This is a genomic window from Achromobacter sp. 1012554356, assembly GCF_059760815.1.
The window spans coordinates 1-55,945 of record NZ_JCBANC010000013.1; the positions used below are offsets into that span (position 1 = coordinate 1).

At 64.5% G+C, this 55,945-nt stretch carries 52 protein-coding genes and 2 tRNA genes (1 of these 54 cut by a window edge); 33 read left to right on the forward strand and 21 right to left on the reverse strand.

The genetic code is table 11. The annotated features are described in order from the left end of the window. A partial coding sequence (gene queC / locus AC6LJW_RS08500; RefSeq protein ID WP_498086963.1) for a 7-cyano-7-deazaguanine synthase QueC occupies positions 1–556 on the reverse strand: 556 nt, incomplete at its 3' end. Between the two features lie 167 nt (positions 557–723). Between queC and ppc the strand changes: the two genes are divergently transcribed. The 4 genes from ppc (at position 724) to AC6LJW_RS08520 (ending at position 7,637) form a co-directional block, all read left to right on the forward strand. Further along, positions 724–3,573: a phosphoenolpyruvate carboxylase gene (gene ppc / locus AC6LJW_RS08505; RefSeq protein ID WP_498086964.1), complete on the forward strand. Its 2,850-nt coding sequence runs from the start codon at positions 724–726 to the stop codon at positions 3,571–3,573. Between the two features lie 749 nt (positions 3,574–4,322). Next, on the forward strand, positions 4,323–5,258 hold the full coding sequence (locus AC6LJW_RS08510; RefSeq protein WP_498086965.1) for a 3-hydroxyacyl-CoA dehydrogenase family protein: 936 nt from the start codon (positions 4,323–4,325) through the stop codon (positions 5,256–5,258). A gap of 170 nt (positions 5,259–5,428) precedes the next feature. Then, complete coding sequence (locus tag AC6LJW_RS08515; protein WP_056559781.1) at positions 5,429–6,769, forward strand: short-chain fatty acid transporter; 1,341 nt, start codon at positions 5,429–5,431, stop codon at positions 6,767–6,769. Between the two features lie 139 nt (positions 6,770–6,908). After that, complete coding sequence (locus AC6LJW_RS08520; protein ID WP_056559783.1) at positions 6,909–7,637, forward strand: SDR family NAD(P)-dependent oxidoreductase; 729 nt, start codon at positions 6,909–6,911, stop codon at positions 7,635–7,637. Positions 7,638–7,690: 53 nt separating this feature from the next. Here the strand turns inward: AC6LJW_RS08520 and AC6LJW_RS08525 are convergent, their stop codons facing one another. Next, entirely contained in the window at positions 7,691–8,473 is a 783-nt protein-coding gene (locus AC6LJW_RS08525; RefSeq protein WP_056559785.1) for an IclR family transcriptional regulator, read from the reverse strand. A gap of 193 nt (positions 8,474–8,666) precedes the next feature. Here AC6LJW_RS08525 and AC6LJW_RS08530 point away from each other — a divergent pair, with 193 nt between their 5' ends. From AC6LJW_RS08530 to AC6LJW_RS08555, 6 genes are read left to right on the forward strand one after another with little or no spacing between them, the layout of a single operon-like run. Continuing rightward, positions 8,667–9,356 carry a 3-oxoacid CoA-transferase subunit A gene (locus AC6LJW_RS08530; protein WP_056559787.1) on the forward strand — a complete coding sequence of 230 codons (690 nt, stop codon included), beginning with the start codon at positions 8,667–8,669 and terminating at the stop codon, positions 9,354–9,356. Continuing rightward, complete coding sequence (locus tag AC6LJW_RS08535) at positions 9,353–9,997, forward strand: 3-oxoacid CoA-transferase subunit B (protein ID WP_056559788.1); 645 nt, start codon at positions 9,353–9,355, stop codon at positions 9,995–9,997. The genes AC6LJW_RS08530 and AC6LJW_RS08535 overlap by 4 nt, the downstream gene beginning before the upstream one ends. Before the next feature lie 60 nt (positions 9,998–10,057). Further along, positions 10,058–10,333: a muconolactone Delta-isomerase gene (catC, locus tag AC6LJW_RS08540; RefSeq protein ID WP_056559790.1), complete on the forward strand. Its 276-nt coding sequence runs from the start codon at positions 10,058–10,060 to the stop codon at positions 10,331–10,333. Between the two features lie 12 nt (positions 10,334–10,345). Further along, a complete protein-coding gene (locus AC6LJW_RS08545; RefSeq protein WP_056559792.1) occupies positions 10,346–10,642 on the forward strand; it encodes a YciI family protein in 297 nt (98 codons plus the stop codon). Positions 10,643–10,696: 54 nt separating this feature from the next. Next, complete coding sequence (pcaD, locus tag AC6LJW_RS08550) at positions 10,697–11,476, forward strand: 3-oxoadipate enol-lactonase (protein ID WP_498086966.1); 780 nt, start codon at positions 10,697–10,699, stop codon at positions 11,474–11,476. Positions 11,477–11,481: 5 nt separating this feature from the next. After that, positions 11,482–12,522 (forward strand): cyclase family protein, encoded by a 1,041-nt coding sequence (locus AC6LJW_RS08555; protein WP_498086967.1) that lies wholly within the window; start codon positions 11,482–11,484, stop codon positions 12,520–12,522. Positions 12,523–12,778: 256 nt separating this feature from the next. Here AC6LJW_RS08555 and AC6LJW_RS08560 read toward each other — a convergent pair whose 3' ends face one another. Continuing rightward, positions 12,779–13,105, reverse strand: a complete 327-nt coding sequence (locus AC6LJW_RS08560; protein ID WP_056559798.1) for a PsiF family protein — start codon at positions 13,103–13,105, stop codon at positions 12,779–12,781. A gap of 244 nt (positions 13,106–13,349) precedes the next feature. Here AC6LJW_RS08560 and AC6LJW_RS08565 point away from each other — a divergent pair, with 244 nt between their 5' ends. From AC6LJW_RS08565 to AC6LJW_RS08575, 3 genes are all read left to right on the forward strand, one after another. Then, complete coding sequence (locus AC6LJW_RS08565; RefSeq protein ID WP_427984195.1) at positions 13,350–13,691, forward strand: FxLYD domain-containing protein; 342 nt, start codon at positions 13,350–13,352, stop codon at positions 13,689–13,691. A 185-nt stretch (positions 13,692–13,876) separates the two neighbouring features. Continuing rightward, positions 13,877–14,527, forward strand: a complete 651-nt coding sequence (locus tag AC6LJW_RS08570; protein ID WP_056559801.1) for a carbonic anhydrase — start codon at positions 13,877–13,879, stop codon at positions 14,525–14,527. Positions 14,528–14,648: 121 nt separating this feature from the next. Continuing rightward, a complete protein-coding gene (locus AC6LJW_RS08575; protein ID WP_498086968.1) occupies positions 14,649–15,248 on the forward strand; it encodes a glutathione S-transferase in 600 nt (199 codons plus the stop codon). 2 nt (positions 15,249–15,250) lie between these two features. Here AC6LJW_RS08575 and AC6LJW_RS08580 read toward each other — a convergent pair whose 3' ends face one another. After that, a complete protein-coding gene (locus AC6LJW_RS08580; protein WP_498087013.1) occupies positions 15,251–16,159 on the reverse strand; it encodes an AraC family transcriptional regulator in 909 nt (302 codons plus the stop codon). A 151-nt stretch (positions 16,160–16,310) separates the two neighbouring features. On the opposite strand from AC6LJW_RS08580, the gene AC6LJW_RS08585 reads away from it, so the two are divergent. Together AC6LJW_RS08585 and AC6LJW_RS08590 are read left to right on the forward strand one after the other, a co-directional pair. Further along, the gene (locus AC6LJW_RS08585) at positions 16,311–17,144 is read left to right on the forward strand and encodes an oxidoreductase (protein WP_498086969.1); all 834 of its coding nucleotides are present in this window, start codon (positions 16,311–16,313) and stop codon (positions 17,142–17,144) included. 87 nt (positions 17,145–17,231) lie between these two features. Beyond that, positions 17,232–17,819, forward strand: coding sequence for a hypothetical protein (locus AC6LJW_RS08590; protein WP_498086970.1), 588 nt, complete (start codon positions 17,232–17,234; stop codon positions 17,817–17,819). Between the two features lie 11 nt (positions 17,820–17,830). Here the strand turns inward: AC6LJW_RS08590 and AC6LJW_RS08595 are convergent, their stop codons facing one another. Further along, positions 17,831–18,796 (reverse strand): LysR family transcriptional regulator, encoded by a 966-nt coding sequence (locus tag AC6LJW_RS08595; RefSeq protein WP_498086971.1) that lies wholly within the window; start codon positions 18,794–18,796, stop codon positions 17,831–17,833. Between the two features lie 81 nt (positions 18,797–18,877). Between AC6LJW_RS08595 and AC6LJW_RS08600 the strand changes: the two genes are divergently transcribed. From AC6LJW_RS08600 to AC6LJW_RS08610, 3 genes are all read left to right on the forward strand, one after another. Continuing rightward, positions 18,878–19,681, forward strand: coding sequence for an NADPH-dependent F420 reductase (locus AC6LJW_RS08600; protein ID WP_498086972.1), 804 nt, complete (start codon positions 18,878–18,880; stop codon positions 19,679–19,681). A gap of 64 nt (positions 19,682–19,745) precedes the next feature. Further along, positions 19,746–20,444 carry an NADPH-dependent F420 reductase gene (locus AC6LJW_RS08605; protein ID WP_498086973.1) on the forward strand — a complete coding sequence of 233 codons (699 nt, stop codon included), beginning with the start codon at positions 19,746–19,748 and terminating at the stop codon, positions 20,442–20,444. After that, entirely contained in the window at positions 20,441–21,226 is a 786-nt protein-coding gene (locus tag AC6LJW_RS08610) for an SDR family NAD(P)-dependent oxidoreductase (protein ID WP_498086974.1), read from the forward strand. The genes AC6LJW_RS08605 and AC6LJW_RS08610 overlap by 4 nt, the downstream gene beginning before the upstream one ends. A gap of 66 nt (positions 21,227–21,292) precedes the next feature. On the opposite strand, the gene AC6LJW_RS08615 is transcribed toward AC6LJW_RS08610, so the two are convergent. Beyond that, on the reverse strand, positions 21,293–22,627 hold the full coding sequence (locus AC6LJW_RS08615) for a DUF3100 domain-containing protein (protein WP_498086975.1): 1,335 nt from the start codon (positions 22,625–22,627) through the stop codon (positions 21,293–21,295). 285 nt (positions 22,628–22,912) lie between these two features. Here AC6LJW_RS08615 and AC6LJW_RS08620 point away from each other — a divergent pair, with 285 nt between their 5' ends. From AC6LJW_RS08620 to AC6LJW_RS08635, 4 genes are all read left to right on the forward strand, one after another. Further along, complete coding sequence (locus AC6LJW_RS08620) at positions 22,913–23,848, forward strand: LysR family transcriptional regulator (protein WP_056559811.1); 936 nt, start codon at positions 22,913–22,915, stop codon at positions 23,846–23,848. Positions 23,849–23,921: 73 nt separating this feature from the next. Then, entirely contained in the window at positions 23,922–24,113 is a 192-nt protein-coding gene (locus AC6LJW_RS08625) for a DUF2970 domain-containing protein (RefSeq protein ID WP_056559812.1), read from the forward strand. A 429-nt stretch (positions 24,114–24,542) separates the two neighbouring features. Next, positions 24,543–26,285: a nitrite/sulfite reductase gene (locus AC6LJW_RS08630; RefSeq protein WP_056559814.1), complete on the forward strand. Its 1,743-nt coding sequence runs from the start codon at positions 24,543–24,545 to the stop codon at positions 26,283–26,285. Further along, entirely contained in the window at positions 26,278–26,823 is a 546-nt protein-coding gene (locus AC6LJW_RS08635; RefSeq protein ID WP_498086976.1) for a DUF934 domain-containing protein, read from the forward strand. Before AC6LJW_RS08630 ends, AC6LJW_RS08635 begins: the two co-directional genes overlap by 8 nt. Before the next feature lie 45 nt (positions 26,824–26,868). Here AC6LJW_RS08635 and AC6LJW_RS08640 read toward each other — a convergent pair whose 3' ends face one another. After that, a complete protein-coding gene (locus tag AC6LJW_RS08640; RefSeq protein WP_427986034.1) occupies positions 26,869–27,663 on the reverse strand; it encodes an IclR family transcriptional regulator in 795 nt (264 codons plus the stop codon). A 102-nt stretch (positions 27,664–27,765) separates the two neighbouring features. Between AC6LJW_RS08640 and AC6LJW_RS08645 the strand changes: the two genes are divergently transcribed. From AC6LJW_RS08645 to AC6LJW_RS08660, 4 genes are read left to right on the forward strand one after another with little or no spacing between them, the layout of a single operon-like run. Beyond that, positions 27,766–28,755, forward strand: a complete 990-nt coding sequence (locus AC6LJW_RS08645; RefSeq protein WP_056559820.1) for a Bug family tripartite tricarboxylate transporter substrate binding protein — start codon at positions 27,766–27,768, stop codon at positions 28,753–28,755. Positions 28,756–28,772: 17 nt separating this feature from the next. After that, positions 28,773–30,278, forward strand: a complete 1,506-nt coding sequence (locus tag AC6LJW_RS08650) for a class I adenylate-forming enzyme family protein (protein ID WP_498086977.1) — start codon at positions 28,773–28,775, stop codon at positions 30,276–30,278. Next, positions 30,275–31,063: a citryl-CoA lyase gene (locus AC6LJW_RS08655; RefSeq protein ID WP_056559823.1), complete on the forward strand. Its 789-nt coding sequence runs from the start codon at positions 30,275–30,277 to the stop codon at positions 31,061–31,063. Before AC6LJW_RS08650 ends, AC6LJW_RS08655 begins: the two co-directional genes overlap by 4 nt. Next, a complete protein-coding gene (locus AC6LJW_RS08660; RefSeq protein WP_498086978.1) occupies positions 31,060–31,875 on the forward strand; it encodes an SDR family NAD(P)-dependent oxidoreductase in 816 nt (271 codons plus the stop codon). Before AC6LJW_RS08655 ends, AC6LJW_RS08660 begins: the two co-directional genes overlap by 4 nt. Positions 31,876–31,884: 9 nt before the next feature. Here the strand turns inward: AC6LJW_RS08660 and AC6LJW_RS08665 are convergent, their stop codons facing one another. Both AC6LJW_RS08665 and AC6LJW_RS08670 read right to left on the reverse strand, forming a co-directional pair. Further along, positions 31,885–32,877: a Bug family tripartite tricarboxylate transporter substrate binding protein gene (locus tag AC6LJW_RS08665; protein WP_498086979.1), complete on the reverse strand. Its 993-nt coding sequence runs from the start codon at positions 32,875–32,877 to the stop codon at positions 31,885–31,887. A gap of 52 nt (positions 32,878–32,929) precedes the next feature. After that, positions 32,930–34,027 carry a mandelate racemase/muconate lactonizing enzyme family protein gene (locus AC6LJW_RS08670; protein ID WP_498086980.1) on the reverse strand — a complete coding sequence of 366 codons (1,098 nt, stop codon included), beginning with the start codon at positions 34,025–34,027 and terminating at the stop codon, positions 32,930–32,932. Positions 34,028–34,134: 107 nt separating this feature from the next. Between AC6LJW_RS08670 and AC6LJW_RS08675 the strand changes: the two genes are divergently transcribed. After that, positions 34,135–35,091, forward strand: coding sequence for a LysR family transcriptional regulator (locus tag AC6LJW_RS08675; protein ID WP_056559830.1), 957 nt, complete (start codon positions 34,135–34,137; stop codon positions 35,089–35,091). Positions 35,092–35,096: 5 nt separating this feature from the next. Here the strand turns inward: AC6LJW_RS08675 and AC6LJW_RS08680 are convergent, their stop codons facing one another. Beyond that, on the reverse strand, positions 35,097–35,891 hold the full coding sequence (locus tag AC6LJW_RS08680) for a MetQ/NlpA family ABC transporter substrate-binding protein (RefSeq protein ID WP_056559832.1): 795 nt from the start codon (positions 35,889–35,891) through the stop codon (positions 35,097–35,099). Between the two features lie 187 nt (positions 35,892–36,078). On the opposite strand from AC6LJW_RS08680, the gene AC6LJW_RS08685 reads away from it, so the two are divergent. Then, entirely contained in the window at positions 36,079–37,152 is a 1,074-nt protein-coding gene (locus AC6LJW_RS08685; RefSeq protein WP_498086981.1) for a DUF6817 domain-containing protein, read from the forward strand. A 7-nt stretch (positions 37,153–37,159) separates the two neighbouring features. Here AC6LJW_RS08685 and AC6LJW_RS08690 read toward each other — a convergent pair whose 3' ends face one another. From AC6LJW_RS08690 to hemA, 5 genes are all read right to left on the reverse strand, one after another. Continuing rightward, positions 37,160–37,720, reverse strand: coding sequence for a UbiX family flavin prenyltransferase (locus AC6LJW_RS08690; protein ID WP_056559835.1), 561 nt, complete (start codon positions 37,718–37,720; stop codon positions 37,160–37,162). A gap of 7 nt (positions 37,721–37,727) precedes the next feature. Next, positions 37,728–38,054: a Grx4 family monothiol glutaredoxin gene (gene grxD / locus AC6LJW_RS08695; protein ID WP_056319914.1), complete on the reverse strand. Its 327-nt coding sequence runs from the start codon at positions 38,052–38,054 to the stop codon at positions 37,728–37,730. Between the two features lie 266 nt (positions 38,055–38,320). Continuing rightward, the gene (gene prmC / locus AC6LJW_RS08700) at positions 38,321–39,154 is read right to left on the reverse strand and encodes a peptide chain release factor N(5)-glutamine methyltransferase (RefSeq protein WP_498086982.1); all 834 of its coding nucleotides are present in this window, start codon (positions 39,152–39,154) and stop codon (positions 38,321–38,323) included. Between the two features lie 10 nt (positions 39,155–39,164). Beyond that, on the reverse strand, positions 39,165–40,247 hold the full coding sequence (prfA, locus tag AC6LJW_RS08705; protein ID WP_056559838.1) for a peptide chain release factor 1: 1,083 nt from the start codon (positions 40,245–40,247) through the stop codon (positions 39,165–39,167). Positions 40,248–40,332: 85 nt separating this feature from the next. Continuing rightward, a complete protein-coding gene (gene hemA, locus AC6LJW_RS08710; protein WP_056559840.1) occupies positions 40,333–41,607 on the reverse strand; it encodes a glutamyl-tRNA reductase in 1,275 nt (424 codons plus the stop codon). 324 nt (positions 41,608–41,931) lie between these two features. Here hemA and AC6LJW_RS08715 point away from each other — a divergent pair. The 3 genes from AC6LJW_RS08715 (at position 41,932) to AC6LJW_RS08725 (ending at position 42,736) form a co-directional block, all read left to right on the forward strand. Beyond that, a tRNA-Phe gene (locus AC6LJW_RS08715) sits at positions 41,932–42,007 on the forward strand. Positions 42,008–42,138: 131 nt separating this feature from the next. Beyond that, positions 42,139–42,214: transfer RNA gene (locus tag AC6LJW_RS08720), tRNA-Phe, on the forward strand. An 18-nt stretch (positions 42,215–42,232) separates the two neighbouring features. Then, positions 42,233–42,736 (forward strand): 50S ribosome-binding protein YggL, encoded by a 504-nt coding sequence (locus tag AC6LJW_RS08725; protein ID WP_498086983.1) that lies wholly within the window; start codon positions 42,233–42,235, stop codon positions 42,734–42,736. A gap of 126 nt (positions 42,737–42,862) precedes the next feature. Here AC6LJW_RS08725 and AC6LJW_RS08730 read toward each other — a convergent pair whose 3' ends face one another. From AC6LJW_RS08730 to AC6LJW_RS08750, 5 genes are all read right to left on the reverse strand, one after another. Beyond that, entirely contained in the window at positions 42,863–45,964 is a 3,102-nt protein-coding gene (locus tag AC6LJW_RS08730) for a type I restriction endonuclease subunit R (RefSeq protein WP_498086984.1), read from the reverse strand. Positions 45,965–45,966: 2 nt separating this feature from the next. Further along, positions 45,967–48,084, reverse strand: coding sequence for a DUF4357 domain-containing protein (locus AC6LJW_RS08735; protein ID WP_498086985.1), 2,118 nt, complete (start codon positions 48,082–48,084; stop codon positions 45,967–45,969). 27 nt (positions 48,085–48,111) lie between these two features. Then, entirely contained in the window at positions 48,112–49,338 is a 1,227-nt protein-coding gene (locus AC6LJW_RS08740; RefSeq protein ID WP_498086986.1) for a restriction endonuclease subunit S, read from the reverse strand. Between the two features lie 80 nt (positions 49,339–49,418). Further along, entirely contained in the window at positions 49,419–51,266 is a 1,848-nt protein-coding gene (locus AC6LJW_RS08745) for a type I restriction-modification system subunit M (RefSeq protein WP_498086987.1), read from the reverse strand. Between the two features lie 188 nt (positions 51,267–51,454). Continuing rightward, positions 51,455–52,258: a hypothetical protein gene (locus AC6LJW_RS08750; protein WP_498086988.1), complete on the reverse strand. Its 804-nt coding sequence runs from the start codon at positions 52,256–52,258 to the stop codon at positions 51,455–51,457. 145 nt (positions 52,259–52,403) lie between these two features. Between AC6LJW_RS08750 and AC6LJW_RS08755 the strand changes: the two genes are divergently transcribed. Beyond that, positions 52,404–54,866 carry a mechanosensitive ion channel family protein gene (locus tag AC6LJW_RS08755; RefSeq protein WP_498086989.1) on the forward strand — a complete coding sequence of 821 codons (2,463 nt, stop codon included), beginning with the start codon at positions 52,404–52,406 and terminating at the stop codon, positions 54,864–54,866. Positions 54,867–54,882: 16 nt separating this feature from the next. Here the strand turns inward: AC6LJW_RS08755 and AC6LJW_RS08760 are convergent, their stop codons facing one another. Next, the gene (locus tag AC6LJW_RS08760; RefSeq protein ID WP_498086990.1) at positions 54,883–55,353 is read right to left on the reverse strand and encodes an Lrp/AsnC family transcriptional regulator; all 471 of its coding nucleotides are present in this window, start codon (positions 55,351–55,353) and stop codon (positions 54,883–54,885) included. A gap of 205 nt (positions 55,354–55,558) precedes the next feature. Between AC6LJW_RS08760 and AC6LJW_RS08765 the strand changes: the two genes are divergently transcribed. Next, positions 55,559–55,945: the 5' portion of a LysE family translocator gene (locus AC6LJW_RS08765; protein WP_082578768.1), read on the forward strand. 258 nt of this gene lie beyond the right edge of the window; only the first 387 of its 645 coding nucleotides appear in the window; the start codon lies at positions 55,559–55,561; its stop codon lies beyond the right edge, outside the window.

The following is a 55,945-nucleotide window of genomic DNA, read 5'->3' on the forward strand; positions in this document are numbered from 1 at the left end:
CCCCGAGCGCATACGCCAACGCCCAGGTCTCAGACTTATCGATCCACATCAACGGCGTCTCAATCGTCACCCGTGACCCGAGCCCCAGCCCCAACGCCACCTGCTGCGCTTTGATCGTGTCATCCCGGCAATCCGGATAGCCGGAGAAATCCGTCTCGCACATCCCCCCCACCAACACATCCAGCTGACGCCGATACCCCAGCGCCGCCGCCAGCGTCAGAAACAGCAGATTGCGCCCCGGCACAAACGTATTCGGCAAGCCATTCGCCTGCATTTCGATTGCCCGGTCGCTAGTCATGGCCGTATCGCCCACCTGCCCCAACACCTTCAGGTCCAGCAAATGGTCCTCGCCGAGACGCGCCGCCCAGTCCGGAAAATTGGCCCGGATCTCGCGCAGCACATTCAGCCGTGCCGACAGTTCGATGTGATGGCGCTGTCCGTAATCGAAAGCGACCGTCTCCACATGCGCGTAGCGGTCCAGCGCCCAGGCGAGACAAGTGGTGGAATCCTGCCCGCCCGAAAACAGCACGAGCGCGCGACGTTGATGATTTTGCATAAAGGGGGCTTATGGAATGACGAAGGGATACCCCGCACTTTAACCGAGCAAACCGCCTCCCCCGTAAGGAACGCTGCGTAAAATCGACCGATCATTTTCAAGGTTTTCCCGCAACGCCCGCTTCGATTTAGTCCTCTTCCAACAGCCGTCAGACGGATCCCCGCACGATGAATGCCAAGCGCACGCAGTCCGATTCCGCAGAACCCTTGCGTCACGATATCCGGCTGTTAGGCCGGCTGTTAGGAGAAGTCATCGAAGAATGCGAAGGCAAGCGCGTCTTCGACACCATCGAGACCCTGCGCCGCACCGCCGTCAAATTCCGCCGCGAAGGCGACGACGCCGACAGCAAGCTGCTCGAACAGCGCGTCAAGCGCCTGCAAGGCAGCGACCCCAACTCCGTCGCCCGCGCCTTCAGCTACTTCCTGCATCTGGCCAACATCGCCGAAGACCGCGACCAGAACCGCCGCCAACGCGCCCGCGCCCTCACCGACGGCACGGCCGCGCGCGGCAGCCTGCGCGAAGCCATTCAGATTCTCGGCGGACAAGGCGTCGGCGTCGCGCGCATCCGCCGCCTGCTGGCCGAGGCCTGCGTCATGCCCGTCCTCACCGCGCACCCCACCGAAGTCCAGCGCAAGAGCACCCTCGACGTTCACCGCGAAATCTCCACCGCCCTCGCGCAACGCGAAGCCCAGCTCACGCCCGATGAGCTGGCCGAACTCGACACCGCCCTGCTCGGCCGCGTCGCCACCCTGTGGCAGACCCGCATGCTGCGCTACACCCGCCTGACCGTCGCCGACGAAATCGAAAACGCGCTCTCGTACTACCGCAGCACCTTCCTGCAGGTCATTCCACGCCTCTACGGCGACCTCTCCAAGCTGCTCAACCGCGAATCCGCCAAGCCCTTCGCCGCCCCGCCTCCTCCGCTCGAACCCTTCCTGCGCATGGGAAGCTGGATCGGCGGCGACCGCGACGGCAATCCCAACGTCGATGCCGCCACCCTGGAACGCGCCCTGCTGCGCCAGGCCACTGTCCTCTTCGAGCACTACCTGCAGGAAGTCCACGCCCTCGGCGCCGAACTGTCCATCACCACCCTGCTCATCGCCGTCAACCCCGAACTGCTCGCGCTCGCCGAGCGCAGCGGCGACGACTCCCCGCACCGCCGCGACGAACCCTACCGGCGCGCCCTCGTCGGCATCTACGCCCGCCTGGCCGCCACCGCGCTGCGCCTGACCGGCCAGAACCTCGCCCGCCGCAGCACCGTCGCCGCGCCCGCCTACGACGCGCCCCAAGAGCTGGCCGCCGACCTCGCCGTCATCGCCGCGTCGCTCGGCGCGCACCACGGCGCCCCGCTCGCCAAACTGCGCCTGTCCGGCCTGCAGCAGGCTGTCGAAGTCTTCGGCTTTCACCTCGCCACCGTCGACCTGCGCCAAAGCTCCGACGTCCACGAAGCCGCGCTCGCCGAACTCTTCTCGCGCGCCGGCGTCACGCACGATGGCAAGCCCCTGGACTACCTCGCGCTATCCGAAGAACAACGCGTCGACCTGCTGCGCGCCGAACTCGCGCAGGCGCGCCCGCTGGCATCGCCCTGGATCGCCTACTCCGAAGACACCACCCGCGAACTCGCCGTCCTGCGCGCCGCCGCCGCCGGCCGCGCCCGCTACGGCAAACAGGCCGTGCGCCAGACCATCGTCTCGCACACCGAAACGCTCAGCGACCTGCTCGAAGTCATGGTCCTGCAGAAAGAAGCCGGCCTCATCGCGCCCGCCGGCCAGGACATTCCCGCCGAAGACGGCCTCATGGTCGTGCCCCTCTTTGAAACCATCCCCGACTTGCAGCGCGGCGCCGACATCATGGCCGCCTGGCTCGACCTGCCCGAAGTCCGCCAGCGCGTGAAGCTTGCGCAGAATGGCGCGCAGGAAGTCATGCTGGGTTACTCCGACAGCAACAAGGACGGCGGCTTTCTGACGTCCAACTGGTCGCTCTACCAGGCCGAGCGCGCGCTCGTCGACGTCTTCTCCACCCGCAACGTCCGCCTGCGCCTCTTTCACGGCCGCGGCGGTTCCGTCGGACGCGGCGGCGGCTCCAGCTTCGACGCCATCCTCGCCCAGCCCCCCGGCACCGTTGCCGGCCAGATCCGGCTGACCGAACAGGGCGAAGTCATCCAGAGCAAATACAAGGACGCAGAAGTCGGCCGCTGGCACCTTGAACTGCTCATCGCCGCCACCCTCGAATCCAGCCTCGCCCCGCGCGCCGAAGCCACCAGCGCCGAAGACGCCCACATGGCTCACCACGGCCCCGCCATGTCCTTCATGTCCGACACCGCGCAACGCACCTACCGCGGCCTCGTCTACGACACCCCCGGCTTCGCCGAATACTTCTTCGCCGCCACCCCCATCAGTGAAATCGCCGGCCTGAACATCGGCTCACGCCCCGCCTCCCGCAAAAAGGGCCAGCGCATCGAAGACCTGCGCGCCATCCCGTGGGGCTTCTCGTGGGCCCAATGCCGCCTCATGCTCACCGGTTGGTACGGCATGGGCTCCGCCATCGAGGCCTACCTCGAATCCGGCGCCCCCGACGCCCCCCGCTCACGCCGAGGCCGCCTTGCACAACTGCGCGAAATGGCGCGCGACTGGCCCGCCTTCCGCACGTTGCTTTCCAACATGGAAATGGTGCTGGCCAAATCCGATCTGGCGATCGCGGCCCGCTACGCCCAGCTCGTCCCCCAACGCGCTTTGCGCGAGCGCATCTTCGGCGCCATCAGCGCCGAACACGGCCGCACCGTCGCGATGCTCAAGCTGCTGACGCAACGCGAACTGCTCGCCGATAACCCCACGTTGCAGATCGCGCTGCGCGAGCGCTTCGCCTATATCGACCCGCTCAACTATTTGCAGATCGACCTCATCCGCCGGCATCGCGCGGCGCAGAAGAACCCGAGTGCGGAGATCGACAAGCGGGTGCAGCGCGCGATCCATCTGACGATCAACGGGATCGCGGCGGGGCTGCGGAATTCGGGGTAAGGCCTCTGCCGTCAACACGAACCGTTGGGTGTCGCTGGCGCCGCCAGCATCGCAGCTTGCGGCCGGTGTCAGACACCCAGCCACGTCGCGGCAAACTCAGACGACAGTGCGTAAGGGTGTCAGACACCTGAGAGCATCTGCATCTAGGCCGCCGTCAGACACCAGGAAGACTGCGCCAGCGCGAAGCGTCACCCCACCGACGCAAGACACCGCGTAAGCCCCGCCAGGCCGCCCGCGCGGCCGACGCGGGGCGGGCTCCGCAAGACTCTTCAAACCCGCGCAAGCGCAGGCAAGAACCTCAAGAACCCCGCCAGCCCCAGCGCCCGACAAGCTCAAGCCGCCGGGCGTCAAAAGAACATGCAGCCCGGCAGCAAAGCACGTCCAAAGACGCCAACCAACAAGACAGGCACCCTTCACGGCACAACTAGCATCAACTAAGCCGGATACCTATTCAGCCACGCCCCGCGCTCAGACCCGGCCATCAGCCGAAGTCAGCCGATAAATCCGCCAGCGCCAATCACGCCCACCGTCCACCCACCGAACATCCCCAATCCTCCATTTGTCCACCCCCAGCAACTTTTAGTACTATCCCCCACAGAAATTCTATACACGCACAAATGTTCGTATATAGAACACAAAGATTTTTCTGGCCAAGCGCGCACAGAAAGGCACCCTGGACGAGACAGCATCACCCCTGGTCCCCGCGTGCCCGCCTGCGAGCAGCAGCCGCAAGCACCAAGCGAGCCATCATGGACACTCCCCTCAAGAATCTCGCCGTCATCGGCGCAGGCGCCATGGGCAGCGGCATTGCCGCGCTGTTCGCCTCGAAGGGACTCGACGTCGTTCTGATTGATCCGGTCGAAGGCGCCCTGGAACGCGCGTTGAAGACCATCGAACGTCAGCTCAACGTCTACGCCCCCGGCCAAGTCCAGGAAGTCATCCAGCGCATCCGCCTGGAACCCGGCTTGGAAGCCGCCGCCACCAGCGACCTCGTCATCGAAGCCGTCCCGGAAAATCTCGACCTCAAGCGCGGCATCTTCGCCAAGCTCGACACCCTGTGCCCCGCGCACACCGTCTTCGCCACCAACACCTCCGGCCTGTCCATCAACGCCATCGCCAGCGCCGTCCAGCGCCGCGACCGTTTTGTCGGCACTCACTTCTTCACCCCCGCCGACGTCATCCCCCTCGTCGAAGTCGTCCGCAACGATGACACCTCGGAGGACACCGTCGCCAAGGTCATGGCCACCCTGCGCTTCGGCGGCAAGCGGCCCGTTCTCGTTCGGCAGGACATCCCCGGCTTCATCGCCAACCGCATCCAGCACGCCCTCGCCCGCGAAGCCATCTCCCTGCTGGAAAAAGGCGTCGCCAGCGCAGAGGATATAGACGAAGTCGTCAAATGGAGCCTGGGCATCCGCCTCGCCCTGTCCGGCCCGCTAGAACAGCGCGACATGAACGGCATTGACGTCCACTACGCCATCGCCAGCTATCTCTATAAAGATCTCGAAAACCGCACCGAGCCCTCCGACCTGCTCAAAAGCAAAGTCGACAGCGGCCACATCGGCGCCAAAAGCGGCCAGGGCTTCTACACCTGGAGCCCCGAACGCCGCGAGCGCGTCCTGCGCGAAAAAAGCGCCGCCCTCGGCGAACTCGCTGCGTGGCTCACAGGCAAAGCCAGCGGCTCCTGAGTCCGTTCTCAAACATCCACAAAAAGCGCGGCGGCCAAGACCGACCGCGCCATCGGGCCACGAGCCCACCCACACAAAGAAAAGCAATCGTCCGGCACGCCCGCATCGTCACCCGATCACGCGCGCCGCCGGACATCAGAGAACCGCCTTACGGAGTTGTTGGAGGCACCATGAATAAACTGGCTTCATTCTTTACCGAGCTGATGCGCAAGTATCTGCCCGATCCCTTCGTCTTTGCGATCGCGCTGACCCTGCTCACCGTGCTGCTCGCCATGGGCATCGAAGGACAAGGCATCGGCGACGTCACCCGCGCCTGGGGCAAAGGCTTCTGGAGCCTGCTGGCCTTCACCACCCAGATGGCCGTCATCCTCGCCATGGGCTACGTGCTGGCCACCGCGCCGCTGACCGACCGCCTGCTCAACCGCATCGTCAGCCACGTCCACAAGCCGCACACCGCCATCATCGTCGCCACGCTGGTCGGCGGCGTCGGCAGCTACCTGAACTGGGGCTTTGGCCTCGTCATTGGCGGCATCGTCGCCAAGAAGCTGGCCCTGAAGGTCAAGGGCGTTCACTACCCCCTGATCATCGCCGCCGCCTACAGCGGCTTCACCATGTACGGTCTGGGCCTGTCCGCCAGCATCCCCGTCCTGGTCGCCACGCCCGGCCACCCCACCGCCGCGCAGATGGGCACCATCCCCCTGTCGGAAACCATCTTCTCCGTGCCCATGCTGCTCACCAGCCTGGTCATCATCATCACCCTGCCGCTGCTCAACGCCTGGCTGCACCCCAAGAAGGGTGAGGCCATCGTCGAAGTCGATCCCAACATCGACCGCGATGCCAACGCGTCCAACGCCGCCGAAGACATGCTTGAAAAGGGCACCATCGCCTCCAAGCTCAACAACAGCCGCCTGCTCAGCATGCTGATTGGCGCCCTGGGCGTGGCCTACGTTGTCTTCCACTTCATGGACGGCGGTTCGCTGGACCTGAACCTCATCAACTTCATCATCCTGTTCCTGGGCATCATCCTGCTCGGCACGCCCGCCGCCTACGTCGCCAAGCTGACCGAAGGCATCAAGACCATTTCCGGGATCATCCTGCAGTACCCGTTCTACGCCGGCATCATGGCCATCATGGCCGCCTCGGGTCTGGTCACCACGATCTCCGCGGTCTTCGTCGACGTCGCCACGCCTGAAACCCTGCCGTTCTGGGGTCTGATCAGCTCGTTCGTCATCAACTTCTTCGCGCCGTCCGCGGGCGGCCACTGGGTCATCCAGGGTCCGTTCATGATCGACGCCGCCAAGGAAATCGGCAGCGCGCTCAACCAGACCACCATGGCCGTCATGCTGGGCAACGCCTGGAATGATCTGGTGCAACCCTTCTGGATCCTGCCGGCGCTGGCCCTGTCCAAGCTCAAGCTGCGCGACGTGATGGGCTATACCGTCATCATGATGCTGTGGGTCGGCGTGATCCACATCACCGCAGTATTGGCATGGGGCTATTTGACCCATTGATCGGTCCCCCGCTACGCGCTCACGCGCGCCCCCAGGGGCGACACCTGCAGACCGGCGGAGCCGGATCTGGCGGTGTCCCCGATCGGGGGGAGCCGGGAAGTTGTCTGAGCAGTGTTTTTTGAACCGAACGGGAATCGATATGACCAAACCCACCGCATATCTCGTCACCGGCGGCAGCGCCGGGATCGGCGCCGCCATCATCCGCATGCTGCTCGATGCCGGCCACAAGGTCGTCAACATCGACTACAAGCTGCCCGAGAATCCGCCGGCGGGTCTGGTCTCGTATCAGGCCGATCTGACCGACGAGGCGCGCACGCAGGAAGTCGCGCGCGAAGTCACCAGCGCGTTCAACATCGTCGGCCTCGTCAACAACGCCGGCGCCACGCGGCCCGGCACGGCCGACACCGCCACGCTGGCGGACTTGGATTACGTCGTCAATCTGCACCTGCGCACCGCGCTCATCCTGGTGCAGGCCGCGCTGCCCGCCATGCGCGAAGCCGGCTTTGGCCGCATCGTCAACATGTCGTCGCGCGCCGCGCTGGGCAAGCCGGATCGCGTGGTCTATTCGGCCACCAAGGCCGGGCTGGTGGGCCTGACGCGCACGCTGGCCATGGAACTGGGCGGCGACGGCATCACCGTCAACGCCATCGGCCCCGGCCCCATCGCCACGGATCTCTTCACGAAGAGCAATCCGGCCGGCGCGCCGCAGACCGAGCGCATCATCAACAGCATCGTCGTCAAGCGCCTGGGCACGCCCGAAGATGTCGCGCGCGCCGCGATGTTCTTTCTGTCGCCTGACAACGGCTTTGTCACCGGCCAGATGCTGTACGTCTGCGGCGGCACGACGCTCGGCGTCGCGCCCATCTGAGCGCGGCCGCCATGTCCGCCCTGATCGACCTTTCTGCCGCCCGCAGGCTTTGCCTAGCGGCGCAGCAGCGCGTGGTTGATCTGGTCGGCGGCGCGGCGCAGCGGCGGCAAAAAGGCTTCCAGCATCGCCTCGCGCGAGAAACGATTGGCATGACCGCTGACGTTCATCGCGGCGATCACGCGGCCGCTGCGGTCGATGATGGGCACGGCCACGGATTGCAGGCCGGGCTCCAGCTCCTGCGCCACGCAGGCATAGCCGTCGGCACGCACGCCGGCCAGCACGCGCTTCAATTCGGCAATGTCGGTGACGGTTTCCGCCGTGTAGGTCTGGATCTGGCTCATCGCCAAGACCCGGTCCAGCTCGGCTTCCGGCAGGCCCGCCAGCAGCACGCGGCCCATCGACGTCACCCACGCCGGCAAGCGGCTGCCCACGGCCAGATTGATCGTCATCACCTTATGCGTCGACAGGCGCAGGATGTACACAATGTCGGCGCCTTCCAGCACCGACACGGAGCAGGACTCGCGCGTCAGCTCGGCGACTTCTTCCATGTAGGGCAGCGCCAGGTTCCACAGCGGCGTGCCCGACAGATAGGCGTAGCCCAGTTCCAGGATGCGCGGGGTCAGCGAGAACTTGCGGTCGTCAGCCGTGACGTAGCCCAGGTGTTCCAGCGTCAGCAGGATGCGGCGCGCGCCGGCGCGGGTCAGCCCCGTTACCGCGGCCACCTCGGACAGCGTCATCTGCGAACGGTCGGGGCCGAAGGCCCGGATCACCGACAGGCCGCGCGCGAAGGACTGCACGTAACTGTCGCTGGGTTGCTGGGGATCTTGCTCGGCCATCCGTCTGGTTCCACGAGTAAAAGGCCCGCCGCGGCGAGCCTGCGTTGCCCCTTGCGGGCGACTCCGAACGATGGAGAGTGCGGCGTGCGGGCATGCCTTGACGCCTTCGCATTCCCCATGAAACGATGTTCTTCAGAAGAACGAAAGTTCGAAAGAAGAACAAATTATGACACGCCACCTATGAGCGAACATCATGATCTCTAAGACTGTTGCAAGCGCTGCCGCCGCCCTGGCGGACGTCCCCGATGGCGCCACCGTCATGATCGGCGGCTTCGGCACCGCCGGCCAGCCCATGGAACTGATCGACGCCCTGCTTGAACAGGGCGCCAAGGACCTGGTCATCATCAACAACAACGCCGGCAACGGCACCACGGGCCTCGCCGCCCTCTTGGGCGCCAACCGCGTGCGCAAGATCATCTGCTCGTTTCCGCGCCAGGCGGACTCGCAGATCTTTGACGGCCTGTACCGCAGCGGCAAGCTGGAACTGGAACTGGTGCCCCAAGGCAATCTGGCCGAGCGCATCCGCGCCGCCGGCGCCGGCATCGGCGCGTTCTTCACGCCCACCGGCTACGGCACCCCGCTGGCCGATGGCAAGGAAACCCGCGAGATCAACGGCCGCCAGTACGTGCTGGAGTACCCGCTGCACGCCGACTACGCGCTGATCAAGGCCGAACGCGGCGACCGCTGGGGCAACCTGGTCTACCGCAAGACCGCCCGCAACTTCGGCCCCATCATGGCCAGCGCCGCGCGCGTGGCCGTGGCGCAGGTCCGCGAGATCGTCGAACTGGGCGAGCTCGACCCCGAAACCGTCGTCACCCCCGGCATCTTCGTCAAGCGCGTCGTGCAGATCGCAGGCCAGCAGGCCGCCAAGGAGCAGCAATGAGCACCAAACTGACCCGCGACCAGATCGCCGCCCGCGTCGCGCAGGACATTCCTGAAGGCGCCTACGTCAACCTGGGCATCGGCCTGCCCACGCTCGTCGCCAACCACCTGCCGGCTGGCCGCGAAGTCATCCTGCACACCGAAAACGGCATGCTGGGCATGGGCCCCGCGCCTGCCAAGGGCGAAGAAGACTACGACCTCATCAACGCCGGCAAGCAGCCCGTCACCGAACAGCCCGGCTGCTCCTTCTTCCATCACGCCGATTCGTTCGCGATGATGCGCGGCGGCCATCTGGACATCTGCGTGCTCGGCGCATTCCAGGTCTCGCAGCATGGCGACCTGGCCAACTGGCACACGGGCGCGCCCGACGCCATCCCCGCCGTCGGCGGCGCGATGGACCTGGCGATCGGCGCCAAGGACGTCTTCGTGATGATGGAACTGCAAACCCGCGAAGGCCAAAGCAAGCTGGTCGACGCCTGCACCTATCCGCTGACCGGCGTGCGCTGCGTATCGCGTGTGTACACGGACGTTGCGGTGTTCGACATCAACAAGGATGGGGTGACGGTCACCGACATCTTTGGCGATATGACCGCCGATGAGCTGCTGCGCCTGACCGGCCTGCCGCTGAAGTTCGCGAACTGAATCCCCTTAATTGCCGCTACACCGCCCCGCGCGCCGGGGCGGCATCATGGAGAGTCCATCATGTTGTTCATGGTTCAAATGCAGGTCAATCTGCCCGTCGACATGCCCGCCGAACGCGCGGACAAGCTCAAGGCTGACGAAAAGGCCCTGGCGCAGCAGCTGCAGCGCGACGGCAAATGGAAGAGCCTGTGGCGCGTCGTCGGCCGTTACGCCAACGTCAGCATCTTCGACGTCGAAAACAACGACGAGCTGCACACGCTGCTGTCGTCGCTGCCGCTTTTCCCGTACATGGATATCGAAGTCACCGCGCTCGCGCGCCATCCCTCGGCGATCTGACAGGAGCCTCGCATGCCCTACATCATCGAAACCTTCGACAAGCCCAACCACCAGGAAGTGCGCCAGCAGCACCGCGCCAAGCACCTGGAATACCTGGATGCCAACAAGCAGCTGCTGCTGGCGTGCGGCGCCAAGCTGCAGGATGACGGCAAGGATGCGGGCGGCGGGCTGTACATCGTCGACGTCGACACGCGCGAAGCCGCGCAGCAATTCATCGACGCCGATCCGTTCGCGCGGGCCGACCTGTTCGACCGCGTGACCATCACCCGCTGGCGCAAAGCCTACGTCGACGGCGTCTGCCACCTGTAATACCCGCGCGGCCGCCTTCTTGCGCGGCCGCCGCCTTCCCCAAAGGAGTTCCACATGGCTTACGCCGATCTCAGCCAGGCACGGCTGTTCTACGTCATCGATGGCCCCGCCGACGCGCCGGTGCTGGTGCTCTCCAACTCGCTGGGCACCTGCGCCGACATGTGGGCCCGCCAGATCCCTGAACTCACCAAGCATTTCCGCGTGCTGCGCTACGACACCCGCGGCCACGGCAAGTCGTCGGTCCCCGAAGGCGAATACAGCTTCGAGCAGCTGGGCAACGACGTCGCCGAACTGCTGGCCCACCTGGACATCAAACGCGCGCACTTCTGCGGCCTGTCCATGGGCGGCCCGACCGGCCTGTGGCTCGCGCTGGCGCGCCCCGAACTCGTCGGCAAGCTGGTCCTGTGCAACACCGCTGTGCGCATCGGCTCGGCCGAAGGCTGGAGCACCCGCATCGCCGCCGTGGCCGAGCAGACGCTCGAAAAGATGGCGCCCACGCTGGTCGAACGCTGGCTCACCGACGGCTACCGCGCCGCCGAGCCGGGCCTGACACAGGTGCTGATCGACATGTTGCGCCGCACGCCGGACGCCGGTTACGCGGGCAACTGCGCTGCACTGCGCGACGCCGACTTCCGCGAGCAGGTGTCGTCCATCGCCGCCCCCACGCTGGTCATCAGCAGCACGCACGACCTGGCCGCCACACCCGCGCAAGGCCAGGAACTCGCGGCCGCCATTCCCGGCGCGCGCTACGTTGAATTGAACACCTCCCACATCTCGAACTGGGAGCAACCGGAAGCCTTCACCCGCGCGGTCGTCGACTTCCTGACGGAGTAAGCTGCATGCAACGCTGGAAGCATCGGCCCGAAGGCTCCAACTGGGGCGACTTCGGGCCCGACGACCAACTCGGCCGCCTGAATCTCATTACCGAAGAACAGGTCCTGAAGGGCGCGCGCGAGATCCGCGCGGGCAAGACCTTCTGCCTGTCGCTGCCGCTGGACCTGCCCGGCGGCAACGTGCTCAACCCGCGCCGCCATCCGCCGCAACTGAGCCCGACGAAGCTCAAGGACACGCCGTACCTGAACTTCCCGTTGAAAAACGTCAACCCTGACGCGCTCGACGTGCTGAGCGACGACCAGGTGCTGCTGTCGATGCAGTACTCGACGCAATGGGACGCGCTGGCGCACGTCGGCGCGTTGTTTGATGCCGATGGCGACGGCACGCCCGAGCTGCGCTACTACAACGGCTTTCAGGCGGGCGTGGACGTTGTGGGACCCAAGGATGGCGACCACACCGGCTGCGGCTGCAACAGCGGCGGCCCCTCCGCCGCGCTGAAGCTGGGTGTAGAAAACCTGGCGCAGAAAGGCATGCAGGGCCGCGGCGTGCTGGTCGACCTGTTCCGCCATTACGGCCCCGGCCGCACGCTGATCGGCCATTCCGAATTGATGCACGTGCTGGAAGCGGACGGGATCACGGTCGAGCGCGGCGACATGCTGGTGCTGCGCACCGGCTACGCCGAAGCCGTGGTCGCCATGAACGGCACGCCGGACCCCGAGGTGCTGCACACATACGGCGCCGCGCTGGACGGCACCGACGACGCGCTGCTGCAGTGGATCACCGACAGCGGCATCGCCGCCATCTGCGCCGACAACTACGCGGTCGAGGCCTACCCTGCCCGCGAAAAATCCGGCGCGCGTCCGATGCTGCCGCTGCATCACCACTGCCTGTTCAAGCTGGGCCTGCCGCTGGCGGAGCTTTGGTATCTGAAGGACCTGGCGGAATTCTTGTTCGCCAACGGCCGCCACCACTTCATGCTGACCGCGCCGCCGCTGCGCCTGCCGCACGCGATCGGTTCACCTGTTACGCCGATTGCAACGGCGTGAGGTGTGTAGCGCCGGGGTCAGACATCAGCACAGGTCAGGTGTCTGACACCAGCACAGCCCAGGTGTCTGACACCCGTACGAGACAGCCGTAAAGGTGCACCGGTGCATCATGGGTGTCTGACACCCGCAGGAGAGCATCTTCCACTTAACCGGTGTGCCAGGGGTGTCAGACACCTGACCGTAGCTGACCGAATTCTTTGCCGGCCCCCAAAAAAAAACGCCAGACATTCGTCTGGCGTTTTCTCTTGCCGGTCGCTCAACCCTTCAAGCAGGTGCTCATGAACGTCTTGCGCGCGTCGCCGGCCAGTTTCTGTTCCGCGGCCTTCGCGTTGCAGTCCTTCATCTTCTGCTGCTGCGGCGTCAATTGCTTGGCCGGCTCTTCGCCTTTGAGGCAACTGCTCATGAACGCCTTGCGGTCGTCGCCCTTCTTGCCCTCGGCGGACTTGTTGCAGTCCGACATGCGCTGCTGCTGTGGCGTGGGCGTCTTGGCAGTTGAGGGAGCGGCGGGGGTCTGCGCCTGCGCGCCGGCAAAACATGCGGACAACAGGATGGCCGAAGCCAGCTGGCTGGTACGGGAAAGCATGAGTTCCTCCCTTGAGCGCCCCCAAGCGCAATGGCACGCGCAACGCGGGCGGCACGGTCCGCCGGCCAAGGCGCCGGCCCGGTCATCATCGGACAAACCCCCAGCATTCGCAATATCCGCCGCAACCTGTTACCCATTCATCCATCTGGCCCGTTGTATCCCCGCCCGGAAAGGAGTGAGATACGCATACCCCGCGCCGCGAGCCGCGCTGCAACCGTCACTCCGCGGGCATCAGGAGACCACCATGAAGAAACTCGCCCTTGCCGCGCTCGCAGTGCTGGCCGGCCTGTCCGGCGCCGCCGCCGCGCAAAGCCTTGCCTACGGCATCACCCTGGGCAACGTACAGGCCGTGCGCGATAGCACCCGCAACGTCTCCACCATCACCGGCTTTCTGGCCAACCAGTCCGAGCGCCCCGTCAGCAGCGTCCTCCTCACCTATGTCTTGTACGACGCACAGAACCGCGAGATCGGCCGAGTCAGCGAAGACGTCATCGGCCCCTTTGCTCCCGGCCAGATCAAGGTGGTCAAGGCCATCACGCCGCTAGAATTCACCCGCGTGACCGCGCTGGACGTGGCTGCCCGCTAGGGCGGCCCGGCGACCGCCAAGCCGCGAAAAACCCTTTTGTGATCAGGGTCTAGACAGGCGGCTATCAGGCCGATTATGGGAAAATCCTGGCTGCCGGCTCGATAAAAGGGGCTTCCACACGAAGCCCCTTCTTGCGTATGCCGGCGCGCCAGCAAGCCTGGCCTCGATACTAGGAAGTGAAGATCATGTTTCCCAAAAGACTCTCCGAAGGCTATCAATCGTTCCTGGACGGCCGCTTCCAGACGGAAAGCAGCCGCTATCAAAAGCTGGCCGAGATCGGCCAAAGCCCGGAAATCCTGATCATTGGATGCTGCGACTCGCGCGTGTCGCCCGAAGCGATCTTCGATGCCGGCCCCGGCGAGATGTTCGTCGTGCGCAACGTGGCCAACCTTGTGCCGCCCTGTGACCCGGACTCGGAATCGTCGTACCACGGCACCAGCGCCGCGATCGAATTCGCGGTCAACGGCCTGAACGTCAAGCACATCGTCGTGCTGGGCCACGCATCCTGCGGCGGCATCCGCTTCTTCTTCGACGACGCCACGCCGCTGAGCAAGAGCGATTTCATCGGCAAGTGGATGTCGCAGATCGAACCCGTGGCCAAGGGCATGTCGCCGGATACCGGCGACCGCCAGGCCAACCTGAAGCGCCTGGAGCTGGCCACCGTCGCGCACAGCCTGAACAACCTGATGACGTTCCCGTCCATCCGCCGGCGCGTTGAAAGGGGCGAACTGGAACTGCACGGCGCCTACTTCGGCGTGGCCACCGGCGTGCTGTTCCTGCGCGATCCGGAATCCGGCGAATTCAAGCCCTGCCTGGAAACGGGTATTACGCAATAAGCGTCGCGCGCCGGACCGCATCGGCTCCGGCGCCGTTCCCCCTTCGCCGGTCATCCGCCAGCAGGCTGGACAGCGTTCGCCCCCTGCGCAACACTGACGCCTCTCACCGACAGGGAATCCCATGAAAATCTTCTTCTCGCCTGCTTCGCCCTTCGTACGCAAGTGCATGGTCATCGCCCATGAACTCGGCTTGGTCGACCGCCTTGAAAAGCTGCCCAGCGCTGCTGGTCCCGTCGCCCGCGACCAGACCATCATCCCGAGCAACCCGCTGGGCCAGGTGCCCACGTTGATCACGGATGAAGGCCAGGCGCTGTTCGACAGCCGCGTCGTCTGCGAGTACCTGAACGACCTGGGCGGCGGTACGTTCTTTCCTGCCGGCAAGGCCCGCTGGCCGGTGCTGGCCGAGCAGGCGATGGCCGACGGCATGCTGGGTGCGGCGCTGCTGGCGCGCTACGAGACCGTGCTGCGCCCCGAGGCGTTGCGCTGGGATGGTTGGGTCGAGGGCCAGCTTGGCAAGGTGCGCGACGGCCTCGCGCTCATCGAAAAGAACGCCGCAGGCCTGGAAGGCCGGCTCGACATCGGCACCATCACCATCGGCTGCGCGCTGGGGTATCTGGACTTCCGCTTTCCGGACCTGGACTGGCGCACCTCGCATCCCGCCACGGCCAAGTGGTTCGAAAGCTTCAGCCAGCGTCCGTCGATGCAGGCCACCAAGCCTTGAATTCAGTGTGACGACACGTAGGTGGCGTCCGCAAACGCCGGCAGGGCGAAGCCTTCGCGCATGCGTCGCGCCTCCGCCGCCGGCGTCAGGCCAAACAGGCGCTTGAACTCGCGGCTGAACTGGGACGGGCTCGTGTAGCCCACCGCCTGGCTCGCCGTCTCGGCCGTCAGGTCCTGCCGCACCATCAAGAGACGCGCCTGGTGCAGGCGCGTCGATTTCACGTACTGCATGGGAGAGACCTGCGTCACCGCCTTGAAATGGCTGTGAAAACTCGGGACGCTCATGCCCGCCTCTTCCGCCAGCCGCGTCACGTCGAGCGGCCCGGCGTATTCCGCGAGAATGAGGCGCAGGGATTTGCCGATCCGGCCAAACTGCCCGCGCAGGGACAACGCTTCCCGCATCGAACTGCCCTGCGGCCCGGTCAGCACGCGGAAGTAAAGTTCGCGCAACAGGCCCGGTCCCAACACGGCGGCTTCCAGCGGCCGGGACATGGCCTCGATGAATCGCAGCACCGACTTGCGCATTGCGTCGTCCATCGGCGTCGACAACATGCTCTGCGGCGCCTGGGCAGCTGCCGCGACGCCGGCGCCGTCGATCTGCGAAGCCAGTTCCGCGGCCAGCGCGAAATCCAGGTGCAGGTACAGCGCCAGCAACGGGCGCTCGGGGGTTGCGTCGGTCTCCATGCTGAAGGGCACCGGGACGGAGACGGCCAGGTAATGCTGCTCGTCGTACAGGTACAGCCGATCCCCGAAGTAGCCGCGCTTGCGGCCCTGGCAGACGATCACGATGCCGGGGTCATATAGCACCGGCGTGCGCGCCAGCGCCCGGTTGGCGCGCAGCACGCGCACGCTGGGCAACGCGGTCAGGTTGTAGCCCTCGTCAGGCGCCAGACCGCGCAGCAGCGCGGCCATGCGGTTTTCAGTAGAAGCGGGGCCCACGGCGTCGTGGAGGGCCGAGGATATCGAGCTCATAGTTTTGTGCAAGATAAGCAGCGGAATACGGCTTATCCACAGGTTTTCGCAAGACTACCATGCATTCTCCAGTGACTTAGGAGTCTGCTCCATGACCTCTCCCAAAACCCTGCTCATCACGGGCGTCAGCAGCGGCTTCGGCCGCGCCCTGGCCGAGGAAGCCCTTGCCGCAGGCCACCGCGTCGTCGGCACCGTGCGCGGCGAGCCGGCCCGCCTCGCCTTTGAAAGCCTGTCTCCCGGCGCTGCCATCGGGCGCATATTGGACGTCACCGACTTCGACGCCATCTCCGGCGTCGTAGCCGATATCGAAGCCAGCACCGGCGCCATCGACGTGCTGGTCAACAACGCGGGCTACGGCCATGAAGGCGTGATGGAAGAGTCGCCCCTGTCAGAAATGCGCCGCCAGTTCGACGTGAACGTATTTGGCGCGGTCGCGATGATGAAGGCGGTCCTGCCCTTCATGCGCCAGCGCCAGCGCGGCCACATCCTGAACATCACGTCGATGGGCGGACACATCACCATGCCCGGCATCGCGTACTACTGCGGCAGCAAGTTCGCGCTGGAGGGGATTTCCGAAGCCCTGGGCAAGGAAGTGAAGCCGCTGGGCATCGCCGTGACGGCGGTGGCGCCGGGGTCGTTCCGCACCGACTGGGCGGGCCGATCCATGACGCGCACCCCCCGCGCCATTGCGGACTACGACGCCATCTTCGACCCCATCCGGAAGGCCCGCGAAGAGAAAAGCGGCCATCAACTGGGGGATCCGCGCAAGGCGGCGCGCGCGATGCTGGCGGCCATCAACGCCGATCATCCACCCGCACACCTGCTGCTCGGCAGCGATGCGCTCGGATTGGTGCGGGGCAAGCTGGCCGCCTTGCGGGAAGAATTGACGGCGTGGGAGACGGTTACGAAATCCACAGATGGATAAAGCCTTTCGCAGGGGCCTTTGCTACAGTGAACTTGCATCTCCCCGGACAGACCAACCCAAAGGTCACCCACGACAAGGAGCCCCCGCATGGCCATTTCTGCGATCTCCGCCATCCCCCACGTCGCCGCGCCATATCCGGCGCGCGTTTCGATGCTGGATGAAAACCGCCCCGCCTGGGAAGCCGAACGCGCCGCGCAGAACTTTGCAGCCCGGCAGGCGCAGCGCACCGCACAAGCCCAGGCCGCGCGCGACGCCCAGCGCGTGGAACGCGCCCAGGCCGACAAATTGGCAAGGGCGGAACAAGACGCCCCGCCCGTCAGAAACAAGGGTGACTCCGCAGTCGCGCCCCTCGCCCTCACCGCCCCCGCCATCAACATCGATGAATTGCGCGACCTGTACGCGGACGCCCGGATGCGGCGCGCAGTCGAAGACTTTGCCGCACGGCCCGACCCGGTGGCGCAGCGCGCCGACACTGCGAACGACTGGGGCACCATCGAAGGCCTGGCGCCGCTGCAACCCTACCGCGTCGCCATGGGCAATCCGCAGGTGGAATTGCAGGCGGCAGCTGTCATGAAGGCCGCAGGCGTCGGCATCCCCCCAGTGGCCAACATCGGGCCCACTGAAAACGTGACCGACAACGCGCGCTACCGGCCCGGCCAGTCACCCTGGCTGTAAAAGGGCGGCAATCAGGCGTCTGCGCCCTTGAACGCTTTTACGCTCAGATCCACAAAGCTGCGCACCTTGGGATCCATATAGCGGCTGGACGCGAACACGGCATGAACCGGTGCCGGCACCTCCGCCCAGCCGGAAAGCACACAAACCAGGCTGCCGTCCGACACGTAGGGCGCCGCCATGAAACGCGGCAGTTGCGCAACGCCAAGCCCGGCCACGGCAAGATTTTTTGCCGCAATGGTGCTGTTGACGGCACATCGCGGCGCCGCGGTGATCCTGTCCGCGTTCGCGCCGTTGACGAGCGCCCAACTGGCGCGGCCACGGATCGTCTTCATGATCAGGGCGTGGTGTTTCAGATCCCCGACCGCGGAAAGCGCAGGTGCGCGTTTCAGGTAGTCCGGGGCCGCATACAGCCCGTAAGACACTTCCCCAAGCCGGCGCGCCGACAATCCTGAATCCTCGAGCGTGCCGACACGAATCGCGACGTCGAATCCTTCATGGATGATGTCCACCAGCCGGTTCGTGTATTCCGCTTCCACGGTCACCTTCGGCGCTGCTCGCAGAAACGCCGCAATCCAGTCATCCACGACCATCGTCCCGAACTCGGACCCCGCCGTGATCTTGAGCAGTCCTTTCGGCTCGCGGGACTGCTGCGCCACCGCGGCTTCGGCCGCCTCAGCGGCGGTCAGGATGCAGACGGCGCGTTCGAAATAGTCCCGTCCCACCTCGGTCACATTGAGCCGGCGTGTCGATCGCGTAAGGAGCTGGGCGCCCAGCTTTTCTTCCATGCGCCGGACGATCCGGCTGACGCGCGCCTTATCGGTGCCAAGCCGCTCGGCCGCGCTCGTGAACGAGCCGTCGGTCACCACCGCTGCGAAAACACGCATTTCGGGCAAATCGATTGATGTATTCATGGACAACAGTATTTGCCCTTTGGCGCTATTTATCAATCCACGGGCGAAATTTACAGTGCGATTCATGCCCACGCGGCACCCGCAGCGTGGGCCCTGCATGAAATCTGCCGGCGGATGTCCGCCGTGCTCCATCAACGGATACATACGATGAAACAAACGATCGGAATCATTGGCGCGGGCCTTGTCGGAAAGGCCGTCGCGCGTCTGGCTATCGCGGCGGGTCATAACGTTGTGATCAGCAATTCACGCGGTCCCGAAACGCTTACCGAGCTGGTCAAGGCCCTGGGTTCCCGCGCCCGTGCCGGCTCTGTCGACGAGGCGATTGCGGCGGGAGACATCGTCTCGCTCGCGATTCCGTTGGCGACATTCGAAAGGTTGCCGGCCGACAAGTTCGCCGGCAAGGTCGTGCTCGACCAGACCAACTACTACCCCGGCATGGGCGGGTTCCACCGCGCTGATCTCGACGCGGGCGAGCTGACGTCAAGCGAGCTCATCCAGCGTCACCTACGGGGCGCGGCGGTGATCAAAGGGCTTCACAACCTGAGCTGGATTCACATGGAAAGCAACGCCCGCCACAAAGGCGATGCTGATCGAACCACGCTGCCTGTCGCCGGTGACAATGCCGCCGCGATCCAGACCGTGACGCGCTTCATCGAGGCAGTGGGCTACGACGTCGTCCACGCCGGCTCGCTGGCCGACAGCTGGCGCATCGAACCCGGCACGCCGATCTACTTCTGGCGGTACGCGCCTGTGGTCCCGGAGGGCTTGTCAGAGGTTGAGGCCAAGAGGGTCTACCTGCAGCGGGGCGAGCCGGTTTCTTCGCACGAGGCACGCGAGCTTATCGATGCGGCGGTGCGTCCGTCTCCTATCGGCGGAACGCTGGTGGGCATGCCGAAAGTGCACGTGGATCTTTTTCTTGAGCAGGCCAGCGCTGCCACCGTCACGCCCTGAGCCCCCTGAGCCCGGTGCCCGTTCGCGGCGCCACCGGGCGCATTCACACGAAACGGATAGTGCAATGAAGATAGGAATTCTGAACACCGGCAACATCGGCAGCCGGCTCGCAAGGGCCTGGGCAGCCGCCGATCATCAACTGGTGCTCGCCAAGGACGGCGAGGACCGCAAGATTGCCCCCCTGCTTGCCGAACTGGCTGACCACGCCAGACCCGGCACTATCAGGCAGGCCGCGGACTTCGGTGAAGCGGTGCTGTTCTCGGTCTATTGGCCGCGTGCGGACGCCGTGATCGATGCGGCGGGCGATGCGCTCGACGGCAAGGTCGTGATCGAAACGATGAATCCACTCGGCGTCACCGGCGATTTCGAGCACTTCCACGATCACGCATTCATGCGCGACAGCTCGACCGCCGAATACCTGCAAAAGCGGCTTCCCGCGGCGCGGGTGGTCAAGGCGTTCAGCCTGATGGCGGCGCCGGTGCTGGAAGCCGCCGCGTGGGCGGCGTCGCCATCCCGACCCAACGTTTTCTATGCCACCGACGATGCCGAAGCCGGTCAGCTCGTGCGGGGTCTGATCGAAGACGCTGGCTTCACGCCCGTCAATGCAGGCCCACTGAAGGCGGCCCGCCAACTGGAGCAACTGGGCGTGCTGCTGCACCAGATTGCACAACATGAATACCGCGGCGATGCGGATCTGATTCGCATGGGGCTTTCCGTTGCCCAGGCAGATCCGGGCCCCATCGTGCGCGAACGGATCGTTTGACCAAGGAGAATTCCATGTCACAGACGCTTGTTGGAAAAACCGCCCTGGTAACTGGAGGGTCCCGCGGCATCGGCCGTTCGATTGCTGAACGCCTGGCCAGAGAAGGCGCGACGGTCGCGCTGACCTACAACGTCAGCAAGACCGGCGCGGACGACGTGGTCGGCGTCATTCAGGCATCCGGGGGCCGTGCTTTCGCACTGCAAGCCGATCTTTCCGATGCAAGCACCATTCCTGCCCTGTTCGAGAATCTTGACGGCCGGCTCACGGACCTGAACGGCAGCAACGCGCTCGACATTCTCGTGAACAATGCGGGCAATTCGGGCTGGGGCGGAATGGCGGATGCCACCCCGGGGAGTTGGGACGCACTTTTCGCCGTCCACGCCCGAGCGCCGTTCTTCATGATTCAAGCCGCGCTGAGCCGTCTGTCACGCAATGGACGCATCATCAATATCTCTTCCGGCGCCGGCGTGCGGGCGATGTCTGCCGTGCCGATCTACTCGATGGCCAAGGCCAGCATCAACAACCTGACGCACGCGCTCGCCCAGGAACTGGGCCCTCGCGGCATCACGGTGAACGCGGTGGCGCCGGGCTGGATCCGCACTGACATGAACGCCGCCGTTCGCGAAAACGCCGACCTCGTGAAAGCCATCGAGGCGGACACGGCACTGGGCCGCTTCGGCGAGACCGCCGAGATCGCCGCGACGGTGGCGTTTCTTGCATCGGACGAAGGCCGTTGGGTGACCGCCCAGGTGATCGAGGCAAGCGGCGGCTACAAACTCTGACGCTGGCATGGTCCAGAAATGACAAAGCCGCCTGCAGCAGGCGGCTTTGTCGCCATGCGCGATCGATCAGTGGAAGAATTCCGCGATCATCGTGGCGCCCATGAACGTACCGGCATTGGCGGCCAGCGACACCACCACGATCTTCCAGCCCAGCTTGCGGAACGCAGGCAGGTCCTTCAGGATCGACAGGCCGGCCATGGCCAGGATCACCGTCGTGAACGGCAGGAAATTGACCTTGCCGACCATCGCGATGATCTGGTCCGAATACGGCAGGACACCCGGGCAGCCCGCGGTCATGGCGATCACCGACAGCACGAACACGGCCGGCAGCTTGGGCACGACGCGCAGAACCAGGTCCGTGATGACGACCAGCAGCACGATGATGCCCATGCCGGGCAGCGCGTCCGCGAACGGCACGTTGTAGCCCAGGCGGTTGCCCACCAACGCGAACAGGCCACAGATGACATAGGCGGTCAGGCGGTCGCCGAAGCCCATCTTCGTGCCATGCGCGGGCACGTCTTCGGAGACGCTGTCGTCGAGCACGGCCTCATTCTTGCCGCGCGAGAAGCGGCCCAGCACGGGTTCCAGCTTGCCGTACAGGAAGATCGTCGTGGGCAGCGAGATGAACAGCGTGAAGTACACGCCGACCACGGTGGTCAGCAGGTTGGCCGCGGCGGCCAGCGCAGCGACCTGATGCGCCATTTCGGGCGTCTGCTGCGAAGCGATCGCGCCCACGCCAGCGGCCATCATGCTGCCCGAGCCCACACCTGCGCCCATCGCGAGCGAGCGCGGGTCGAAGATGTTCAGGCTGGTGATGAAGCCCGCCATCAGCGCCACGAACAGCGCGCCGATCACGGTACCGGTGATGTATTCGGCCATGACGCCGCGGCCTTCGGGCGAGTTCATGCCGTAGCGCTCGCCGATGATCGCCAGGCTGGGCTCGCGGCCCACCGAGAACGTCGCGCCAATGGCTTCACGCTTGATGCCCAGGAGCAGCGCCAGCGGCAGGCCGATGGCCATGGTGCCGAAGAAGTGGCCGAACTCCTGGAACACCAGCGCCCAGCCGGCCTCGCGCACCTGCGGCAAGGCGCCGCCCACCATCAGACCCAGCTTGGCCAGGAAGGGCAGCAGCGCGTATTGCAGGTAGCCGCTGATGCGGGTCTGCATGGCCTTGTCGATGCCCGCGCCCGCCGGCAGCCGCTGGCCGAACGCCGCAACCACTGCGCCGATGAAAATGGCCCACAGCATGGGCTGCAGGATGATCTTGCCCGGACCGACCGAGAAGGTGACGCTGCCGATCGCTTCGGCAATGACCACCACGAGCAGGATGGCGGCGAGCATGCGCACGCGCCCCGATAGCGGCATGGACGGCGAGGCCAGGCTTGCGCTGGCATGAGACATTGGTTTTCCCCTGATGACGTGAATAGTGATCGCGGCAGCGATCCGGCCGATTCAAGCGGCCAATACGGCGCGATCGGCACGCGCAACGGGCGGCCGGCTCGGACCGCGCAATTTTCGCCCGCCCCTCTGGCGGGCAACCATGACACCGGCCGCCGATAAACGTTGCGTAAAATGCAACGGATAGTCCCTTCCTGGGAAAATTTTGCACGGAATTAACCGAAATAAGGGTAAACCCTTAATTGTTGCCGTGGAAAATCAGCCGCATTCCGCCTGGAGCTAGCCGCCATGGACGAACAACTCGACGCGCGCCGCACCCACTATTTCATGCAGGTCATGAGCCGGGGCTCGGTACGCGGCGCGGCCGAGGCCCTGGAAATGGACCCGTCCGCCGTCAGCCGCGCCATCGCTGCGCTGGAGCGCGATTGCGGCATGGCACTGTTCGAACGCCGGGGACGCGGCCTCGTGCCCACCGATGCCGGCCACATCCTGGCCCGCTATGTGAAGCGGCAGCAGGACATCCAGGAAAGCTTCTTTTCCGAGATCGACAGCCTGCGCAAAGCCGAACGCGGCCATATCGACCTGGTGCTGGGCGAAGGCTTTGTGGAGCTGATGTTCGACCGCGTGCTGCCGGGCTATTGGCGCAGCCATCCCGAGGTCACACTGGATATCGACGTGGCCCGCACGTCAGAGATCGTCCAACGCATCGTCGACGACCGCGCCTACATCGGGCTGGTGTTCCAACCGCCCAACGACGCCCGGCTGCGCACACATTACTCGCGGCCCGAACCCATACGCGCCATCGTGCGCCAGGACCATCCGCTGACGCGCATGCGCCGTCCCTTGCTGCTGACCGATCTGGCCGACTACCCCGGCGCGTCCATGCAGGAAGGGTTTGGTGTGCGCCAGCACATCCAGGCCGCAGAAATCAGCGAGCAGGTCCGGCTGCACAACGTGCTGACCACCTCGTCGTTCAAGGCGCTGTGGCAGTTCGCGGCCGCCGGCATCGGCTACGCGCTCACGCCGCCCATCGCCGTCACCGCCGACATGCAAGCGCAGCGGCTGGCCAGCCTGCCGCTGGCCAATCCCATCCTGAACCAGGGCAGCCTGCACGTCCTGAGCCGCGCCGGCCGCCACATCTCGCCCGCCGCGCGCGAACTGCTGGAGCACATCGTGCGCGGCATCGGCGCACACACCGCCGCGCCAACTGATACGGTCGGCTGACGCGGATCTGCATCTGTCTGCCAGACAAGACAGCGTCTACAGTGGACCGTCAAGAATCCGCCCGGAGGCGCATATGCTCGGTTTCCTGCGCACGGTCCGGTCCGTGCTGTGGGCCTTCTTCGGCGTACGCCGCGGCCGCGGCTACGACGCCGACATCGCCCACAACAAACCCGGCCCCCTCATCGCCACCGGCCTGCTGCTCGCAGCCTGCCTGGTGATCATTCTGGTGTTCGTGGCCCGATGGGCGGTGAATGCGGCGTTGTAGGGTCTTAAGGGCTTGTTCTGCGACAAGCCGCATATCCATATAAGCACGTACGCTCGCCGCTGGTTTCCACGACCTCCGCAAAAATAGCCGCCCCGCCGCCCGGCCGCCCGAAGGCGGGGGCAGCCCCCCCGGGGGGCAGCTAGCGCGCACCGCGCGCGCGGCGTGGAGGCCTATGCCAGGGCGTAGCGCCCGACCTCCGCAAAAATAGCCGCCCCGCCGCCCGGCCGCCCGAAGGCGGGGCAGCCCCCCCGGGGGGCAGCTAGCGCGCGCAGCGCGCGCGGCGTGGGGGCTCTTATTTCTTTATTACCAGAATGACTTAGACGGCATTTATGGGTGGCTGTTACGGTTATGAATCCCGTTTTTGCCGGCGCCGTGCGCCCGTCCCCATCCCCGGGGTTCAGACCGAGAAGACTTCCAAGGGCAGTAGACATGTACGTGTATGACCCCGTCGATCAACAGCTTGTCGAGCAGCGTGTCGCGCAGTTTGCCGATCAGACGCGCCGCTTCCTCGATGGCCAGCTTACCGAGGACGATTTCCGCGTCCTGCGCCTGCAGAACGGCCTGTACATCCAGCGCCACGCACCCATGCTGCGCGTCGCCATTCCGTATGGCCTGCTGGCGTCGCGCCAATTGCGCACCCTGGCGCACATCGCGCGCAAGTGGGACCGCGGCTACGGACACTTCAGCACACGCCAGAACATCCAGTTCAACTGGCCCAAGCTGGAAGACGTGCCGGACATCCTGGCCGAACTTGCCACGGTCCAGATGCACGCCATCCAGACCAGCGGCAACTGCATCCGCAACACCACCACCGACCACTTTGCCGGCGTCGCGCCGGACGAGCTGGTCGATCCGCTGATCTGGTGCGAAATCATCCGCCAGTGGTCCACGCTGCATCCCGAATTCGCCTTCCTGCCGCGCAAGTTCAAGATCGCGGTCAGCGGCGCCGTGGAAGACCGCGCGGCCGTGGGCGTGCACGACATCGGCCTGCAGGCCGTCGAGCGCGACGGCAAGCTGGGCTTTCGCGTGTGGATCGGCGGCGGCCTGGGCCGTACGCCCATCGTCGGCAAGCTCATCAATCCGTTCGTCGAATGGCAGCACCTGCTGACCTATCTGCAGGCCGCGTTGCGGGTCTACAACCTGCATGGCCGCCGCGACAACAAGTACAAGGCGCGCATCAAGATCCTGGTCAAGGACCTGACGCCCGAGGTCTACGCGCAGCAGGTCGATGAAGAGTGGCAGCGCATCAAGGACGGCCCGGACACCATCACCCAGGAATTCGTGGACCGCATCAAGGCGCGCTTCGTCTGGCCGCAGCACGACGCCGCCGCCGCGTCTGATGTCGACAACACCGCCGCGCTGGCCGCGGGCGACAAGCGCTTTGCGCGCTGGCTCCGCACGAACGTGCACGCGCACAAGGTTGCCGGCTACGCCGCCGTGACCGTGTCGCTGAAACCTACCGGCGTGCCGCCGGGCGACATCACCGCGGACCAGATGGATGCGGTGGCCGACCTGGCCGACGACTTCGGCTATGGCGAACTGCGCGTGTCGCACGAACAGAACCTGATCCTGGCCGACGTGCGCCACGCCCGGCTGCACGAGCTGTGGCAAAAGCTCGAGGCCCTGAACCTCGCCACGCCCAACGTCGGCCTACTCACCAACATCATCGCCTGTCCGGGCGGAGACTTCTGCGCGCTGGCCAATGCCGTCTCCATCCCCGTGGCCGAAGCCATCCAGCGCCAGTTCGACGACCTGGACTACCTGTTCGAAATCGGCGAGCTGGACCTGAACATCTCGGGCTGCATCAACTCCTGCGGCCACCATCACGTCGGTCACATCGGCATTCTTGGCGTCGATAAGGCAGGCGAGGAGTGGTATCAGGTCACGGTGGGCGGCCGCCAGAACGGCGCCGCCAAGCCGCTGCCCGACCTGGAATCCACGCACGGCGGCGGCGCGGCCATCGGCCGCATCATCGGCCCGTCGTTCGCGCGCCATCAGGTGCCGGGCGTGGTGGACCGCCTGATCCGCACGTATCTGGGCCTGCGCGACAGCGACGCCGAACGCTTCATCGACGTGGTCGATCGCGTCGGCATCGATCCCTTCAAGCAGGACGTGTACGCGGACCCTGCCTTCGCCAAACCCACGCAAGTCGCGGAGCCCGCCCATGTCTGAGATTTACGCCCACGACGCCCCCGGCCCGCATCTCATCCGCAACGGCAAGCTGGAGGCCGACACGTCGCGCCCCTTCGTGCCCGAACCCGAAGTGCCCGCCGAAGGCCAGGTGCCGTCGGACGAGCCCGGCTGGATCGTGCCGCTGTCAGTCTGGAAGACCTCGCGCGCCACACTGCGCCGCCACAAGCATCCCGTGGCCGTGCTGCTGAACCCCGACGCCGACCTGACGGATCTGGCGGAAACCGACGGCGTGCTGCATCCCGAAGGCATCGCGTTCATCGCCGTGGACTTTCCGGTCTACACCGACGGCCGCGGCTATTCGCTGGCGCAGTTGCTACGCACGCGCCACAACTGGCAAGGCGAGCTGCGCGCGGTTGGCGATGTCATGATCGACACCATCCACTACCAGGCGCGCGTGGGGTTTGACAGCTTCCTCGTCAAACCGGGACACGATCCCCACAAGGCGCTGGACGCCTTCAAGACGTTCACGGTGCACTACCAGAAGACGTACCGCGTGCCGACGCCGGCCGCGGCCTGAACAGAGCAGCCCCCGCCCGCCGCCGGAGCGACATCGCGGCGGGCTTCAGTCCCCCTCGCCTGCCGCCGCCCCGTGCGGCATGCCGAATCCACTCTGCGCCACCTGCGCCCGGATCAGTTCGGCAATGCTGCGCTGGCGCGGCGCCTGCATCCGGCTGATCAGGCTGGACACGCTGACCGCCAGCCGGGGATACCCGCCGGGATCGCACAGCGCCACCCCCACCCCCAACACGCCTGGCACCGCCGCGTTGCCCACCACGGCCCAGCCGCGCCCGCGCGTGTTTTCCACCAGGCGCCGCATCTGCGCCATCGTCATGCCGCCGTACGCGCGTAGCGCCTGCTCGTTCTGCGCCACCACCTCGTCGGCTTCGGCGGCGGGCAAGGCGCCCAGCAGCGCCAGCCCGGCCGCGCCCACGCCCAACGGCTGACGATGTCCGACCGTCACGGCCAGCACCTGCACCGGGTAATTTCCGACCTCACGATGCAGGCAGAGTGAATCGTTTGCCGCCCGGCAGATGAGAAACGCCGAATCGCCGCTGACGTCGCTGATCTGGCGCAGCAACGGCCGCAGGCTGCGCACGGCCTGCGCATGCGGGTCGCCGGCCATCATCACGCCCAGTTCGGCGACACGCCAGCGTGGCGCGCCCGATTCCCGCAGCGCGTAGCCTTCTTCGACCAGCACATCCAGGTAGCGATACACCGTGGACCGCTGCATGCCCGCGGCCCGCGCAATGTCCACCACGTGCATGCCGGCCGCGCCGGCCTGGCGCAACACCCCCAGCACCTTCAGCCCGCGCCTCAGGATGCGCGGACCGGAACCCTCGGAATCCGGTTTGTTCAATTTATGGACACCTTGCGTTGATAGGGCCTCCATCAAAGCCGAATATGAAGGCGGACAGACGGAGATCTGTCCAATTATTAGACAAACAGGACGGAGACAACAATGAAGACATTCGGCAAGCGCTGGACCGCTGCGGCGGTAGCCTTGAGCGGGGCCCTTGTGGCCGCCGCTCCCGCCTGGGCCGCCAAGCCCTACCCCGATCGCCCCATCACGTTGGTCGTCGGCTACGCCGCCGGCGGCGCGACCGACATCGTGGCGCGCCTGATGGCGAAGTCCCTCGCGGAAGAATTGGGCCAGACGGTCGTGGTCGAGAACAAGACCGGGGCCAACAGCAACATCGGCGCGGAAATCGTCTCGCGCGCAGCACCCGACGGCTACACGCTGTACGTCGGATCGATTGCCAACACCATCAACCGCACGCTGTACAGCCAGCTCAACTACGACTTCGTCAAAGGCTTCGAGCCGGTCGGCATGCTGGCGACCATCCCGAACATCCTGGTGGTCAATCCCAAGCTGCCGATCACGACGGTGCAGGAATACATCGCCTATGCCAAGCAGCACCCCGGCAAGCTGACGTGCGCCTCATCCGGCAGCGGATCGTCCATTCACCTGTCGTGCGAGCTCTTCAAGATGAAGACCGGCACCGACATCCTGCATGTGCCGTATCGCGGCAGCGGCCCCGCGGTGGCGGACTTGCTGGGCGGGCAGGTGGACTCCATGTTCGACAACCTGCCGTCGTCCCTGCCCCACGTGCAGGCGGGCAAACTGCGCGCCATCGGCGTGACGTCGCCCGCGCGCCTGCCCACCACGCCCGACGTGCCCACGCTGGCGGAATCCGGCCTGCCGGATTTCGACGTGGAGTCGTGGTTCGGCCTGGTGGCGCCCGCCGGCACGCCCCGACCCGTCATCGACCGCCTGAATCAGGCGCTGAACAAGGCGCTGGCCAGCCCCGCGCTGCAAACCTCCTACAAGCAGGGCGGCTTCTTTGCGCCGCAACAGCCCAACACGCCGGAGACCTTTGCCAAGAAGATCGCCAGCGAGATCGACAAGTGGGGCGCGGTCGTGAAGAACGCCAACCTCAAGGCCAATTAGCCAATCAAGGAGCACAGGTGTACCCGATTGATTTCTTCTTCCGCGCGGCCGAGCTGTATCCGGACCGCGTGGCGCTCGACGGCCCCGATGGGCAGGTCACTTACGCGCGGCTGGCGGCCGACACCCGCGCTCTGGCCGCCGCCCTGCAGGACCTGGACCCCGAGCCGCAGACGCGCGTGGCGATCTGCGCCGGCAACTCGGCGCGCCACATTCTGGCGCTGCTGGCAGTATTGGCCAGCGGCAAGGTCTGGGTGCCGCTGAACTACCGCAGCACCGCGCGAGAGATCGGCCGCATCCTGGATGCGACCGAGCCGACCATCGTGATCGTCGACGAGGTGGGCGCGCCGCTCGTGCCGGCAGGGTCCGCGCGGCGCATCGTGCTGGACGACGCGGCCGCTGACCTGGCGCTGGACGCGCTGCTCGCGCGCTTTGCAGACCACGTCCCCACGCGCCATGCGCTACCGCGCGACGCCACGCAGGCCATCAAGTTCACGGGCGGCACCACCGGCCTGCCCAAGGGCGTGATGCAGCCGTATCACGCGTGGAATGCCGGCATCGTCAACCAGATCCTCAACTGGGGCCTTACCGCCGAAGACCGCTACGTGGTGTCCGCGCCCATCACGCACGGCACGGGCACCTATCTGTTGCCGGTGCTGGCGCAGGGTGGCGCGCACCTGCTGCTGGACAGCGTGTCGCCCGCCACCATTACCGAGGCATTTCGCGAGCGCGGCGGCACGCTGAGCTTCATGCCGCCCACGCTGATCTACATGATCATGGCGCAGCCCGGCGTCTCGCGCGCGGACTTTCCGCGGCTGCGCAACCTGATCTACGGCGGCGCGCCCATGCCGGTAGAAAAGATCGAGCGCGCGCGCGCATTCTTCGGCCCGGTGCTGGGCACGACCTACGGCCAGACCGAGGCGCCGCAGATCGTCACGGTGTTGCGGCCCGCCGATCTGGAAGCACCGGAAAACCGCGCGTCGGTCGGCCGTGTCACGCCGTTGTCCGACGTGGCGATCATGGCGCCCGACGGCACGCTGCTGCCGCGCGGCGAGATCGGCGAAGTCGTGGTTCAGGGCGATCTGGTGATGACCGGCTACTGGCGCCTGCCCGAGAAGACCGCCGAAACCGTTGTCGACGGCTGGCTGCACACCGGCGACACGGGCCTGATCGACGCGCGCGGCTATCTGTTTCTGAAGGACCGCCTGCGCGACGTCATCATCACCGGCGGATTCAACATCTATCCCGTGGACGTCGAGAACGCGCTGTCCGCCCACCCGGCCGTGTACGAATGCTCGGTGTTCGGCGTGCCCGATGACAAGTGGGGCGAAGCGGTTCACGCGGCCGTCCAGCTCCAACCCGGCGCGCAGGCCGATGGCGACACACTCAAGGCGCACGTGCGCGCGCTGCTGGGCCCGGTGGCCACGCCCAAACACATCCATTTCCACGACAGCCTGCCGCGCTCGAGCGTGGGCAAGGTGCTGAAGAACGCGGTGCGCGACGCCGCATTGAAGGAGACGCCATGAACAAGCCCGAAACCCGCCTCTGCGCCCATCACCTCACCGGCATGTCGTATCGCGACGTCGATCTGGTTGAAGACCTGATCGGCAAGAAGTCCTTTACCGAAGTCATGATCATGCAGATCCTCGGCCGCGACGCGCGCCCCGTGGACATGCGCATCGTGGACGCGGTGCTGGTCACACTGATGGAGCACGGCATGACGCCCAGCGCGATCGCCACACGCCTGATCTACATGAGCGCACCCGAGAATCTGCAGGGCGCCGTGGCGTCCGGCCTGATGGCCGTGGGCAGCCAGTTCGTGGGCACCATGGAAAACTGCTCGCGTCTTCTGGACCGCATCCGGCACGCATCCGACGGCCCCGCGGAAGCCTTGGCGATTGCTCGCGAACACCGCGCGTCGCGCAGCCCGCTGCCCGGCTTTGGCCATCACCTGCACAAGCCGGACGATCCGCGCGCGATCAAGCTGCTGGCGCTGGCCGAAGCCGAGAACGAGCTGAGCGGCGAGTCTGTCCAGGCGCTGCGCTGGCTGGCCAGCGCCATTGACGAGACCTACGGCAAGCACATCACCATCAACGCGACCGGCGCCGTGGCCGCGCTGCTCAGCGAGATTGGCGTGCCGACCGATCTGATGCGCGGCTTTGCCGTGATTTCGCGCGCGGCGGGCCTGGTGTCACACGTGGCCGAAGAGCAGCAAAGTCCTTCCGGGCGATACATCTGGGAAACCATCGACCACGCCATTCCGTACGTGGGCAAGGGCAAGACCCACCAGCAAGACGGCGGGCAGTCGTGAGCGCGGGATCCGGCGCCTCCCATTCCCATGCGCGCCTCGCCGGCAAGGTGGCGCTGGTTGCAGGCGCGGGCGCGTCGGCGCCGGGCTGGAGCATCGGCAAGGCCAGCTGCGTGACGCTGGCGCGCCAAGGTGCGGCCATCATCGCGCTGGACGCCAACCTGACCGCCGCCGAAGAAGCCGCGCATGAAGTCGAATCGGCCGGCGGCAGCGCGCTGGCGGTGCAGGCCGACGTGGCTGATGCGGACGCGATGCAGGCGGCGGTCGATGCTGCGTTGAAGCGCTTTGGCCGCATCGACATCCTGCAGGCCAACGCGGGCATCGGCAAGGTCGGCGGCCCCGAAGACATCTCGATAGCGGACTGGGACCGCATCCAGCAGGTGAACGTGACCAGCCTGCTGATCGCCACGCGCCTGCTGGCGCCCATCATGCGCGCCCAGGGCGGAGGCGCCATCGTGGCCGTCTCTTCCATTGCGGGCATCCGGTACACCGGCTATCCGCATCTGGCCTACAGCGTCAGCAAGGCTGCGGTCATTCACTTTGCGCGGATGGCCGCGCAGCAATACGCCGCCGACCGCATCCGCGTGAACACGGTCATTCCCGGACTGATCGATACGCCACGTGTCGCCGGCAACGTCGCCAAGATGTTCGATGCAAACGACCTGGACGCGCGCGACCGGCAGGTGCCGATGGGACGCATGGGTACGCCGTGGGAAGTCGCCAATGCGGTGGCCTTCCTGGCGTCGGGCGAGGCGTCCTACATCACCGGCACCGAACTGCTCGTGGACGGCGGCCTGACGGGCAAGTACGCCTGATGCGCAGTCCTACTCGGCCTTGATGTTGCCGCGCTGGACGACGGCGGTCCACTTGGCCACGTCGTCGCGGATGCGCTTAGCGAACTCCGCCGGCGTGCTGCCGACCGGCTGAAAGCCCAGCCCGGCCAGCTTGTCGCGCAGCGCGCCGTTGCGCACGGACTCGCCCAACGTCCGCGACAGGCGTTCGATGATCGGCTCGGGCACGCCGGCCGGCGCAATCACGCCGAACAGCGGCGAGATATCCACACCCGGCAGCCCCGCCTCGGCAAACGTTGGCACGTCTGGCAACTGGCTGGTGCGTTGCGGACTGGTGACCGCCAGCGCGCGCAGCTTTCCGGCCTTGATGTGTTCGAGCAGCGTTGGCACGGTGGCAAAGCCAAACTGCACCTGGCCGCCCAAGAGGTCGGTGATCACGGTGCCGCCGCCGCGGTACGGCACGTGCAGCACATCCACGCCCGCCTGCTGGCGCAGTTGCTCGCCGGCCAGATGCGGCCCGCTGCCCACGCCGGCCGACCCGAACGACAACGTGCCCGGCTGCGACTTGGCCAGCGCCAGGAACGACGCAATGTCGGTCGCCTTGACCGACGGGTGCACCACCATGACGAAGGGCGCCGTCGCCATCAGCGAGATCGGCGCGAAGTCCTTGATGGCGTCGTACGGCTGGCGGTCGCCCAGCAGCGCGGGATTGATGGTGAACGTGGAGTCGACCATGCCGATGGTGTAGCCGTCCGGCGCCGACACCGCCAGCGCACGCGTGCCGATCGTGGTGCCGCCACCGCCGCGGTTTTCCACGACAAAGGGCTGGCCCAGCGCCTCGGCATACACCTGACCCGCCATCCGGCCCAGCGTGTCGGTCGCCGCGCCCGGCGGGTACGGGATATACAGGCGGACCGCCTTGTCCGGGTACTGCGCGGCGCGTGCCGCGAAGGACCACGGCAACACGGCGGCGCCCGCTGCCATGGCGGCGCTGTTGATCAGAAACGCTCTGCGCGATGGGTGCATGTCTTTGTCTCCTGGTTCATGTTCTTTGCGGCCTCTGGGGGCCTGTGGTGTTTCAGGCGCTGTACTGGCCCTCGGCAAGTTCCGCCTCCGGATCCGCGCCCAGTCCCGGGCCGTCCGGCACGTTGACCCAACCGTCCTCGATCGGCACGCGCTTTCCGTACGGCACGTGCGCCAGTTCGACATATAGGCGTTCCAGCGATACCTCGGCCTGCTGCGCGGCGATCAGGTGCAGGCTGGCGAGATAGCCAGGGCCAAAAAACGCTACCTGCGGCGCGCAGATGACGCTTGAGTCCGAGCACTTCTGCGCAATCCGCCACGCGGCGGTCAAACCCAGTTTGATGACGCTGGGCTGCACGTATTGCGCCGCTTCCGTGTCCACTACGCGCTCCAGGTCGGTGGCGCTGCTGGCGTTCTCGCCCACGGCCAGGGGAATGCCGCAGGTCTGCTTCAAGCGGGCCAGCGCGCGATCGTCTTCCGGCGGCCACAAGGGTTCTTCGATCCAGAATGGATCATGCGGACGCATGGCCGCGATGGCGGCTTCGGCTTCGCCCGGCTGCCAGGCGCAGTTGGTGTCCACCATGATCGGCACGCCGGGTCCCGTGCTACGGCGCACGGCGGCCAGCGCGTCGGCGGTGCGCTCGTGCAGCTTGATCTCGGTATAGCCTTCGTTCAGCGCGCGCGTGGTCACGGAGTCCAGGCGTTCGGCGTTGCCGTAATACTGCAGCAAAGACGCATACACGCGCACCCGCTCGCGGCGCTTGCCGCCTAGCAACGCATACAACGGCACCCCCGCGCGCTTGGCGCGCAGGTCCCACAGCGCGATGTCCAGTCCGGCCAGCGCGTGCACCACCGGGCCGGACCGCCCCAGATTGTGCAGCGTGCGCTGCATGCCCGGCAGCAGGGTGTCGTCGTCCGCGTCGCGCCCGCAGGCCAGCGGCGCGATCAGCGTCTCGAAGATGGCGGGCAAGGCGCGCGGCTCCACGCAATACGACTCGCCCCAGGCCACCGTGCCGTCTTCGGTCTGCACCCGCACCAGCGCGCTGTCCAGCTTGTCGCGCGGGCGGCCAGCAAACAGGGGCGACGGGCTCCAGTGATGGAACGGCAGGCGCAAGGGAATGCAGGTGACGGAAACGATAGTGTTGGCGGGCATGGCAGTGTGGCGTCGAGATGCGGAATGCAGGATGCGATGGGCTATTCTGGCGGCCGCGCGTTCATATGGTCAAATAGATGAATTGACTATTTCCATATGAATTCCATATGTTCAATCGGCGAGAACTTCTGCTGCTGCGCGCCATGTACCGGCTCGACACCGTCACCGCCGCGGCCGCCTCGGTCAACATGACGCAGCCCGCCGCCAGCGCGCTCTTGCGCGACATGGAAACGCGGCTGGGGTTTGCGCTATTCAGCCGCGAGAACCGGCGGCTGCACCTGACCAGCCAGGGCCGCGCACTGATACCCGAGGTGCTCAATGCGCTGGCCGGCATCGAGGCCGTGGACCGGCTGGCCGTCGACATCCGCCAGGGCGCTCTGGCGCGATTGGACGTGGGCGCCGTCGCCATCGCCGCGTCCAGCCTGCTGCCCCCGGCCCTGGCCGGCGTGCGCCGCGCGCATCCGGCGGTGGCCGTTACCGTGCGCGCCGGCACCGCGCTGGAAATCATCGAGATGGCCGTGGACCACCGCATCGACCTGGGCATCATCATCGGCTCGCCCCCGGATATCGACCGCGTGTCCAGCCTGCGACTCGCCCCGTTGGGACTGCATGCGGTCATGTCCAAGGACCATCCGTGGGCGAAGAAAGCCACCCTGACGCTGGACGAGGTGGCCGAGGCGGGGCCGATCGTGCTGGCCCCCGCCCTGCCCGCCGGCCGCGCGACGCGCCAGGCGCTAGAGGCGCGCGGGCTGCCTTATCGGCCGATCATCGAAGCGGCGCAGTCGTCAGCCGCGTGTGCGCTCGCTGCAGAGGGGCTGGGCGTCGCCATCGTCGAAAGTCTGGGCGCGCATTACGCCGAACGCCAGGGCCTCGTGGCGCGCCAACTGCTGGCGCTGGAGGATCCGGTGCTGGCGGTGGTGTGGTCGCGCGACCGGGCCATGAGCGCGCCGGCGCAGTTGTTGCAGGCGGGCTTGGAGGAAGAGGTTCGGACGTGGCTCGCGCGCGCGGATGCGCGGGCTGACGGACGCCAGACGGCGCGCGACCGGCGTCGCAAACCTCGCTAGCAGGCTTACCAGGAGGTCGTGTAGGCGCCGGGGAACTGCTTGGCGACAAAGGCTTTCACCTCGTCGGACTGGTAGGCCTTGATGAAGCGCACAATGCGCGGATCGTTCTTGTTGTCCTCGCGCGCGGCGATGACGACGGGCGCGAACGGCGCGTCCTTGCTTTCCAGCACCAGCGCGTCCTTGGCGGGCGACAGGCCGGCGGGGATCGCGTACGCCGAGTTCACGGCCGCGGCGTCCACGTCCTTGAGCGAGTGCGGCAGTTGCGCGGCCTCGATTTCGACGAACTTCAGGTTCTTCGGGTTCTCGGCGATATCGAAGATCGACGCCGTCACCGTCACGCCGTCCTTCAGCTTGATCAGCTTGGCGGCCTGCAGCACCAGCAGCGCGCGGGCGCCGTTGGTCGGATCATTCGGGATGGCCACCTTGCCGCCTTGCGGCAGGTCGTCCAGCGACTTCACGCGCTTGGAATAGATGCCCATCTGCTGCACCACCGCGGTCGCCACCGGCACCAGCTTGTACCCGCGCGCCTTGTTCTGCGACTCCAGGAAAGGCTTGTGCTGGTAGATGTTTACGTCCAGCTCCTTGGCGTCCAGCGCGGCGTTCGGCTGGATGAAGTCGCTGAACTCGATCAGCTTGACCTTCAGGCCCTGCTTGGCGGCAACCTGCTGCACGACTTCGCCGATCTGCGCGTGCGGGCCGACCGTGACGCCCACTTTCAGCTCGGCGTCCTGCGCCATCGCCGAGGTGCCGGCAAATCCAAGAATGGTGGCGAAAACGGCGAGGGAATGGCGAAGGCGCATGGAAGTCTCTACAGGTTTGAAAGATTGAGGGTTCGAACAATGCACCCGGATTCTAGTAAGGCCGCTTCAAAACCGGAAGCGATCAATATTCATATTGATATGCGGATTTCGATATAAACACCGCGATGACAGCGCCGGCGCATGCGGACACAATAGAGCCTGCTTTCATCCACCCGACCCGCCAACCATGTCCACAACCCCCGAACTCCATCCGCACGCGCGCGCGCTGCTGGCCGATCACTACGCCGCCGTCGACGCCGACCTGCCCGTCCTGCTCGACCTGCTGTTCGCGCGCAGCGCGGGCGAAGACTGGCACAAGGCCGGCACGTTCAAGCATCACCTGCTGGGCGTCTACCGCACGCTGACGCTCTGGAACCAGCCGCGCGAAGTGCGCATCCTGGGCCTGTTCCATAGCGTCTACGGCAACGAATACGTGGACCTCACCTTGTTTGACCGCGAACGCGAGCGCAACACGCTGCGCGACGTGCTGGGCGCCGAAGCCGAGGAATGGGTCAGCCTTTTTTGCGCGATGCCGCGCACGCGATTCGTGCAGGCCATCCTGCAAGGCCAGGGCACGGGACCGGAAGGGCTGACGCTGGAAGGCGCCGATGGGCAGGTCTTTACCTTCACGCCGCGCCAGGTCGCGGCGTTCACCGTCGTGTCCGCCGCCGACATCGGCGAGCAATGGCATAGCTGGCAGGACGAGATTTTCGCGGGCTATCCGCAGCAGCAGCGCCGCGACCTGAAAACGAACTGGGCCTCGTCGTTGTGGCCCGGCCCGCTGAAACCGCCGTCGAACATCCTGTCGATGCTGTCGCATCTGCTAGCGCCGCTCTCGCGCATGCCGCAGGACACCAGCATTCCCATCCCGCCCGCCTTTGACAATTGCCGCGCCACGCTCAGCCCGCGCGACGAAGCGGCGGCCAGCGCGCTGTATTGGCAGGTCATCACCCGCATGCACCCGCTAACCGAAATGGACAGCGCGCGGCACATGCTGGAGGCGGCAGTCGAACACAACCCGTGGGTCGGCGAGCCGCGCCTGCTGCTGGCGCAACTGGCGCTGACGGCTGGCGACTTCGAGGCCGCGGAGCAGCACGCTGCCGCGGGACTGGCCGCGCTTCAGGCGTGGGGCACCGCGTGGGACAAACGGATTGAATGGGCCGGATGGATGGCCTGGGCGCGCATCGAACTGCAAAATGCCCGGGCGCGCAAATGGCCGGAAAACCTGGCCGCACTGAACGGAATGGGCCTGGTGGAATAACGCCCGCCTACGTCCCTTCCCAGTGCGGACCGGGCACGACGATGTCGAACAATTCCAGGACGCGGGCCACGGTGTGGTCCACCATTTCCTCGATGGACGCGGGCCGGTGATAGAACGCCGGCAGCGGCGGAAACACGATGCCGCCCATTTCGGTCACGGCCGTCATGTTGCGCAGGTGAGCCAGATTGAACGGCGTCTCGCGCACCATCATCACCAGGCGGCGGCGCTCTTTGAGCGTGACGTCGGCGGCGCGCGTGATGAGGTTGTCGGACAGGCCATGCGCCACTGCCGCCAGCGTGCGCATGGAACACGGCACGATCACCATGCCCGCGGTCTGAAACGCGCCGCTGGCCAGCGTGGCGCCCACGTCGCGCACGCTGTGCACGTGGTCTGCCAGCGCATAGACGTCCTGGCGGCTGACATCGAGCTCGTGCTTGATGTTCAGCACGCCAGAGGCGGACACCACCAGATGCGTCTCGACGTCTTCGACGTTGCGTAGCGCCTGCAGCATGCGCACCGCGTAGAGCGCGCCGGTGGCGCCCGTGATGCCGACGACGAGCCGCCGCATGATGGCGTTAAGCCGTGGCGCCGGATTGCTCCAGCAGCGTCTTCAGTTCGCCGGACTCGTTCATTTCATTCATGATGTCCGAGCCGCCGATGAACTCGCCCGACACGTACAACTGCGGAATGGTGGGCCAGCTGGAGAATTCCTTGATGCCCTGGCGGACTTCGTCGTCCTCGAGCACGTTGACCGTGACCAGCTTCTTCACGCCACAGCCTTTCAGGATTTGAATGGCCTTGCCGGAGAACCCGCATTGCGGGAACTGGGCGGTGCCCTTCATGAACAGCACGACGGGGTGCTGGGTAACGGTTTCGCGGATGAATTCTTGAACGTCGCTCATGGTGGTCTCTTGGACAGGCAAAACGGAATGGGTCAATTATAGGTACAGCCGGGAAAAGCGCCCGATTACCCGGGCGCGGCGCCGGTATATCCGGGGCAAACGCAACAACACGTGTCGGACCGGGCGAGCCGCGCGGGAAGGTGTCAGACACCCGGGTGACGGCGCGGCAACCTGAACGGGCATATCCAGGGTGTCAGACACCAGAGGCCCGGGTGCTGACACCCCGACGAGAGGTTCTATGCCTTGAACGGGCGCATCGCGGGGTGTCAGACACCTGCGATCGGCAAACGCCCGCCCGAGATCCGCTCGATCCCCGCCAGATCCCGCCGGCTGTGGACGTCTGCAAACCCGGCCTGGCGCAGCATGTCGCGTACCTGCTCCGCCTGATCCCAGCCATGTTCCATCCAGAGCGAGCCGCCCTGTTTCAGGTGGGCGCCAGCGCCCTCGACAATGCGCGCCAGATCCTCCAACCCGCCCGCGCCATCCGTCAGCGCCCCACGCGGCTCAAAACGCACGTCGCCCTGCTCCAGGTGCGGATCGTCGCTGGCCACATACGGCGGATTCGACACGATCAGATCAAACCCCTCGCCGGCAGGTACCGCCTCGTACCAGCTTCCTTCCACAAAGCGCACCGCAGCCGTCAGATCCCAGGCGTTGGCGGCGGCCACGGCCAGCGCGGCCGGGCTGACGTCCGACGCCATGACCCGCGCGTCGCGCCGCGCCAGCGCGATCGACACCGCGATCGCGCCGCTGCCCGTGCCCAGGTCCAGCACCATCGGCCCGGTGACGCCATCGATGCATTCCAGCGCGGTTTCCACCAGCACCTCGGTATCGGGCCGCGGAATCAGCACGTCGGGCGTCACCCGGAACCGGTGCCCCATGAATTCGCGATGGCCCAGCAGGTAGGCCATGGGCTCCCCGGCCAGCCGGCGCTGCGCCAAGGCCTCATACGCCGCCGCCACCTCCGGCGCCAGCGCATCGGTGTCGTGCGCCAGCAGCCACGCGCGCGGCTTGTTCAGCACGTGCTCCAGCAGCATGCGGACCTCCAGGCGCGGCAGCCGCGCGTCGAGCAGCAGACTCTTGATCTGAAGCGCGGTCATGGCGTCGGCCTTAAATATCGTCGCCCAGCGCTGCAAGCTGCTCGGCCTGATGCTCGGCGATCAGCGCGCCGGTCAGTTCCTCGAGGTCGCCTTCCATGATCTGCTGCAGCTTGTACAGCGTCAGGTTGATGCGGTGATCGGTCACGCGGCCCTGCGGATAGTTGTAGGTGCGGATGCGCTCGGACCGGTCGCCCGAGCCGATCAGGCTCTTGCGCTCGGCCGCTTCCTTGCTCTGGCGCTCGCGCTCTTCCTTGTCCTTCAAGCGCGCAGCCAGCACCTGCATGGCCTTGTCCTTGTTGCGGTGCTGCGAACGGTCGTCCTGGCATTCCACCACCAGCCCCGTCGGCAAGTGGGTGATGCGCACGGCCGAATCGGTCTTGTTGATGTGCTGGCCGCCCGCGCCGCTGGCGCGGAAGGTGTCGATGCGCAGGTCGCTGGGATTGATGACGATCTCCGACATCGCGTCGGCTTCGGCCATGATGGCCACCGTGCAGGCCGACGTGTGGATGCGGCCTTGCGCCTCGGTCGCCGGCACGCGCTGCACGCGGTGCGCCCCCGATTCGAACTTCAGCCGGCCATACGCGCCGTCGCCGTCGATGCGCGCGATCACTTCCTTGTAGCCGCCCAGCTCGGACGCGCTTTCCGACATCAGTTCGACGCGCCAGCCGCGCTGTTCGGCGTAGCGCGTGTACATGCGCAAGAGGTCGCCGGAGAACAGCGCGCTTTCGTCGCCACCCGTGCCCGCGCGGATTTCCAGGAACACGCTGCGCCCATCGTTGGGGTCGCGCGGCAGCAGCAAAAGCTGCAGCGCCGCTTCCAGCGTTTCCAGCTTGCCGCGCCCTGACTTGATCTCTTCCTCGGCCATGGCCTTCATGTCGGGCTCGGACAACATCTCCTGCGCGGTCGCGATGTCTTCCTCGGTGCGGGCGAACGCGGTGAAGGCTTCGACCACCGGGTCCAGTTCGGCGCGCTCGCGGGAAAGCTTGCGGAAGCGGTCCATGTCGGACGCGGTTTCCGGTTCGGCGAGCAGGGCATCGACCTCGATCAGGCGATGGCACAAATGCTCCAGCCGGCTGCGCATGGAAGATTTCATGAGGGGAAGACCAAGAGAGAAAACAGAAAAAGCGGGCGCCCACGAAGCGAACGCCCGCCATGAGGCGGGACGTGGGGCAACGCCGCTAACGGCGGGAGTCGCGGCCGGGGAAGAGGCGCGGCATCCAGGCAAGCAGTTGCTTGCGATCGTCGCCTTCGCTGCGGTTCAGCGCCGCAAGCGGGCCGTGCAGGTACTTTTGGGTCAGGCCGTGCGCCAGTTGCTCGAGCACGGCTTCGGGCGATTCGCCCCGCGCCAGCAGACGGCGGGCGCGTTCGAGTTCAGCGGCACGGACGTCTTCGGCGGCCTGGTGCAGGTCGCGGATGACGGGCACCACTTCGCGGGACTGCATCCAGTGCATGAAGCCCTGGACGCGGGTTTCGATGATGGCCTCGGCCTGCACCACCGCGGCGCGGCGCGCGTCGGTGCCAGTCTGCACCAGCCGGCCCAGGTCATCCACCGAATACAGGTAGACGTCGTCCAGGCGGCCGACTTCGGGCTCGATGTCGCGCGGCACGGCCAGATCGATCATGACCATCGGGCGGTGACGGCGCAGGCGCGTAGCCCGTTCAACCATCCCCAGGCCGAGGATGGGCAGGGAGCTTGCCGTACAGGAAACGATGACGTCGAACTCGGACAGCCGCTCGGTCAGGTCGGACAGCTTCATCGTGCTGGCCGAGAAGCGGTTGGCCAGCAGTTCGGCGCGCTCGGCCGTGCGGTTGGCCACCACCATGCTGCGCGGACGTTGCGCGGCAAAGTGCGTGGCGCACAATTCGATCATTTCGCCCGCGCCGATGAACAGCGTGCGGGCCTGGTCCAGATTGCCGAACACACGCTCGGCCAGGCGCACCGCGGCGGCGGCCATGGACACGGATTCGGCGCCGATGGCGGTCTGCGACCGGACTTCCTTGGCGACCGAGAAGGTGCGCTGGAACATCTGATGCAGCAGCGTGCCGAGCGATCCGGCTTCGCCGGCGGCGCGCACTGCATCCTTCATCTGGCCCACGATCTGGGTTTCGCCCAGCACCATGGAATCGAGGCCGCTTGCCACGCGGAAGGCGTGACGCACGGCGTCGTCTTGATGATGGCGATAGAGGTGCGGGCGCAGCGTGCCGGCGTCCAGACGGTTGTGTTCAGCCAGCCAGGCGGGCAACTGATCCGCCACGTGGCCGTCGGCCGCGCAGTAGATCTCGGTGCGATTACAGGTGGACAGGATGGCGGCTTCGCGGACAGAGCCGCCAAATGCCGAACGCAAGCCTTCGAGGGCGGGCTTGACCAGATCGACGGGCATGGACACGCGTTCGCGGACCGACACCGGCGCGGACGTGTGATTCAGACCGAAGGCAAGGACAGCTACCGACATGTGTGAGGGATGGCGGAAAGCCACCCGCGGCTAAGCGTTAAGTACTGCCACTATAAGAACAATGCGTCGCAGCCCGCTTGTCGCGCATCAAAGGTGCGAAAGCATCCGGCTGTAACAACAAAACCGCTGCTGATTATACTCCTGCGGGTTATCCCCAGGCCACTTCCGCCCCCGATTGCCGTCAGTTGACGCCTTTTCGTGCCGCGAAGCCAACAGTCTGCGGCAACGCCCGGGCAGCGAAACCGTGTTGCGCAGAAAAAAGTGGCACAACGCGGGCCCGGCTGGCACAAGCCTGAAAAATTGTGTATAGTTGCGGACTTCGTTGGCCTGGTAGCTCAGTCGGTAGAGCAGAGGATTGAAAATCCTTGTGTCGGTGGTTCGATTCCGCCCCAGGCCACCAAAAGCATTCGGGACTTCGGTTCCCACGAAAAACCCAGCCCTCGCGCTGGGTTTTTTGTTGAGTTTTTTGTGGGTGGCGGCGTGTGCGCCTCCACCTGTCCCGACATTTTGTGTATAGTGGCGGGCTTCGTTGGCCTGGTAGCTCAGTCGGTAGAGCAGAGGATTGAAAATCCTTGTGTCGGTGGTTCGATTCCGCCCCAGGCCACCAAAAATTCAGATCTTCGCCATGCCGGAGATCGTATCCCCAGCTCGGGATGCTGCTTGCCCGATAGCTAGCGGGCGAGAGTGCCGCGCCGACATCGCGGTCGTGCACCGCAGCGTACAAATTCCATCGCATCTCCCCGTCTTCAACGCCCGCGAGGTCTCCGTGCGTAAATATCGATCGATTGCCCCTGTAAATGGCCGCTTGCGCCGGCTCAACCGTCGCCAGCGCAAGAAGTTGCACGTCGGTGAATTCCAAGACTGTCTTTTCGAAGTTCGCGGGTCGCTCGTTAGCGACATCGATGATGGCGATGCGCTGCTCGATGCGTTCATCGCATGGATCGAAAGCTGCGATCTCTACTTTGCCGGTTACGTCGGTCGAGGCAGGATCGATGGCATGGTGCTCACCTCGGTGGGATCTCCAACTGAAGCACAGCGGCAATCTGTCGTCCGCTGGTTCAAGGAGCGCCCAGAAGTCGCCGAAGTCGAGGCAGGAGAATTCCGAGATGCCTTTTACGGCTATGAATAGGCATTAACCCACGCGCAGCTCGCGACCCATATCTGCAATTAAAAAGCCCAGCCACACACGGCTGGGCTTTTTGTTTGGAGCCGCCTATCGCATATTCCCTTCAAATCACGCAGCGGACGGAGGTACCTACGCGTTCACGCCCGGCGAACGGTTGCGCAAGGTCTCGTAGAGCTGCCCAGGTCCGAGCAAAATGTCTTTCAGCCCTTCGCGAACCTTGGCCGACCCGAGCGCCTGCGTACTCATCGTCTGGTGGGCTTCGAACGCATCCATAATCGCATCCAGCAATGCCTTGCCCAAATCCGGCGAATTGGCAAATTGCTCTTTGGTGTTGCTGGCCGCCTGCTGCGCCAGCATCTCGTTTTCCAGCAGCTTCCCTTTCAAGGCGCCGTTGACGTAAACGAGTTGATCCCCGTCGCTCAGCTCCCCTTCGAAGAGCCCATTGACCTTCTCGATGATTTCCGCCAAATAGGCTTGCTGCTTGTCCTGCAAGCTGCCACTGCCGACGGCATCCATCGGTGGCAAGGGATAGCTGCCGTCGGCGTTAAGCGTCATGGGCTGTTTGCCTCTGTCCTTTAGCGTGTGATGGGTGAGGACCACTTTGGAGAGGTCCACCGTATCGCGCTCCCTGCCGAACTCCAACAACGGAATAAGGCGCTTGTAGAACAAGAAACGCTTTTCGATACTCGTGTTGCCGTAATCAAAAATCTGGCTCAAGAAGGCGTAGAGACGCACATAGGCACCCATGTCATTCTTGAACAACAACAACGCATCCAATTGATCTTTCGCCGCTTTAGCGGCTTTGTCATCGTGCTTTTCTTCAGCAGCGACCTTCTCCTGCTGTGCCGCCTTGTACCGCTTGAGCAGACGATCCGCCACCGGCGCGATGGCGGCGTCGAGCTGCTTTTGCGTGCCGTTGGGATCAAGGTCGACCTGAGCTACGCGGTCCACCTCGTAATCGTCATAGCAACCGCTGGCATCCAGTTTTGCGCGCAAGTCATAGACCAGATGCGGGTCGGTCACGGCTTCCAACTCAGCCGTCTCATAGTACGTTTTGAAGGCTTTAAGAATGTCCCCCGGCTCGTTGACGAAATCGAGCACATAGGTCGTGTCTTTTCCGGGATGGGCACGGTTGAGACGAGACAAGGTCTGAACCGCCTGTATCCCGCCAAGCATCTTGTCCACATACATGCCGCACAACAGCGGCTGGTCGAACCCCGTCTGAAACTTGTTTGCAACCAGCAGCAGGTGGTAGCCCTGCCCTTTGAACACCTCCCGGATGTCGCGCCCGCGCAACCCAGGGTTGAGCAATTCGCTGGTTTCGGTGACAGGGTCGGGAAAGCTCTCGGTGTCACTCACTTCGCCCGAGAAAGCCACCAACACGCCCAGCGGATAGTTCTTGCTGGTGACGTAAGTCCGAATGGCCTTTTGCCAGCGAACAGCTTCGCGACGCGAGCCCACCACCACCATCGCCTTGGCCTTGCCGTCAAGCAGCGGTTGCACGTTCTCACGGTAGTGCTCAACGACGATCTGAACCTTACTGGCGATGTTGTACGGATGCAGGCGCACCCATTGCATCAGCCCTTTCATCGCCGTATTGCGCTCGACCTGTTTGTCGTCCCACTGCTGGCCATCGTGAGCGAGCTGGAACGCAAGTTTGTAGCTGGTGTAGTTCTTCAATACATCGAGGATGAAACCCTCTTCGATGGCTTGACGCATGGAATAGACATGAAAGGGCTGCGGCAAGCCATCCGGGCCCGGGCGGCCGAACAATTCCAGCGTCTTGCCCTTGGGCGTAGCGGTGAATGCAACGTAGGTCAGTCCCTTCGCTCCCGCACGCGCCTCCATCCCTGCGGCCAACAGCGCCTCAGTGTCAACTTCTCCACCATCCTGCAAATCCGCCCATTCCTGAGCCGACAACAGTTGCTTGAGTTTGGCAGCGGCTTCGCCTGTCTGCGAGCTGTGCGCTTCGTCAGCAATCACGGCAAAACGCTTGCCGTCGGTGGCAGCCAACTTCTGCACCTCTTGCAAGGCGAAGGGGAAGGTTTGAATCGTGCAGACGATGATTTTCTTGCCGGCCTTTAGCGCCAGACCGAGCTGAGCGCTCTTGCTACCGTGCTCGTTGGTTATCGTTTCGACAACGCCGGTGGTTCGCTCGAAATCGAAAATCGCTTCCTGCAACTGCGCGTCCAATACTGTACGGTCGCTGACCACCAACACGCTATCGAAAAGCTTTTGATGCTGCGCATCGTGCAAATCAGCCAGGAAGTGCGCCGTCCAGGCAATCGAATTGGTCTTACCCGAACCGGCTGAATGCTGAACCAGATAACGTTCGCCGGCCCCTTTCACAATCACGTCGGCGACCAACTTGCGGGTCGCATCCAGTTGGTGATACCGGGGGAAGATAACCATGTGCGGCTGCTTCTTATCATTGCGTTTGCAAATGAGATAGCGATGCAGGATGTCCAGCCAACTGTCACGAGCCCAAACCTCCTCCCAAAGGTAGGCCGTGGCGAATCCGTCCGGGTTGGGCGCATTGCCCGCGCCGCCTTCATTGCCCCGATTAAAGGGCAGGAAGAACGTGTCTTTGCCGACCAGCTTGGTCGTCATCATGACTTCGCTCTGACTCACTGCGAAGTGCACCAGCGCGCCACCAGGAAACGCCAGCAAAGGCTCCGGCATTCCCCCTTTGGGCTGCGGGTTACGGTCAAAGCGGTATTGGTCAACGGCGTCCAGCACACCTTGCGTGAAGTTGCTCTTCAACTCCGCCGTGGCAACCGGGATGCCATTGAGGAACAAAACAAGGTCCAGCTCATCCTTGGGATTGTTCGGTGAGTGACAGACTTGCCGAACAACTCGCAGCCGATTGGCCGCGTATTTCGCCTGGATGGCAGGATTGATCGCCAGTGCGGGCTTGAACTGCGCCAGTTCCAACGGCTCTTTCAGACCCAGCATCTCCACGCCACGGCGTAGCACGTCCAGCGTGCCGCGTTCATTCAGATTTTTGCGGATACGGTCGGCGAGAACCTGGGGCAGCGATGCGCCGTGAGTTTTTGACAGGCGCTGCCAGTTGTCGGGTTGCGTGGACTCCACCCAGGTCAATACATCGGGCAGGAACAGGCCGCTGGCGCGGTCAAAAATTGCTGCATCTCCTTCGACATGAAACCAGCCATTGGCAGCCAGGTAGGCGCAGATTTCTGACTCGAAATGAACTTCCCGATGCAAAGTCATACTCAGACCTCGGAGCGGCCCGAAGCCGCTTGGTTTCCGGGCAGATTGTCCTGCCAAGCCGCGTATGTGATGGTGGTCCCCTTCAACCGCCAGGTGATTCGGCCGTTGTCCGTGCGTCCGAGGATAGTGGCCGATGCCGCGCTCGGGCTCTTGAAATCTGTGTCGCTAGTGAAGACCAAATGAGTTCCGTCGGAGGACGTCTTGAGAGCTCCCGAACTTCGCAAGTCTTCACGCAACTGAAGGTAGGAATGCGCCTGACCAGACCACTCGAGCTTAGCTTGCGACCCAGCCAGGACGGTGAAATCTGCGCCGTTCTCCCTGGCTGCGGCGGCGATGCCATGGCGTGAGCTTTCAAGCTCGAAGACTGCGGCGTCACCGGCATCCTCCAGTTCCGCCATCAAGGCTTCGGCAAGCGCCGCCTTACTCTTGCGATCCTGAAGGCGCCAATGTGTCTCCAGCCTGGCAAGCAGAGTTTCCTGACGATGCTGCATGACATCGGCGGTCCAGTTGTCGTGCTGCAGAACCTGCGTGGTCAGCGCAAACGCACTTGTTCCGCCCTTGGTGAAATAGGCCGACTTCTTCCAGCCAAAGTCGCGGTTGCTAGCCGCGCTGTTCTTCCTCCGGCTCAGTAGGGCGAGATTGCCAAGTCGATGAACCCACAATTGATGCGCAGCCTTGTCTGGAACCCACGTGGCCCACTGGCTATTCGGCGCTGGCTGTTGAGGCATGACATGTTCGACAGAGATCACGTCATGCTGGTAACTGGCACTGCCATCGGACAATAGGTTGTCAACCCGCAGCAACAGCAAAGCCAATGCGCGCGACGAATGGGTCTCATACAGCGGACCGCTAAGCGCAGAGTAAGTCTGATGTTGCTCCTCTTGGGACAACTGCAGCGGGGAAGTCGCAAGCGACAAGTCCATCCCCGCCTCAATGCCCTTAGTCAGAGCCGAAAACCGCTCGATGCGATCGTTGACGCCAGTCTTGCGCGCCAGCATCGAGTAGCCCAGCCGTTCCAAATCGCCGAAGAAGCCCAGCACGGCCATGGGACGTTGGCGATTCCGAACGAAGAAGGCCAACGCAGGGGGCACCCAGTCCTTGAACTCCAAGCGGTTCAGCCACCGGAGGCACTCATTCACCTGCTCAGCGTGGTGCGTGCTGGCATAGTCGGCATCGCGCAGCTCGCTGAAAGCTCGGGCCATGGGTAGCAAGACCTCCTCCACAAAGGTCTGCGGCTGCTTGACCGGAACAACATGTTCCTTGAATTCCTTGAGCAGCGTGCCCTGCGGCTTGGCTTTGCGATAGACCATTCGAATGTGGCTGAACAGGTCGCCGAACTCGTCTCGGCCGAGGGCATCTTCTTCGTCTTCCCATTTTTTTGTGTAAGCATCACGCAATGCGGGCGCAATGCCGCCGATGATTTCGGCTTTAAGGATGTCGGTGGCACTCAGATCCAAGCCGCGGCTGTTCAGCACCCCGAAAATGCGATACGCGGAATCCAGGTCTGGCGTTGCTACGGTCACGAGGTAGCACCGTGTGATGACGAACTGCACCAGACGCACCAGTTCCGCCTGGGACAGCTTGGCAAGCCCGTCCGCGAACACCTGGGCGTTAGCACGCAAGCGGCTTTGCGCCTCGGATAGAGGAGTGTTGACCAGGGCCAATGCCTGCAGACCGTTTTCGTGTTGCACGTACTGACGGAAGAAGTCTCGGTCGCGCTCGCGCAAAAGCAGACGATAACGGGCCTGTGTACCCTTGACCAAGTTACCCTTTTCATAGATGCAGCCGGTGATGTCCTTCTGCAGTTCGTCATCAGCGACCGTGGCTCGGATGGCGGACAGCAACAACGTCAAGGTCGTCAGCCGCTGCTGGCCATCCACGACGGTAGCTTCAGGGGTGGACTCGGACTTGATGAGCACGATGCTGCCCAAAAAATATGGGGCTGCTTCGCTAAGTTGAATCGGAGCTGCGGCTAGGGCTCCAAGAAGGTCATCGAGCAGCTCCTGCGCCTGGTCTCGGCCCCAAGCATAGGGCCGCTGATAGCCGGGGATAGTGAATACGTAGTCGTCGCTGAAGACTTTGGCGAGCGACTGTTCTTTAGCGGTGAGCGTGTGAGTCATTGCATCTACCTAGATTTTTAACTTTTGTTAGGAGTGCCGAACGTCGATTTGGCCGGTGACGGCGGCGGCGATGAGGGCGCTGCGGCGTTCCTTCAGCAACGCAACCGCGTGCGCAGCGACCGCGGCCAATTCCTTTAGCCGCGCCATTTCAGCATCAAGGAACGAGGCGATTTCGACCTGTTCCTCATGCGGAGGTTTGGGGAAGCGATATTTGCGGAGCTGCTCGCCCGTCAAGTGCGCAATCGTCGACTGTCCTTCGCCAGCAAAAGCGCCGGCATTCGCCGCCCAAGCAAATGTATAGAACATGTACCGGGGATGCTCGCCATGACAAATGGCGCGAAGGCGATGTAACGCCTTCTGAAAACCCACAATCGCGTCTCCGACGAATGCGACGGCCGCGCGTCCAACCTCCCCTCCTTCGCAGACAAGTAGGTCGCCATCGTGCAGGGTGTACCTGTCGTATTCGCCCGGCGCGATGTCCATGCAAGGCAACTCGTCAAGGTTGATTGAGTCCCACTGCACATCGACATTGCGAAGATAGGGTACAGAGTGCGCACCCGTTATGCGGCTCGCATCGAGCATCTTTCCCAGTTCCGCGCTGTAGCGCAGATATAGCGGTGGTAGCGTCCAATGCGACGGCACCTCCTCCAGCCACGCCACGCCGGAATTCTTCATCGGGACCTTGGGGTCCAGGCCTTTGGTGACGGCGTGGGAGATGGTGGCCTGGCGCTTCTCGGCCGTCAGGGCGATGAGTTTTTCCTGCTCGGCAATCAGCGCGTCGATTTTGGCGGTTTCGCGGTCGAGGAAGCTTGCGATGGCCGTCTGGGCTGCGCGTGGTGGGACTGGTACGCATATGCGGATTAAGTCTGAGGCGTTGATGGCAGGATAACTAACGCCCTCAGAACGGCTAATGACTTCGTCAATAAACCCGGTTGCTTGCAGTGCATACTTGCCAAACCCAGACGCGAATTTCGCATTTGGACGAACGACTGCAAACCCCGTAGAAACCACGAGATTAGCGAGCGGATTGACGACAGGCGCAATTGCCTTTAAGTAAGTGCGAACTGTGGAAATCAACACATCGCCGTCCTGAACCATCCGGCGAGCGCGCGACGGGGCCTCACCAAACTGCATCCGCTCCGTGCGTTCAATCCCCTTGCCTAAGCTGACGCTTCCGATGTCGACATACTCTATCTCGAAACTCGGGTCAGTTGACTCGGCGAGAACGTCGGCATTGACCGTGGAGACCGACATGAGCCGCATCTCGGCCCAATCAGACGGTATGCGTCGCAGCCAACTACTAACCTCCATATAAGAGGAGTATCTGGGAAAACTCATTCCGCCAGCTCCTTCAGCATCTTCACGATGTTGGCCGAGACTGCCTTCAGCTCTTCATCAATGGCCTGCAAGCTACGCGGTGGTTCAAACACATAGAAGTGGCGATTGAACGGAATCTCGTAGCCAACCTTGCTTTTGGCGTCATCTATCCAAGCGTCGGGTGCATGCGGCAGCACTTCGCGCTCGAAGTAAGTTTCGATATCCTCCACCAGCGGCACGTTCTCGGTGTCGCGTAGCGAACTATCCGGCTGCGGCTTTCCTTTCTGTTTCCCCTTCACGCCCAGAACAACGTTGCCACCCTCGTCGCGCTGCGGCCGCTCCACCGTAATGGTCGTGTAGCCGAAATCCTGGTTCTTGAAAATTCGGGAAATTGGTACGCGCTTGAGCTTGCCGCCTTCGGGCGCCGTCGGCAGGTTGCGGTCGTCAATGACAAGCTTCGACTCGCCCTGAACTTGCCCTGCCGCGTCCAGGACCGTGACCAACTCAGCCTCGACAAACTCCCCAAACAACCGCGTGACCGTGGCGATGTGGTCGTCGCTCATTTCCTTGCGCTTGCTACCCAGGCTCTTGCGCATCTTCTGCCAGAAGCTGCTGGCATCAATTAGCTGCACAAGCCCTTTTCGGGCAGCCGGCTTCTTGTTGGACAAAATCCAGACGTAGGTGGCGATCCCGGTGTTGTAAAACATGTCGGTAGGCAGGCCGACGATTGCCTCGACCAGGTCGTTCTCCAACACGTAGCGCCGAATTTCGCTTTCGCCGCTGCCTGCGCCGCCAGTAAACAAGGGCGAGCCATTGAGGACGATGCCGAAGCGGCTACCACCTTTGCCGTCCACCACCGGGCTCATCTTCGAGAGCAGGTGCATCAGGAACAGCATGGACCCGTCGGACACGCGGGGCAGCCCCGGCCCGAAGCGGCCATCGAAGCCCTTGTTTTCGTGCTCCTGGCGAACTGCCTTTTCTACCTTCTTCCACTCCACGCCAAAGGGCGGATTGGACAGCATGTAATCGAATTTCTGACCCGCATGACCGTCGTCGCTCAGCGTGTTGCCAGCGACAATGTTCTCCACCGGCTGGCCCTTGATGAGCATGTCGGCTTTGCAGATGGCATAGGACTCGTCATTGAGTTCCTGCCCGTACATGTTCAGGCGCGCTCGCGGATTGTGCGCCAGCAGGTGTTCACCGGCGATCGACAGCATGCCGCCGGTGCCGGCCGTCGGGTCATAGACGGTGCGCACCACTGCGGCGCCCGGCGTCAGGACGTCGTCGTCCTCGATGAACAACAGGTTCACCATGAGACGGATGACCTCGCGTGGTGTGAAGTGCTCCCCCGCCGTCTCGTTAGAGATTTCGGCGAACTTGCGGATGAGCTCTTCGAACACCAGGCCCATACTGGCGTTATCGACTACTGAGGGGTGCAGGTCGATGTTGACGAATTTCTCCGTGACCAGGTAAAGCAAATTGGCCTTGGCCAGGCGCTCGACCTGAGTATGGAAATCGAAGCGCTCGAAGATGTCGCGCGCGGCTGGCGAGAATGCCTGGACATATGCGTACAGGTTCTGGCGGATGTGGTCCTGGTCACCAAGCAGCTTTTCCAGATCCAACGGCGATGTGTTGTAGAAGCTTGTCCCCGACTTGCGTAGCAGGAAGGAATCCGGGTTGAGGTCCGCTTTCGTCTTGGCGTCGAACTCGGCGAGAACGGATTGCTTTGTCAGTGCCAACACGCAATCGAGCCGACGCAGAACGGTGAAGGGCAAGATGACGCGCCCATATTCAGATTGCTTGTAGTCACCACGCAAAAGGTCCGCCACGGACCAGATGAATGCAGAAAGGGATTGAGGATTCATAGACTTCTACTACCTGCTATTAATTTCAGCGTGTGACTTTAAACGATTGCTTATCTGTAGAACGGCCAGTTGCACAAGCTTGCATGCAAGCTGGCTGCGCTCACATCGTCCGCGAAGGCGCGGCCGGCCCTCGGAAACGTTGACGAACATTGGAAATCAACCCGTGCAGAGGCCATCACGCTCAAAAGTCACTTGTCCTGCCATCGCCTTCTCAGCGTGCCGATGGAGGCGTCCGCGCGCAAAGCTCGCCGATCAGGCCCGCATAGAGCAACCGATCCTTCCGGGAGGCCAAACAAGCGTTCAATCGTTTGACGGATCGTGCCTATTCGCGCATCGGCACGAGCCGCACGGAGGCGTCCGCGACGGGCCGACACGGTGGCGAGGTCCGCATCATCGCCATTATCCGTAGGGGCGAAATCCCATTCAGATTCCTCCTCATCCGCTGGCAATTCATCAATCGACTCCGACTCACCATCGGTCGAGCTGGCGCTTTGGACGGCCGCAGGTGCTTCCTCATCATTCGAAAACCAAGTCACCGCATCCAATACCTGCCAGCAGCGGCCATCTTCCAAATGCAGGATCGCTTGCCCTTTGATAGGGGGAATGTCATCCCCGAATCTGGACAAGACGTCTTTTTTGGCCGCAAATGCCTCGGATACGGCATAAAGCAATGCCGTGTTTCCCTGGACGATGAGGAAGTCGGAGCGGCCTGGCTCGGCGAAATTCGCGCTAAACGCACTGTACAAAGAGATGGTCGCCTTCTCTGACGGGTTTGCCTTGGCAAACCGGGCCAAGATTGGCTCCAGCACATCGATCAGATCCAATCCTGCTGAGTAACGACTTTCGGCATTCACTTCAACGGACGGGTGTGGTTCCCGACTGCGCAACAAGCCAAGTTCATTTATTTGTCGTTCCAACGTCACTCGAATCTCCATGAAAGTAAACGCACATTGATACAAACGGGCCAGAATAGATTTCTTAATGTAACTCAAGAAATGTTTTGATAATTGCCGTGATTGCTTCGCCGGGCCGATGATTGGATCGAATGCATTAACTCGCGATGGCGTGGAATGCCGAAATACCGCAATAATTCGTTTACCAAACTGCCGTTCCTATCCAGCACCACGGAGTCGTGATATGCGCGCCCGCGCACGAATCCTCTTCTGCCTCTTTGGCCTGGCCCTGGGATGGGCGCGCGTGGCATTTGGGGCGGAAGCGCCGGCGCCCGCGACGCCGCCTGCCGCCGCCATCCAGATGGCCGAAATCCCGCTACGGGCCGACACCGATTTGCGCTACGCCGAAGGCGTCCTGCAGCGCGCCTCCACGGCGGATCCCGTATCCGCGCTAATGCCGCCGCTGGACGCCATCGCCAAATCCGCCGACGAAAAGCTCTACGAATTCCAGCCGGCGCAGCTTCGCAACTTTCCGATCATGCGGCTCGAAAGCCTGGAGCGGCACTGGATTTTTGATGTGCGGCGGCTGGCGCGGTGGCAGGTCGAGATGCGGCAGGCGACAGCGTGGTACGCCAGCGATGCGGCCGAGTTGCTGCGGCGGCGCACGGCTTGGCAGGCGATCAAGGATGCGCCGGGGGCATCTGGGCTGCCTGCCGCGTTGGCTGAGCGCATCGACGCGGTGATCGCGCAACTGGCGGCGGCCAGTCAGGCGCTGTCCGGGCCGCTGTCGCGCCAGGTCGAGCTGGAGCAGCGGGCCAACGCGATCGAGGAACAGATCAAGGCAGGTCAGCGCCAGGTGATGGAGGCGATCGATTATGTCGACGCGCGGCTGCTGCGTGTGGATTCGCCGCCGCTTTGGGCGTTGGACTGGTCCGGAAGATCCGACCAGGACACCATGAATCTCCTGCGCGAAGGCCTGGACATCGAAGTCCGGTTTGCGCGCGACTACGGCGCCGCCGGCGCCAGCAATCAGCGCGCCCTGCACACCTTGCAACTGCTGCTGCTGCCGCTCCTGCTGTGGCTTGCGCGCAAGAGCCGCAGCGCCATCCGCACTGGCGTCATGAGCGAAACGGCCGCCGGCGTGCTCGGCCGGCCCATCTCCACCTGGGTTTTGCTGTCCATGATGGGCGTGCTCGCCCTTGAGCCGGACGCGCCGTTGATGGTCCAGCAGATCGCTTTGGTGCTGGCAGCGGTGCCGGTGATGCGCCTGCTTCCGCCCGCCAGCCGCCGATATCTGGACCACTGGCCGCGCGTCATCACCGCCCTGTTCCTGGCCGAAAGGCTGGGATTCCTGTTTCTGGCCAACACCCTGTTCTACCGGCTGTCGACCGTGGCAGCGGCGTTGGCGGCCCTGGCGGCCATCCTCTGGCTGCTGGCGCGCGGGCGCCGCCAGACCTATCCGCCCGGATCCGAGCGACTGGTGCGCGCCTTGCGCGGCGTGGCCTGGGGCGCCGCTGCGTTGCTGTGCATGTCGCTGGGTGCGAACCTGATCGGCAATGTGTCGCTGTCCGAAATGCTGACCAGCGGCATCATCGGTAGCGGCTACTTCGGGCTAGTGCTGTACGCGGGCGTCACCGTCATCATCACCCTCCTGCAGCTATTGCTGGCGCGCCAGGGCATCTCGCGCTTCCGGCTCGCGCGCGAGCACGCGCCGCCGCTGGTCCAGCTGCTGATCCGTTTATTGAGCGCTGCCGCGGTCGTGGGCTGGGCGGTGTACACGATGGATCGCTTCCGCGTGCTGCGCTCGACTTACGCCTTCGTGACGCAAGTGCTGTCCTACACGCTGGAAGTCGGCGAGGTCTCGATCAGCCTCGGCAACATCCTTGTCTTCGCGATCTCGGTGCTGATCGCCTTTTGGGCCGCCCGCGCCGTCCGCATCATCCTGCACGACGAGGTGCTGACCCGCATGTCGCTGCCGCGTGGCGTCGGCAACAGCATTGCCTCGCTGTCGTACTACCTGGTGCTGCTGCTGGGGCTGGGCATCGCACTGTCCGCTGCGGGGTTTCAGACCAGCCAGCTCACCATCGTGTTCGGCGCCCTGGGCGTGGGCATCGGCTTCGGCCTGCAGGGTGTGGTGAACAACTTCGTGTCCGGGCTGATCCTGATGTTCGAGCGGCCGATCCAGCCGGGCGACGTGGTGGAGATCAGCGGCACGTCGGGTCAGGTGCGCGACATCGGCATGCGCGCCACGCGCATCAAGACCTTTGAAGGCGCCGACGTGATCGTGCCGAACGGCACGCTGCTGTCCGAGAAGCTCACCAACTGGACCATGCTGGACCGCAGCCGTCGTATCGAGGTCAGCATCGGACTGGCCTACGGCACCGATCCGAGGCAGGTGCTGGAACTGCTGGATGGCGTGGCGCGGCAGACGCCGGGCGTGGTGACCGAGCCCGCGCCGATGGTGCTGTTCATGGGATTCGGCGCCAGCACGCTGGATTTCAGCTTGCGGGCGTGGACGTACGACTTTGACCGCTGGATCGAGATCCGCAGCGACATGATGGCGCGGATGTACGACGCGCTGCGGGAGGCGGGCATCCAGATTCCCTTTCCGCAGCGGGATCTGCATTTGCGCAGCGTGTCGGAGGAGGCGAGCCGAACCTTATTCGACGCCAGGCCGCCTGGACCGGACGCCCCGCATCCGGGGTGAACCGGCACTCCCGCCGTCAGGCGGGAACCGTCACCGGCACCGTCAGCCCATTCTTCACCCGGCTCATCACCACCAGCGTCGAAAACCGCTTCACATTCGGATTGCCCCAGAAATGGCGCTGCGCAAACACTTCATACTCGGCCATGTCGCGCATGGTGAGCGTCAGTACGAAATCGACTTCGCCCGTCACCGACAGGCACTGCATGATTTCGGGCGCGGTCTGCATGGCGCGTTTGAAATGGTCGAGCTTGTCGGCGCGCTCGCTTTCCAGCGATACCAGCACCACCATCGTGATTCCGCGCCCGACCGCGGCGGGATCGACCACCGACACGTCCGCCGTCACCACCTTGGATTCGCGCAGCCGCTTCATGCGGCGCAGGCAGGACACCGGCGACAGGTTCACGCGTTGCGCGACGTCCTGGCTGGTGCGCTGGTTGTCTTCCTGCAGGCTTTGCAGGATCTGCAGGTCGAAATCGTCTAGTTCCATAAGGCGCTCGGAACGCGTGTGCGGATGGAGAGTGGCGCGGAAGGCGGGTATCGGTTGATTCTAATCGCGGCCGCGATGCGAACCGTCGCGAATTCGACGGGAAACTTCATTTCGAGCGTGCCGGACGCAGGAATTATTCAAGCGGCTTGCTTACACTGGGAGCCCTCAGCCCGCGCCGCCGGGAATTTCCACGCTGCACCCCGCAATGCCCTCACTCCAGCTTTTCCTGCTTTTCCTGGCCGCCGATGCGGCCTTGAAGCTCACGCCCGGCCCCGACATGGCCCTCACGCTGTCGCGCGGCATGACGCAAGGGTTTCGTCCCGCCTTCCATAGCGTGCTGGGCAACGTGGCCGCCGGTTTCATCCAGGTTCCGGCTGTCGTGCTGGGACTGGCCTCCGTGCTGCGGACCTTCCCCACGCTTTTCGTGGGCATCAAAGCCGCGGGCGGCCTGTATCTGGGTTACCTGGGCGTCAAGGCGATGATCCGGTGCGCGAACGCCGCCGAAGTGTCGCTGGCGGCCCGGCCGGGCGACGCGCGCGACGCCTTCTGGCAGGGCTTCATCACCAACCTGCTCAATCCGAAGGTGCTGCTA

Bases quoted from the DNA above. Each gene is read 5' to 3' on its own strand.
- ppc (WP_498086964.1), top strand. From the start codon at position 724: ATGAATGCCAAGCGCACGCAGTCCGATTCCGCAGAACCCTTGCGTCAC.
- AC6LJW_RS08510 (WP_498086965.1), top strand. From the start codon at position 4,323: ATGGACACTCCCCTCAAGAATCTCGCCGTCATCGGCGCAGGCGCCATG.
- AC6LJW_RS08515 (WP_056559781.1), top strand. From the start codon at position 5,429: ATGAATAAACTGGCTTCATTCTTTACCGAGCTGATGCGCAAGTATCTG.
- AC6LJW_RS08520 (WP_056559783.1), top strand. From the start codon at position 6,909: ATGACCAAACCCACCGCATATCTCGTCACCGGCGGCAGCGCCGGGATC.
- AC6LJW_RS08525 (WP_056559785.1), bottom strand. From the start codon at position 8,473: ATGGCCGAGCAAGATCCCCAGCAACCCAGCGACAGTTACGTGCAGTCC.
- AC6LJW_RS08530 (WP_056559787.1), top strand. From the start codon at position 8,667: ATGATCTCTAAGACTGTTGCAAGCGCTGCCGCCGCCCTGGCGGACGTC.
- AC6LJW_RS08535 (WP_056559788.1), top strand. From the start codon at position 9,353: ATGAGCACCAAACTGACCCGCGACCAGATCGCCGCCCGCGTCGCGCAG.
- catC (WP_056559790.1), top strand. From the start codon at position 10,058: ATGTTGTTCATGGTTCAAATGCAGGTCAATCTGCCCGTCGACATGCCC.
- AC6LJW_RS08545 (WP_056559792.1), top strand. From the start codon at position 10,346: ATGCCCTACATCATCGAAACCTTCGACAAGCCCAACCACCAGGAAGTG.
- pcaD (WP_498086966.1), top strand. From the start codon at position 10,697: ATGGCTTACGCCGATCTCAGCCAGGCACGGCTGTTCTACGTCATCGAT.
- AC6LJW_RS08555 (WP_498086967.1), top strand. From the start codon at position 11,482: ATGCAACGCTGGAAGCATCGGCCCGAAGGCTCCAACTGGGGCGACTTC.
- AC6LJW_RS08560 (WP_056559798.1), bottom strand. From the start codon at position 13,105: ATGCTTTCCCGTACCAGCCAGCTGGCTTCGGCCATCCTGTTGTCCGCA.
- AC6LJW_RS08565 (WP_427984195.1), top strand. From the start codon at position 13,350: ATGAAGAAACTCGCCCTTGCCGCGCTCGCAGTGCTGGCCGGCCTGTCC.
- AC6LJW_RS08570 (WP_056559801.1), top strand. From the start codon at position 13,877: ATGTTTCCCAAAAGACTCTCCGAAGGCTATCAATCGTTCCTGGACGGC.
- AC6LJW_RS08575 (WP_498086968.1), top strand. From the start codon at position 14,649: ATGAAAATCTTCTTCTCGCCTGCTTCGCCCTTCGTACGCAAGTGCATG.
- AC6LJW_RS08580 (WP_498087013.1), bottom strand. From the start codon at position 16,159: ATGGCCGCGCTGCTGCGCGGTCTGGCGCCTGACGAGGGCTACAACCTG.
- AC6LJW_RS08585 (WP_498086969.1), top strand. From the start codon at position 16,311: ATGACCTCTCCCAAAACCCTGCTCATCACGGGCGTCAGCAGCGGCTTC.
- AC6LJW_RS08590 (WP_498086970.1), top strand. From the start codon at position 17,232: ATGGCCATTTCTGCGATCTCCGCCATCCCCCACGTCGCCGCGCCATAT.
- AC6LJW_RS08595 (WP_498086971.1), bottom strand. From the start codon at position 18,796: ATGAATCGCACTGTAAATTTCGCCCGTGGATTGATAAATAGCGCCAAA.
- AC6LJW_RS08600 (WP_498086972.1), top strand. From the start codon at position 18,878: ATGAAACAAACGATCGGAATCATTGGCGCGGGCCTTGTCGGAAAGGCC.
- AC6LJW_RS08605 (WP_498086973.1), top strand. From the start codon at position 19,746: ATGAAGATAGGAATTCTGAACACCGGCAACATCGGCAGCCGGCTCGCA.
- AC6LJW_RS08615 (WP_498086975.1), bottom strand. From the start codon at position 22,627: ATGTCTCATGCCAGCGCAAGCCTGGCCTCGCCGTCCATGCCGCTATCG.
- AC6LJW_RS08620 (WP_056559811.1), top strand. From the start codon at position 22,913: ATGGACGAACAACTCGACGCGCGCCGCACCCACTATTTCATGCAGGTC.
- AC6LJW_RS08625 (WP_056559812.1), top strand. From the start codon at position 23,922: ATGCTCGGTTTCCTGCGCACGGTCCGGTCCGTGCTGTGGGCCTTCTTC.
- AC6LJW_RS08630 (WP_056559814.1), top strand. From the start codon at position 24,543: ATGTACGTGTATGACCCCGTCGATCAACAGCTTGTCGAGCAGCGTGTC.
- AC6LJW_RS08635 (WP_498086976.1), top strand. From the start codon at position 26,278: ATGTCTGAGATTTACGCCCACGACGCCCCCGGCCCGCATCTCATCCGC.
- AC6LJW_RS08645 (WP_056559820.1), top strand. From the start codon at position 27,766: ATGAAGACATTCGGCAAGCGCTGGACCGCTGCGGCGGTAGCCTTGAGC.
- AC6LJW_RS08655 (WP_056559823.1), top strand. From the start codon at position 30,275: ATGAACAAGCCCGAAACCCGCCTCTGCGCCCATCACCTCACCGGCATG.
- AC6LJW_RS08665 (WP_498086979.1), bottom strand. From the start codon at position 32,877: ATGCACCCATCGCGCAGAGCGTTTCTGATCAACAGCGCCGCCATGGCA.
- AC6LJW_RS08670 (WP_498086980.1), bottom strand. From the start codon at position 34,027: ATGCCCGCCAACACTATCGTTTCCGTCACCTGCATTCCCTTGCGCCTG.
- AC6LJW_RS08675 (WP_056559830.1), top strand. From the start codon at position 34,135: ATGTTCAATCGGCGAGAACTTCTGCTGCTGCGCGCCATGTACCGGCTC.
- AC6LJW_RS08680 (WP_056559832.1), bottom strand. From the start codon at position 35,891: ATGCGCCTTCGCCATTCCCTCGCCGTTTTCGCCACCATTCTTGGATTT.
- AC6LJW_RS08685 (WP_498086981.1), top strand. From the start codon at position 36,079: ATGTCCACAACCCCCGAACTCCATCCGCACGCGCGCGCGCTGCTGGCC.
- AC6LJW_RS08690 (WP_056559835.1), bottom strand. From the start codon at position 37,720: ATGCGGCGGCTCGTCGTCGGCATCACGGGCGCCACCGGCGCGCTCTAC.
- grxD (WP_056319914.1), bottom strand. From the start codon at position 38,054: ATGAGCGACGTTCAAGAATTCATCCGCGAAACCGTTACCCAGCACCCC.
- prmC (WP_498086982.1), bottom strand. From the start codon at position 39,154: ATGACCGCGCTTCAGATCAAGAGTCTGCTGCTCGACGCGCGGCTGCCG.
- prfA (WP_056559838.1), bottom strand. From the start codon at position 40,247: ATGAAATCTTCCATGCGCAGCCGGCTGGAGCATTTGTGCCATCGCCTG.
- hemA (WP_056559840.1), bottom strand. From the start codon at position 41,607: ATGTCGGTAGCTGTCCTTGCCTTCGGTCTGAATCACACGTCCGCGCCG.
- AC6LJW_RS08725 (WP_498086983.1), top strand. From the start codon at position 42,233: ATGCCGGAGATCGTATCCCCAGCTCGGGATGCTGCTTGCCCGATAGCT.
- AC6LJW_RS08730 (WP_498086984.1), bottom strand. From the start codon at position 45,964: ATGACTTTGCATCGGGAAGTTCATTTCGAGTCAGAAATCTGCGCCTAC.
- AC6LJW_RS08735 (WP_498086985.1), bottom strand. From the start codon at position 48,084: ATGACTCACACGCTCACCGCTAAAGAACAGTCGCTCGCCAAAGTCTTC.
- AC6LJW_RS08740 (WP_498086986.1), bottom strand. From the start codon at position 49,338: ATGTCGGTCTCCACGGTCAATGCCGACGTTCTCGCCGAGTCAACTGAC.
- AC6LJW_RS08745 (WP_498086987.1), bottom strand. From the start codon at position 51,266: ATGAATCCTCAATCCCTTTCTGCATTCATCTGGTCCGTGGCGGACCTT.
- AC6LJW_RS08755 (WP_498086989.1), top strand. From the start codon at position 52,404: ATGCGCGCCCGCGCACGAATCCTCTTCTGCCTCTTTGGCCTGGCCCTG.
- AC6LJW_RS08760 (WP_498086990.1), bottom strand. From the start codon at position 55,353: ATGGAACTAGACGATTTCGACCTGCAGATCCTGCAAAGCCTGCAGGAA.